The sequence below is a fragment of the Exiguobacterium sp. UBA6309 genome (assembly GCF_002439205.1).
Taxonomy (GTDB): Bacteria; Bacillota; Bacilli; order Exiguobacteriales; family Exiguobacteriaceae; genus Exiguobacterium_A.
The window spans coordinates 115,344-173,014 of record NZ_DJTL01000009.1 but is presented as its reverse complement, the minus strand read 5'-3'; the positions used below and the strand labels follow the sequence as shown (position 1 = coordinate 173,014).

General features: G+C 47.3%; 57 protein-coding genes and 1 pseudogene (2 of these 58 cut by a window edge). 51 read left to right on the top strand and 7 right to left on the bottom strand.

Annotated features, from left to right (window positions below; translation table 11 throughout):
• Positions 1-842, top strand: partial view of a glycoside hydrolase family 65 protein gene (locus tag B3M90_RS02115; RefSeq protein ID WP_214856709.1) — the 3' end only. 1,459 nt of this gene lie to the left of the window's left edge; the window shows 842 of its 2,301 coding nt (coding positions 1,460-2,301); its start codon lies off the left edge, out of view; it ends in the stop codon at positions 840-842.
• 188 nt (positions 843-1,030) lie between these two features.
• Complete coding sequence (locus B3M90_RS02110) at positions 1,031-1,882, top strand: YitT family protein (RefSeq protein WP_214854759.1); 852 nt, start codon at positions 1,031-1,033, stop codon at positions 1,880-1,882.
• A 259-nt stretch (positions 1,883-2,141) separates the two neighbouring features.
• Here the strand turns inward: B3M90_RS02110 and B3M90_RS02105 are convergent, their stop codons facing one another.
• Entirely contained in the window at positions 2,142-2,951 is an 810-nt protein-coding gene (locus B3M90_RS02105; protein WP_290782378.1) for a Cof-type HAD-IIB family hydrolase, read from the bottom strand.
• A gap of 198 nt (positions 2,952-3,149) precedes the next feature.
• Between B3M90_RS02105 and B3M90_RS02100 the strand changes: the two genes are divergently transcribed.
• The 15 genes from B3M90_RS02100 to B3M90_RS02030 all read left to right on the top strand — a co-directional run bounded on the left by B3M90_RS02100 (position 3,150) and on the right by B3M90_RS02030 (position 15,475).
• Positions 3,150-3,344 (top strand): YjzD family protein, encoded by a 195-nt coding sequence (locus B3M90_RS02100; RefSeq protein WP_035409317.1) that lies wholly within the window; start codon positions 3,150-3,152, stop codon positions 3,342-3,344.
• A 63-nt stretch (positions 3,345-3,407) separates the two neighbouring features.
• Complete coding sequence (iadA, locus tag B3M90_RS02095) at positions 3,408-4,541, top strand: beta-aspartyl-peptidase (RefSeq protein ID WP_290782376.1); 1,134 nt, start codon at positions 3,408-3,410, stop codon at positions 4,539-4,541.
• A gap of 13 nt (positions 4,542-4,554) precedes the next feature.
• Positions 4,555-5,043: a thioredoxin family protein gene (locus B3M90_RS02090; RefSeq protein ID WP_050677692.1), complete on the top strand. Its 489-nt coding sequence runs from the start codon at positions 4,555-4,557 to the stop codon at positions 5,041-5,043.
• Positions 5,036-5,815 carry a phosphatidylserine decarboxylase gene (locus B3M90_RS02085; RefSeq protein ID WP_290782374.1) on the top strand — a complete coding sequence of 260 codons (780 nt, stop codon included), beginning with the start codon at positions 5,036-5,038 and terminating at the stop codon, positions 5,813-5,815. Before B3M90_RS02090 ends, B3M90_RS02085 begins: the two co-directional genes overlap by 8 nt.
• 59 nt (positions 5,816-5,874) lie before the next feature.
• Positions 5,875-7,215, top strand: a complete 1,341-nt coding sequence (locus B3M90_RS02080; RefSeq protein WP_214855936.1) for an ArsB/NhaD family transporter — start codon at positions 5,875-5,877, stop codon at positions 7,213-7,215.
• A 136-nt stretch (positions 7,216-7,351) separates the two neighbouring features.
• Entirely contained in the window at positions 7,352-7,936 is a 585-nt protein-coding gene (locus B3M90_RS02075; RefSeq protein WP_023467420.1) for a YqeG family HAD IIIA-type phosphatase, read from the top strand.
• A gap of 143 nt (positions 7,937-8,079) precedes the next feature.
• A complete protein-coding gene (gene yqeH / locus B3M90_RS02070) occupies positions 8,080-9,189 on the top strand; it encodes a ribosome biogenesis GTPase YqeH (protein ID WP_023467421.1) in 1,110 nt (369 codons plus the stop codon).
• Complete coding sequence (aroE, locus tag B3M90_RS02065; protein WP_214854769.1) at positions 9,189-9,977, top strand: shikimate dehydrogenase; 789 nt, start codon at positions 9,189-9,191, stop codon at positions 9,975-9,977. The genes yqeH and aroE overlap by 1 nt, the downstream gene beginning before the upstream one ends.
• Before the next feature lie 2 nt (positions 9,978-9,979).
• Entirely contained in the window at positions 9,980-10,273 is a 294-nt protein-coding gene (yhbY, locus tag B3M90_RS02060) for a ribosome assembly RNA-binding protein YhbY (RefSeq protein WP_023467424.1), read from the top strand.
• The gene (nadD, locus tag B3M90_RS02055) at positions 10,270-10,839 is read left to right on the top strand and encodes a nicotinate-nucleotide adenylyltransferase (protein ID WP_290782371.1); all 570 of its coding nucleotides are present in this window, start codon (positions 10,270-10,272) and stop codon (positions 10,837-10,839) included. The genes yhbY and nadD overlap by 4 nt, the downstream gene beginning before the upstream one ends.
• Positions 10,829-11,404, top strand: a complete 576-nt coding sequence (gene yqeK / locus B3M90_RS02050; protein WP_035409306.1) for a bis(5'-nucleosyl)-tetraphosphatase (symmetrical) YqeK — start codon at positions 10,829-10,831, stop codon at positions 11,402-11,404. Before nadD ends, yqeK begins: the two co-directional genes overlap by 11 nt.
• Positions 11,401-11,748 carry a ribosome silencing factor gene (gene rsfS, locus B3M90_RS02045; RefSeq protein ID WP_023467427.1) on the top strand — a complete coding sequence of 116 codons (348 nt, stop codon included), beginning with the start codon at positions 11,401-11,403 and terminating at the stop codon, positions 11,746-11,748. The genes yqeK and rsfS overlap by 4 nt, the downstream gene beginning before the upstream one ends.
• The gene (locus B3M90_RS02040) at positions 11,748-12,476 is read left to right on the top strand and encodes a class I SAM-dependent DNA methyltransferase (protein WP_214854775.1); all 729 of its coding nucleotides are present in this window, start codon (positions 11,748-11,750) and stop codon (positions 12,474-12,476) included. Before rsfS ends, B3M90_RS02040 begins: the two co-directional genes overlap by 1 nt.
• 228 nt (positions 12,477-12,704) lie before the next feature.
• Positions 12,705-13,313, top strand: a complete 609-nt coding sequence (locus tag B3M90_RS02035) for a helix-hairpin-helix domain-containing protein (protein WP_290782369.1) — start codon at positions 12,705-12,707, stop codon at positions 13,311-13,313.
• Entirely contained in the window at positions 13,313-15,475 is a 2,163-nt protein-coding gene (locus tag B3M90_RS02030; protein ID WP_290782367.1) for a DNA internalization-related competence protein ComEC/Rec2, read from the top strand. Before B3M90_RS02035 ends, B3M90_RS02030 begins: the two co-directional genes overlap by 1 nt.
• A 36-nt stretch (positions 15,476-15,511) precedes the next feature.
• Here B3M90_RS02030 and B3M90_RS02025 read toward each other — a convergent pair whose 3' ends face one another.
• The gene (locus tag B3M90_RS02025) at positions 15,512-15,673 is read right to left on the bottom strand and encodes a YqzM family protein (RefSeq protein WP_023467431.1); all 162 of its coding nucleotides are present in this window, start codon (positions 15,671-15,673) and stop codon (positions 15,512-15,514) included.
• Positions 15,674-15,773: 100 nt separating this feature from the next.
• Between B3M90_RS02025 and holA the strand changes: the two genes are divergently transcribed.
• Both holA and B3M90_RS02015 read left to right on the top strand, forming a co-directional pair.
• Positions 15,774-16,775, top strand: coding sequence for a DNA polymerase III subunit delta (gene holA, locus B3M90_RS02020; protein WP_214854778.1), 1,002 nt, complete (start codon positions 15,774-15,776; stop codon positions 16,773-16,775).
• A gap of 16 nt (positions 16,776-16,791) precedes the next feature.
• On the top strand, positions 16,792-17,232 hold the full coding sequence (locus tag B3M90_RS02015) for a GNAT family N-acetyltransferase (RefSeq protein WP_214854779.1): 441 nt from the start codon (positions 16,792-16,794) through the stop codon (positions 17,230-17,232).
• A 127-nt stretch (positions 17,233-17,359) separates the two neighbouring features.
• Here B3M90_RS02015 and rpsT read toward each other — a convergent pair whose 3' ends face one another.
• Positions 17,360-17,620, bottom strand: coding sequence for a 30S ribosomal protein S20 (gene rpsT, locus B3M90_RS02010; RefSeq protein WP_023467434.1), 261 nt, complete (start codon positions 17,618-17,620; stop codon positions 17,360-17,362).
• Positions 17,621-17,852: 232 nt separating this feature from the next.
• Between rpsT and lepA the strand changes: the two genes are divergently transcribed.
• The 15 genes from lepA (at position 17,853) to B3M90_RS01935 (ending at position 35,134) form a co-directional block, all read left to right on the top strand.
• Positions 17,853-19,676, top strand: a complete 1,824-nt coding sequence (lepA, locus tag B3M90_RS02005; RefSeq protein ID WP_214854783.1) for a translation elongation factor 4 — start codon at positions 17,853-17,855, stop codon at positions 19,674-19,676.
• A 64-nt stretch (positions 19,677-19,740) separates the two neighbouring features.
• Positions 19,741-20,880: a radical SAM family heme chaperone HemW gene (gene hemW, locus B3M90_RS02000; RefSeq protein WP_290755189.1), complete on the top strand. Its 1,140-nt coding sequence runs from the start codon at positions 19,741-19,743 to the stop codon at positions 20,878-20,880.
• Between the two features lie 326 nt (positions 20,881-21,206).
• Positions 21,207-22,241, top strand: coding sequence for a heat-inducible transcriptional repressor HrcA (hrcA, locus tag B3M90_RS01995; RefSeq protein WP_035409289.1), 1,035 nt, complete (start codon positions 21,207-21,209; stop codon positions 22,239-22,241).
• A 24-nt stretch (positions 22,242-22,265) separates the two neighbouring features.
• Positions 22,266-22,823, top strand: a complete 558-nt coding sequence (grpE, locus tag B3M90_RS01990; protein WP_023467440.1) for a nucleotide exchange factor GrpE — start codon at positions 22,266-22,268, stop codon at positions 22,821-22,823.
• 48 nt (positions 22,824-22,871) lie between these two features.
• Positions 22,872-24,698: a molecular chaperone DnaK gene (gene dnaK, locus B3M90_RS01985; protein WP_035398411.1), complete on the top strand. Its 1,827-nt coding sequence runs from the start codon at positions 22,872-22,874 to the stop codon at positions 24,696-24,698.
• A gap of 132 nt (positions 24,699-24,830) precedes the next feature.
• Positions 24,831-25,937 (top strand): molecular chaperone DnaJ, encoded by a 1,107-nt coding sequence (gene dnaJ, locus B3M90_RS01980; protein ID WP_023467442.1) that lies wholly within the window; start codon positions 24,831-24,833, stop codon positions 25,935-25,937.
• Positions 25,938-25,962: 25 nt separating this feature from the next.
• Entirely contained in the window at positions 25,963-26,910 is a 948-nt protein-coding gene (prmA, locus tag B3M90_RS01975; protein WP_290782364.1) for a 50S ribosomal protein L11 methyltransferase, read from the top strand.
• A gap of 4 nt (positions 26,911-26,914) precedes the next feature.
• Positions 26,915-27,661, top strand: coding sequence for a 16S rRNA (uracil(1498)-N(3))-methyltransferase (locus B3M90_RS01970; protein ID WP_290782362.1), 747 nt, complete (start codon positions 26,915-26,917; stop codon positions 27,659-27,661).
• A gap of 5 nt (positions 27,662-27,666) precedes the next feature.
• Positions 27,667-29,001, top strand: coding sequence for a tRNA (N(6)-L-threonylcarbamoyladenosine(37)-C(2))-methylthiotransferase MtaB (gene mtaB, locus B3M90_RS01965; protein WP_023467445.1), 1,335 nt, complete (start codon positions 27,667-27,669; stop codon positions 28,999-29,001).
• Positions 29,002-29,108: 107 nt separating this feature from the next.
• Positions 29,109-29,804 (top strand): 23S rRNA pseudouridine(2604) synthase RluF, encoded by a 696-nt coding sequence (rluF, locus tag B3M90_RS01960; RefSeq protein ID WP_223041446.1) that lies wholly within the window; start codon positions 29,109-29,111, stop codon positions 29,802-29,804.
• Between the two features lie 53 nt (positions 29,805-29,857).
• Positions 29,858-30,733, top strand: a complete 876-nt coding sequence (gene rarD / locus B3M90_RS01955; RefSeq protein WP_290782360.1) for an EamA family transporter RarD — start codon at positions 29,858-29,860, stop codon at positions 30,731-30,733.
• Between the two features lie 16 nt (positions 30,734-30,749).
• Complete coding sequence (gene rarD / locus B3M90_RS01950) at positions 30,750-31,634, top strand: EamA family transporter RarD (RefSeq protein ID WP_290782358.1); 885 nt, start codon at positions 30,750-30,752, stop codon at positions 31,632-31,634.
• A gap of 76 nt (positions 31,635-31,710) precedes the next feature.
• Positions 31,711-32,376, top strand: a complete 666-nt coding sequence (gene deoC / locus B3M90_RS01945; RefSeq protein WP_023467449.1) for a deoxyribose-phosphate aldolase — start codon at positions 31,711-31,713, stop codon at positions 32,374-32,376.
• Positions 32,377-32,513: 137 nt separating this feature from the next.
• Complete coding sequence (locus B3M90_RS01940; protein ID WP_056060078.1) at positions 32,514-33,488, top strand: BMP family lipoprotein; 975 nt, start codon at positions 32,514-32,516, stop codon at positions 33,486-33,488.
• The gene (locus B3M90_RS01935; RefSeq protein ID WP_214854804.1) at positions 33,485-35,134 is read left to right on the top strand and encodes a methyl-accepting chemotaxis protein; all 1,650 of its coding nucleotides are present in this window, start codon (positions 33,485-33,487) and stop codon (positions 35,132-35,134) included. Before B3M90_RS01940 ends, B3M90_RS01935 begins: the two co-directional genes overlap by 4 nt.
• A 270-nt stretch (positions 35,135-35,404) precedes the next feature.
• On the opposite strand, the gene B3M90_RS01930 is transcribed toward B3M90_RS01935, so the two are convergent.
• Positions 35,405-36,643, bottom strand: coding sequence for a murein hydrolase activator EnvC family protein (locus B3M90_RS01930; RefSeq protein WP_290754715.1), 1,239 nt, complete (start codon positions 36,641-36,643; stop codon positions 35,405-35,407).
• 334 nt (positions 36,644-36,977) lie between these two features.
• Positions 36,978-37,727 (bottom strand): SDR family NAD(P)-dependent oxidoreductase, encoded by a 750-nt coding sequence (locus B3M90_RS01925; RefSeq protein WP_290754717.1) that lies wholly within the window; start codon positions 37,725-37,727, stop codon positions 36,978-36,980.
• Positions 37,728-37,863: 136 nt separating this feature from the next.
• Here B3M90_RS01925 and B3M90_RS01920 point away from each other — a divergent pair, with 136 nt between their 5' ends.
• The 3 genes from B3M90_RS01920 (at position 37,864) to B3M90_RS01910 (ending at position 39,641) form a co-directional block, all read left to right on the top strand.
• Complete coding sequence (locus B3M90_RS01920) at positions 37,864-38,298, top strand: YkvA family protein (RefSeq protein WP_029341012.1); 435 nt, start codon at positions 37,864-37,866, stop codon at positions 38,296-38,298.
• 133 nt (positions 38,299-38,431) lie between these two features.
• Complete coding sequence (locus tag B3M90_RS01915; RefSeq protein ID WP_214854810.1) at positions 38,432-38,995, top strand: DedA family protein; 564 nt, start codon at positions 38,432-38,434, stop codon at positions 38,993-38,995.
• A gap of 13 nt (positions 38,996-39,008) precedes the next feature.
• Entirely contained in the window at positions 39,009-39,641 is a 633-nt protein-coding gene (locus B3M90_RS01910) for an HAD family hydrolase (RefSeq protein ID WP_290754721.1), read from the top strand.
• An 86-nt stretch (positions 39,642-39,727) separates the two neighbouring features.
• Here the strand turns inward: B3M90_RS01910 and B3M90_RS01905 are convergent, their stop codons facing one another.
• On the bottom strand, positions 39,728-40,786 hold the full coding sequence (locus tag B3M90_RS01905) for a PTS transporter subunit IIC (protein WP_056060085.1): 1,059 nt from the start codon (positions 40,784-40,786) through the stop codon (positions 39,728-39,730).
• Positions 40,787-40,973: 187 nt separating this feature from the next.
• Between B3M90_RS01905 and B3M90_RS01900 the strand changes: the two genes are divergently transcribed.
• The gene (locus B3M90_RS01900) at positions 40,974-41,969 is read left to right on the top strand and encodes an NADP-dependent oxidoreductase (RefSeq protein WP_290754724.1); all 996 of its coding nucleotides are present in this window, start codon (positions 40,974-40,976) and stop codon (positions 41,967-41,969) included.
• A gap of 58 nt (positions 41,970-42,027) precedes the next feature.
• Here the strand turns inward: B3M90_RS01900 and B3M90_RS01895 are convergent, their stop codons facing one another.
• Positions 42,028-42,192 (bottom strand): hypothetical protein, encoded by a 165-nt coding sequence (locus B3M90_RS01895; RefSeq protein ID WP_214854816.1) that lies wholly within the window; start codon positions 42,190-42,192, stop codon positions 42,028-42,030.
• A 287-nt stretch (positions 42,193-42,479) separates the two neighbouring features.
• Between B3M90_RS01895 and B3M90_RS01890 the strand changes: the two genes are divergently transcribed.
• The 13 genes and pseudogenes from B3M90_RS01890 to pulA all read left to right on the top strand — a co-directional run.
• The gene (locus B3M90_RS01890) at positions 42,480-45,104 is read left to right on the top strand and encodes a glycosyltransferase (RefSeq protein WP_290782355.1); all 2,625 of its coding nucleotides are present in this window, start codon (positions 42,480-42,482) and stop codon (positions 45,102-45,104) included.
• Entirely contained in the window at positions 45,101-46,105 is a 1,005-nt protein-coding gene (locus B3M90_RS01885) for a class I SAM-dependent methyltransferase (RefSeq protein WP_251137896.1), read from the top strand. Before B3M90_RS01890 ends, B3M90_RS01885 begins: the two co-directional genes overlap by 4 nt.
• Entirely contained in the window at positions 46,000-47,316 is a 1,317-nt protein-coding gene (locus tag B3M90_RS01880) for a glycosyltransferase family 4 protein (protein ID WP_251137897.1), read from the top strand. The genes B3M90_RS01885 and B3M90_RS01880 overlap by 106 nt, the downstream gene beginning before the upstream one ends.
• A complete protein-coding gene (locus B3M90_RS01875; RefSeq protein WP_290782352.1) occupies positions 47,313-48,566 on the top strand; it encodes a glycosyltransferase in 1,254 nt (417 codons plus the stop codon). The genes B3M90_RS01880 and B3M90_RS01875 overlap by 4 nt, the downstream gene beginning before the upstream one ends.
• A 278-nt stretch (positions 48,567-48,844) precedes the next feature.
• Positions 48,845-50,137 (top strand): nucleotide sugar dehydrogenase, encoded by a 1,293-nt coding sequence (locus B3M90_RS01870; RefSeq protein WP_214804385.1) that lies wholly within the window; start codon positions 48,845-48,847, stop codon positions 50,135-50,137.
• Positions 50,134-50,934 carry an ABC transporter permease gene (locus B3M90_RS01865; protein WP_214854822.1) on the top strand — a complete coding sequence of 267 codons (801 nt, stop codon included), beginning with the start codon at positions 50,134-50,136 and terminating at the stop codon, positions 50,932-50,934. Before B3M90_RS01870 ends, B3M90_RS01865 begins: the two co-directional genes overlap by 4 nt.
• A gap of 11 nt (positions 50,935-50,945) precedes the next feature.
• A pseudogene (gene tagH, locus B3M90_RS01860) lies at positions 50,946-51,686 on the top strand (teichoic acids export ABC transporter ATP-binding subunit TagH); the annotation flags it as partial.
• Between the two features lie 112 nt (positions 51,687-51,798).
• Positions 51,799-52,899 carry a non-hydrolyzing UDP-N-acetylglucosamine 2-epimerase gene (gene wecB, locus B3M90_RS01855; protein ID WP_050678363.1) on the top strand — a complete coding sequence of 367 codons (1,101 nt, stop codon included), beginning with the start codon at positions 51,799-51,801 and terminating at the stop codon, positions 52,897-52,899.
• Positions 52,896-53,381, top strand: coding sequence for a hypothetical protein (locus tag B3M90_RS01850; protein ID WP_050678364.1), 486 nt, complete (start codon positions 52,896-52,898; stop codon positions 53,379-53,381). The genes wecB and B3M90_RS01850 overlap by 4 nt, the downstream gene beginning before the upstream one ends.
• Positions 53,371-54,759 carry an MBOAT family O-acyltransferase gene (locus B3M90_RS01845; protein ID WP_290782348.1) on the top strand — a complete coding sequence of 463 codons (1,389 nt, stop codon included), beginning with the start codon at positions 53,371-53,373 and terminating at the stop codon, positions 54,757-54,759. Before B3M90_RS01850 ends, B3M90_RS01845 begins: the two co-directional genes overlap by 11 nt.
• 15 nt (positions 54,760-54,774) lie before the next feature.
• Entirely contained in the window at positions 54,775-55,950 is a 1,176-nt protein-coding gene (locus B3M90_RS01840) for a DHHW family protein (protein ID WP_290782346.1), read from the top strand.
• A 13-nt stretch (positions 55,951-55,963) separates the two neighbouring features.
• Complete coding sequence (locus B3M90_RS01835) at positions 55,964-56,890, top strand: LCP family protein (protein ID WP_214854831.1); 927 nt, start codon at positions 55,964-55,966, stop codon at positions 56,888-56,890.
• A gap of 226 nt (positions 56,891-57,116) precedes the next feature.
• Positions 57,117-57,671, top strand: the 5' end (the start) of a protein-coding gene (gene pulA / locus B3M90_RS01830; protein ID WP_290782343.1) for a type I pullulanase. Its footprint extends 2,358 nt past the window's final position; only the first 555 of its 2,913 coding nucleotides appear in the window; it begins with the start codon at positions 57,117-57,119; the stop codon falls past the right edge of the window.

The window sequence follows — 57,671 nt, the reverse complement described above, 5'->3', positions numbered from 1 at the left end:
ACAACAACTGGTATACGAATTTGATCGCAGCATGGTGTCTCGAATATACGCAGACCGTTCACCGTCATTTGGCACAAGAAGAACCAGAACGTTTGCAAGAACTCATGCATCAATTAGCGTTGACGGATGAGGAACTGGCGAAGTGGGCAGATATCGACGCGAAGATGTATTATCCAAAAGATGAAGCAGCTCCTGGTATCTTCATGCAACAGGATGGCTTCATGGATAAGGAACAAATCCTGGTCGCTGAACTCGATCCAAAACATCTTCCGCTGAACCAGAATTGGTCTTGGGACCGGATCCTTCGCTCTGTATTCATCAAACAGGCAGATGTCCTGCAAGGTCTCTACTTCTTGACGGATCGCTTCAGTCTAGAAGAGAAGAAAGCGAACTTCGATTTCTATGAACCACGTACGGTTCACGAATCATCATTATCTCCGTGTATCTACTCGATCATTGCAGCGGAAGTCGGCTATGAGGAAAAAGCGGTCGAACTGTACCAACGTTCGGCACGACTTGACCTTGATAACTACAACAACGACACAGAAGACGGATTACACATCACGTCGATGGTTGGATCTTGGATGTCGATCGTCCACGGGTTCGCCGGATTACGGGTAGCGAACGATACGTTGTCCTTTAAGCCGATGTTGCCAAAAGGCTGGACGAGCTATGCGTTCCGGATGCAGTGGCGCGGTCATCATATCCATGTCCATGTTCAGCCAAACGCCGTCGAAATCACTCAGACGGAAGGCGAAGCATTCAGCTTAAACGTTCATGGAACGACTGTAGAAGTTCCGGCAGGAGGAAAGATTACGGTGCCTGCTTCGATGACAGTATAAATACGATGAAAAAGAACCGATGCCAAGTCGGTTCTTTTTTTGTGTAACACGAATTAGAGGACACCTTTGTCACAAATGAAAACGCCATCATGAAAAAGAACATCAATCTTTGGAAATCTTGACTATCCGGCGACATTTGAATGTGCTAAAGTGTTTCAAGATAGTTATGAATGAGAGGAGAACGGCGTGTGACAGCAGTAGTAAAGGAAAGTATGTTAAAAGTGATCGTGGCTACGATTGGAGGATTCGTCATTGCCGTTGCCATGAACTGGTTTTTGATTCCAAGTGGTGTTTATTCGACTGGATTTACAGGACTTGCCCAAATCTTGACGCAAGTCCTTCAAAATACAGCGTTTGCGTTTGGTGAAAACGTTTGGTTCTTAGCGCTGAACATCCCTTTGATCGTGCTTGCATGGATCATGTTAGGTCGGAGCTTTACAATCGTCACGTTGATTTCGGTTCTGGCAACGACGATTTTTATTGGCCTTATTCCTCAATATGCTGTCATACCAGGTGATCAGACACTGAATGCAGTGTTTGGAGGGGTCTTGCTTGCGATTGGTACCGGTATCACGATTAAATTCGGTGCTTCGACGGGTGGGTTTGATATCGTTGCCCTCATCTTTGCCCGTTTTTCCGATCGCAGTGTCGGCTTATATCTGTTCGTCTTGAACTTTTTGATCGCACTATTGGCAGGTGCCTTGTTCGGCTGGTCGACTGCCTTATATACGATCGTCTTCATCTACGTGACTTCTAAGGTCGTCGATGAGATTCATACAAGTAACCAACGCTTGACGATTTTTATCGTCACGAATCATGCGGATGACATCACGACGGCTCTGCATCAGCACATCATTCGTGGAATCACGCAGATTCCTTCGATCGGTACGTATTCACGAGCTGAGAAAGCGACGTTGATGATGGTCATTGAGCGTCACGAATTGCGGGATATCGAACGGATTTGTCGGGAAGCGGACGAGACAGTATTCATCAACGTCGTCGCGACGGACTCGGTCGTCGGATACTTCCGAAAAGGATAATGAAAAGAGGCTGACTCAAAAGTCAGTCTCTACAAAGATAAGGGTGGCAGAATGATGATCTGCCATCCTTATCTCGTAACAAAAAGAATGACGCGTCACACGCCACTCCTACAGGAACAAGCGCATTTATGCGCTGTCAGAGACGAACAAGACCCGCTTTTCTGCTCCAACGAAGCAGGAAAACTGGCTTGTGTCTCGCCTGAGGAAAGGGCGTGAAAAGACGCGTCATTCTTTTTTGAGTCAGCCTCTTTATCTGTTTTCATGTGAGTCCAAGTACGTGTCTCAAGTAATACGCGATCCCGTCATCCTCGTTTCGCTTCGTCGTGCCGTTTGCCAGATGTTTCAGCGCAGGGATGGCATTACCCATCGCGACACCATGTCCAGCATACTCGATCATCTCTAAATCGTTTTCCTCATCACCGAAAGCAATGATTTGTTTAGAGTTAATACCAAGGTGGTCGGCGATATGGGCAAGACCGACCGCTTTGCTTGTACCTTTTCGCATCACTTCGACCATGAATTCAGGCTTCACCCATTGACGATTGAGTACCGTCTCGGCATGGATACCTGATAGTTCGGAGCGGATTTCATCGACGTGTTCTCCTTTGGCATGAATTAAAAGAGATGTTGGTTCATGCATAAGCACCTTTCGTAAATCTCCGGTCGTGACGGATAAGGCATGGTCGGTATAGAATTCGTAAATACCAACCGGATCATATTGAAAATAGACATGATCCGTGACTTCGCAGACGATATTTTGTGTCTTTGTTTCAGCGACGGATTCCAAAATATGTTGGACGGTCTTGAGTGGAATCGGATGGTGCTGGACTTCAAAATGAACATTCTGCGGGTGATGGACGAGACCACCGTTAAAATTAACGATCGGTGTCGTTAATCCAAGCTGTTCGTAATATTTTCGAGCGTGACGGAACGGTCGTCCTGTCGCAATGACGACTTCGTGACCGTTTGCACGTGCACGTTGAAGCGCAGCGATGTTCGCCACACTGATCGTTTTATCATCCTTTAAAAGGGTGCCGTCGAGATCGACAGCAATTAAGTGACGGGTCATGATGAAATCCTCCGCTTTCTTTTCGTTAATTCTACTGTATCATATGAAGCGATTGTCCTTCGTATGAAACGAGTAAGTTTTTCAAGGAAAAGAAAGCGCTTGAAAAAATTAGAGAAAAGCTGTTGCTTAGATTAAAAAATGGTATACTACAAATCGTAGGATAACTCTATAGTACGTTATGGAAACGGAGGGGAAATCATGCGTTTTCTCGTTACATTCTTTTGGTCATTCTTACTCGTGAACACAGCCGTGTTCATCGTATCAGCGGTTGATGCAGTATCGTATAGCTTTGGATTCGCGACAGCGATGTCTGTCGTCACTTCACTTGTCGTCTTCGCACTCGATGCCGTCAATGAAGATTTAGGTCTTGGTCAAGGGACTAAGGCAGAATAAGGAAAAGCGAGATATCGTCACTTGGACGATAGGCTCGCTTTTTGTCTTAAGGAGGAATGAGCGATGATCGTCATCGAACAGGTCATGTGGCAACAGATGCCGCAAAATGTCTACATAGCAGGAAATCAGATCATCGGAATCGGTTCCTACACCATAGATGAAGCACTGATTACACACCGAATTGATGGTCGCGGCAAACGGCTAGTTCCTGGTTTCATCGACGGACACTTACATCCAATTGGTGGAGGAGGGGAAGGCGGATTTGCGACACGAACGGCTCCGTTGACTGTTCGTGACATATTCGAAGGCGGTGTCACGACAGTCGTCGGATTGCTCGGAACAGATGGCTGGACGCGAACCGGAATTGATCTACTGGCACACATACGAGGATATGCCGCATTCGGTATTCGTCCCTTTCTCTTGAGCGGAAGTTACATGGTGCCACCCGTCTTCCTGACACATTCGACAGGGCATGATATCGTCCTCATCAATGAAGTGATCGGCATCGGAGAGATTGCCATCAATGATCACCGATCGACACAGCCGACTGCCCATGAACTCGCGCGATTAGCATCAGAGGCTCGAATCGCCGGCATGGTCAAAGGAGTGTCGGGAACGATGAACGTCCATATTGGAGACGGGAAACAAGGGCTCGATCTGTTACATGAGGTGATTGATACGACGGACCTCCCTATCGGACAATTCCTTCCGACGCATATCAACCGGAGTGAACGGATTTTTGAGGCGGGACTCGCTTGGGCGAAACGGGGAGGTCGAATCGATTTTACGACGTGTACGACGGAAACTTTCATTGCGGAAGGCGAGATTCCAGCAGGACAGGCTGTTGCTCGTGCTTTAGCAGCGGGAATCCCACCCGAGCAGATCACGATGTCGAGCGACGCTGGCGCAAGTCTTCCGGCGTTTGATGATGCAGGTCGCTTAGTGCGGATTGATACAGGAAAGCCTACTTCTCTGATGCAAGCCGTTCGCGATGCAGTGGAGCATGGTGTTGCTTTTGATCAGGCAATCGCGACGATCACGCGACATGTCGCGGATGCATATGGTATACCGGGCGGGCGAATCGCGGTCGGAGAACGAGCGGATCTGTTACTGATTGATGACGCTTTGCAAATCGATACGATTCTTGCGAATGGTCATGCTATAATGATTCAGAAAAAATGGCTAATACCAGAATGACGGAGGGATAGACGTGTCAAAGAAGTCGAAACGTAAAAACACGAAAAAACCGCAATCCAAGGCGAATTGGATTACAGCGGGAGTCATCGCCTTGATCGTATTGGTGGGAGGATTACTTCTTGTCTTCACGGATCGAGAAGATTCTGCATCGAAGAACGGCAATCTAACGGCTACACAAGTCGCAGATAAAGTAAAATCCGGTGATGAATTCTATACGTATTTCTATCAAACGGGTTGTTCCCACTGTGAAAAAGTAAAACCATATCTCGTCCCGCTTGGTGAAAAACAAGACATTCCATTCGAACAAATCGATCTTGCTGTCGAACAGTCGGCTTGGGATACGTTTGGCATCGAGGGTACACCGACTGTCGTTCACTTTAAAGACGGTAAGGAAGTCGGACGCGTAGCAGGAGAGCAAACGGAAGACAGCTATAAAGAGTTCTTCGCTGGAAAAGACGTAAAGGACTCAAAAGAAGAATCATCTGGTGATCTCAATGATTAAAAAATGGTTTTACTCTCGTGTGTTCGAATTAAATGGACACCCGCTTGTTGCCAAACAACTAAAACGTTTTGCGATGAGCCGTATCAGTCGTCCGTTCATCCGTCCGTTCGTTCAGGCATACGATCTAAATATGACAGAAGCTACTCGGAATTTAGAAGCGTATTCGAGTTTACATGACGTTTTCATTCGTCATGTCAAACCGGAAATGCGACCAATTGATCAATCAGAAGGCGCATTCGTCAGTCCGTGTGACGGTATATTGTCTGTCGTTGACGACTTGACGGCTGATAGCCGCTTTACCGTCAAAGGACAATCGTATACGGTATCCGAGTTACTCGGTTCCCATCATGAAGCACAGCAATATGTCGGGGGACGTGTGATGATCTTTTACTTAAGTCCGCAAAACTACCATCGTGTTCATGTGCCGATGGATGGAACAGTCCGGACGAGCTATACGCTCGGTCGCGATTCAGCACCAGTGAATGAGATCGGTCTCACACATGCGCTTCGTCCATTGACACGGAATTATCGTCGCGTGACACGTATCGTCCAAGGAAAACATGCACTTGAACATGTCATGGTCGGCGCACTGAACGTCAACTCGATCGTTCGGACGAACGAGTCGAAGGACCTTCGTCGCGGGGATGAGTTTGGATACTTCTCATTCGGTTCGACGGTCGTCCTGATTTGTCGGAAAGAGGCATTGACGTTAGACAGTCAAGCGATTGGACCAGTTTTAATGGGGCAACGCCTCGGACAATGGCATTCATGAGAGCGAGGCGCCCGTTCGGGGCGTCTCCTTACGTTTAGGAGGAATGAATCATGCCGGCAATGGCATTAGCAGAAGTCGGAAGTACACAGGTCCAGACATATATCGCACTTATCATTTTTTTAGTGACCTATGGCTTCATCATCAGTGAAAAAGTAAGCCGGGCGATCGTCGCTCTACTCGGAGCGCTCGCGATGGTCATCGTCGGCATTGTGGATCTCGAGACTGCATTATTTGAATACATCGAGTGGGGAACAATCGTCTTATTAATTGGGATGATGATTCTCGTTACGATTGCCAATCAATCTGGATTGTTTGAATATATTGCGATTCGTGCGGCGAAGACAACAAAAGGAGACCCAATCAAAGTGTTGATTCTATTATCCGCATTGACGGCACTTGGATCTGCCTTTTTGGATAACGTCACGACAGTCTTATTGATCGTTCCGATCACTTTCTCGATTACAAAGATACTTAAAATCGCGCCGTTTCCGTTCTTGCTCGCCGAAGTATTATTTGCGAACATCGGTGGGACGGCGACCTTGATTGGCGACCCACCGAACATCATGATCGGTGCCGCGAATCCACACTTAACGTTCAATGCCTTTTTGCTGAATCTTGCACCGATCATCCTGATCATTACGGTCGTGACGATCGGCATTCTGTACTTCGTCTTCCGGAAGCAACTGCACGTCGAGGCAGAAGATCGACAAAAATTGATGGAAATCGATGAAAAGAGTTATATTGTCAGTCGAAAACTCGTCACGCGGAGTAGTGTCGTACTCGTTAGTACGATTGCACTCTTCGTGTTGCATCCGATGCTTGATCGAATCGGACTCCATCTCGAAGCACCAGCGATCGCAATTCTTGGAGCGACCGTCCTGATGTTGCTAACGATTGAAAACGATCATCAGCTGGAAGGAATCTTTGCGCGTGTTGAATGGACTACGATTTTTTTCTTCGCCGGACTATTTGTACTTGTTGGTGGAATTCAGGAAGCAGGTATCATTCGATATCTTGCGGAGAAGACGATTGATCTGACAGGCGGTGACATTCAGACGACAGCAACTGCTGTTCTTTGGTTGTCCGGTATCGCAAGTGCGACGATTGACAACATTCCGTTTGTCGCGACAATGATCCCGCTCATCAATGATGTCGCTGCTGGGATCGGACTTACACCAGCAGATGCGAAAGTGGATGTTTTATGGTGGTCCCTCGCACTCGGTGCATGTCTCGGTGGTAACGGGACATTGATCGGTGCATCGGCAAACGTCATCGTCGCGGGTCTTGCGACACGACAAGGTGAAAAATTCACCTATATGCGCTTTTTGATTTACGGAGCACCGATCACGATCGTAACGTTGATCCTATCCCAACTCTATTTGTGGATTCGGTATTATTAAGAAAACGGGAGGTTCGCCTTCCGTTTTCTTTTGTGCGTCGCTCTTGCTACCTGATTGTGCTATAATCGAACGATAAGAGCATAACTGTTTCTTAAACTTAACTATAGAGCTAGACCATTATCTGGAGGTTTTATTCTTGTTCAAACGACTTTATCCGAAACATTTCGTGGCTTCGATCTACGATATCGACCTTGAAATGCTCAAACGAAACGGTGTCAAAGCGATTTTGACCGATCTTGATAATACGCTCGTCGCATGGAATATCGCAGATGCTCCAGACGAATTGGTTGCTTGGCTGGATATGGTGAATAATCAATATGGTTTTGACGTCATCATCGTATCGAACAATAACGGAGACCGCGTTAAGAAGTTCGCGGATCCACTCGGACTGCATTATATTGCGCCTGCTCGAAAACCGCTTCCTATCGGGTTTAAACGGGCATTGACGGAATTCGGCTATCACGCGAAAGAAGTCGTCTTCTTAGGAGACCAACTCTTCACGGATGTACTCGGTGCAAACTCCGTTGGAATCGAAGTCATCCACGTTCAACCCGTCGTTAAGACGGACGGTGTCGTCACGAAATTCAATCGCCTGATGGAACGTGTCATTTTCCGCCGGATGAAACGCAAAGGAATCTATAAATTGACACAACGCGTCAAGGAAGATCCTTCTGCACTGGAGCATCCGATCGAAACACTTCGTCAGGATAAGCAACAATAACCCTGTCAGATCGGTAGATGAAAGGGAAGGCAGCAGTCGCAACATGTACGGCGAGAGGTCGGAAGTTACGCTCTTGGAGTAGCGAGCAGGGCGCTACGGTGAAAAGAGAAGGGATATCGTTCCCGCATGCGGCTCAACATAATATGATCGAAGAAATCCACTGCGCTGGTTGTGGTGTCGCCATTCAAACGGAAGACACGAAAGCACCAGGATACGCACCTAAATCCGCACTTGATCGTGAAATGGTCATTTGCCAACGTTGCTTTAAATTAAAGCACTACAATCAAATTCAAGATGTATCGTTATCGGACGATGATTTCGTTAAAATCTTAGACGGAATCGGTCAAAAAGATGCACTTGTCGTTAAAATTGTTGATATCTTCGATTTTAATGGAAGCTGGTTACCGGGATTACATCGGTTCGTCGGTAAAAACGATGTCTTACTCGTCGGGAACAAAGCCGATTTATTACCGAAGTCACTCAACCCGAACCGTCTCATGAACTGGATGCGTCAAGCATCGAAAGAACTTGGATTACGTCCAGTCGACGTTCATCTGATCAGTGCGAAAAAGGGGCACGGAGTCGATGAACTCGCTGAAAAAATCGATTATTATCGAAAAGGTCGCGACGTCTATGTCGTTGGTTGTACGAACGTCGGGAAATCGACACTGATCAACCAAGTCATCAAACGCTTCGGTGAAGAAGATGAAGCCGTCATCACGGTCAGTCACTTCCCAGGAACGACACTCGACTTGATCGACATTCCACTCGACGATAACTGTAACCTGTATGATACACCGGGGATCATCAATCATCACCAGATGGCTCACTATGTTGATGCAAAGGACTTGAAGCTGATTACACCGAAAAAAGAGATCAAGCCACAAGTCTTCCAAATCCATCCGCAACAGACACTCTTCTTCGGAGGTCTTGCACGATTGGACTATATGGAAGGGAACAAGCGTTCATTCGTCATCTACATGTCGAACGAATTGAAAGTTCACCGGACGAAGCTTGAAAAGGCAGACGATTTATACGCGAACCACAACGGTGAGCTGTTGTCTCCGCCAAACGAAAAGACGCGTGAGATGCTACCGCCGCTTGTCCGTCATGAATTCAGCCTCCGCGATAACATGAAGACGGATATCGTCTTCAGTGGACTCGGGTGGGTTGCGGTTCACGGAAAAGGTGGACGTGTCGCTGCTTACGCCCCGAAAGGTGTCGCTGTATCCTTACGTGAGGCGCTCGTCTGATGCGCTTTGCCGTCATCGGTCATCCGATTGCCCATTCACTTTCACCTGAGCTGCATACAGCTTGGCTGGAAGCGGCTGGGCTTTTCGGCTGTTATGACCTTATCGATGTAACGGAGCATGAATTGCCACGAATCATTACAAAATTACGTACACATCAGCTAGATGGAATCAATGTGACGATTCCCCATAAGACAGCAATCATTCCGTTCCTGGATCGGCTGGAGCCGGCAGCTCAAAAAGCGGGCGCCGTCAACACGGTATACTGGAAGAATGGGCAGTTGATTGGTGCGAATACAGATGGAATCGGATTCGTCCGTGCGTTGACAGAACGTCGTCCGTCATTTCAAAAGACACTTGTCCTTGGTGCGGGCGGTGCAGCGCGAGGAATCATTGCTGCGCTACCGGGAGATGTGACGCTCACGAACCGCACAGAAGAACGCTCTAGGGTGGTTGCCGATGAATTCGGAACACACGTCTTGCCATGGCACGAAACATTTGATTTAACGAGTTACGACGTCATCATCAATACGACTTCTGTCGGGATGGCGCCACATGTCGAAGCACGTCCGATCGAATTGACAGAGACGAACGCTTTGATTTGTGATATTATTTATCGACCGACGCCGACCCGTCTATTGCGTGAAGCGACTGAAAAAGGTCTCGACACACTCGACGGCGTCCCGATGTTCGTCTTACAAGCGGCTGAAGCATTTGAACGCTTCACCGGACAAGCACCTGATCTCGCACTTGGCGAGCAGGTGATACGAAAGCAATTGGAGGAGTTTTAATCATGTTAACAGGTAAACAAAAACGTTTTTTACGCGCGACAGCTCACGATCTAAACCCGATTTTCCAAGTCGGTAAAAATGGAGTCGGCGAAGCGATGTGTGCTGATTTGATGGATGCCCTTGAAAAACGGGAACTCTTGAAAGTACAAGTACTACAAAATTGTGCGGACGCACCAAAGGATGTCGCACAAGAACTCGTCGCAGGAACGAATGCTGAACTCGTTCAAGTCATCGGAAAAGTCATCGTTCTCTATAAAGAATCAAAAGAGAACAAGACGCTCGAATTGCCACGATGAAAATCGGACTGATGGGCGGAACGTTCGACCCTCCGCATATCGGTCATCTCCTGATTGCCGAACAAGCGCAGGAACAACTCGAACTTGATGCGGTCTGGTTTTTACCAGCGAATGTACCACCGCATAAACAACATACTGTCACAGACGCAACTAAGCGTCTCCGTCTTGTAGAAGAAGCAATTGCATTGAACACTGCCTTCTCTGTCTCTGCGATTGAATTTGAGCGAAAAGAACCTTCCTATACGTATGATACGATTCGTGCACTCAAGCACCGATACCCGGAGCATGAGTTTCTGTTTCTAATCGGCGCAGATTCACTCGTGAGTCTCGATACGTGGTATCAAGCCGAACGGTTATACGAGGAAGTCGTCTTTGGTGCCGTCGCTCGACCGGGCAGTCGGTATCTGATTCCGCGTGGTGCCCGTGTGAAAGCGGTCGATATGCCATTGTTAGAAATTTCTTCGACGGATATCCGGCAACGGGTCGCGCGCGGACGGAGCATTCGCTATCTTGTACCGGAAGCCGTTCGACAACGGATTGAGGAGTGGAATCTATATGCGCCTTGAAGAAGCACGTCAAATCATTGAAAACACATTGCCTGAGCGACGCTATGTGCATACGTTAGGTGTCGTCGAGACGGCACGACACTTGGCTCTTAAATATGGTGTTGACGAAGAAGAAGCAACACTTGCTGCCATGCTCCATGATTATGCAAAATACCGCGATACGAATGAGATGCGTTCGATTGCCGTTGAATTGAATCAACGGATCTTACTCGACTATGATGACGAACTACTTCATGCGCCAGTGGGTGCGGAGCTTGTGCGTCGAGAACTTGGTCTTGATTCAGATGTGATTTATCAAGCCATCGCGAATCATACAACAGGGGCACCTGGTATGCCGTTACTTGATCAAATCATCTTCGTGGCGGATGCGATTGAGCCGAATCGTAGTTATTCGGGTGTCGAAGCGCTTCGTGAAGTAGCCGAGCAGGATTTGACGGACGCCGTCATCGCAACACTCAGTCAGACGATTCATTTTTTATGTACGAAACAAGCTATCATCTTTCCGCGAACGATTGAGACCTATAATGCCTTCGTCGCGGCCAAACGAAAGGGGACCGTCCTATGACAGTCGAACAAGAATTACAATTAATCGTAAATGCCATCGACGATAAACGTGCTGAAGATATCGTCGTCCTGAATATGTCGAGCATCTCACCAGTTGCCGACTATTTCGTCATCTGTGAAGGAAATTCAGAAAAACAAGTACAGGCGATCGCGCGTGAACTCAAAGAAGTCGCACACGAACATAACCTGCCGATCAAACGCCTCGAAGGATTCGATGCGGCACGTTGGGTGTTGGCGGATCTTGAAAACGTCGTTGTTCATGTCTTCCACCGTGACGATCGTGATTACTATAACCTCGAAAAACTATGGGCAGATGCTCCAAAGGTTGAAGTCGAGGTCAACTAATGGCATACGAACAGTTCGCCTACATCTATGATGAATTGATGCAAGACGTCCCTTACGATCAATGGGTTGACTGGGTCAAAGCATACGTTCCGATTGGAAGTACGATTGCTGATATCGGATGTGGAACGGGTACGGCGACGCTTGCATTAGCGGCACACTATGAGATGCTCGGGATCGATTTATCGGAAGAGATGCTCGAAGTCGCACAGGAAAAAGCGATGGAAGAGGGATTGACTATTCAATTCTGGGCGCAAGACATGCGCGAAATCGAATTGCCGACACCTGTCGATGCCGTGACGATCCTATGCGACTCCTTGAATTATCTCCGGACGGAAGAGGATGTCAGACAGACGTTTACACATGTTTCAGGAATCCTCAAAGAGGGTGGACGTCTTTTGTTTGATACACACTCTCCTTACAAGATGGAGACGTTGTTCAATGGAAAGACGTACGCGACACATGCGGAGCAAAGTTCATATATCTGGTTCGCGGATCCTGGTGAAGCACCGCTTTCTGTCGTCCATGAGCTGACTTTCTTCATCGAGGAGGAGGACGGTCGTTATGAGCGTGTCGATGAAACGCATCATCAGCGGACATATCCTCCAGCACAATACGTAACATGGTTACGCGACGCAGGATTCCGGGTTCTCGCGGTCACTGGCGATTTTGGACCGGATGCTCCTTCTGAGACAGCCGAGCGGATTTTCTTCGTTGCTGAAAAAATGTAAAAGTGATCTCATCCGTCTTCTTTAAGCGATACACGTTCGTGTTGCTTGAAGGATACGGATTTTTTGTTCGTCAAACAGAGGCTAATTCAAAGTAACGGTATGGATGATATGACCTTCATCCGACATAACATACCGTATCGTGTTGTAAAAGAGTGGTTAGTACGTATTCCTTCGTTTCCTGAAGTCCGTAGCGACCTGTTAGAGTCGTAGGAAAAGGAGGGATTCGTCTTGACCGTTCCACGTTTTCAACAGATCGCAGGTCTCGTCGTCGTCCTACTACTCATCATTTTATTGTTCGTACCATTACCCTCTTGTTCGAATGAAGCGATGGTCGATCAACCGTCCTTAACGGATAAACAACAAGAGGCAAAAGCAGAGCCAGCAGAAAAGGATACCTCGATTCGTGACAAACTCATCATGGTCGATGTGAAAGGGGCGGTAGAAGCACCTGGACCCTATCAATTCCACCTCGGTGATCGAGTGAAGGATGCAATCGAAAAAGCAAAGACGACTGCGAAATCTGACATTCGACAAATGAATCTCGCGGCACGCCTCATTGATGGACAGGAAGTCATCGTGCCGGTAAAAAAGACGAAAGATCAGCCGAAACCAACGAAACGCTCAAAAGCAGAGATACCGAAAGGATTGATTGACCTCAATGCGGCAACGGCGGAACAATTGATGGAGGTTCCGGGAATCGGTCCTGCCAAAGCAGAAGCGATCTTGGCCTACCGTGAGGAGAAGGGAGGATTTGCGACGTATGAATCACTCGGCGATGTGAAGGGCTTTGGGGAAAAGACGTTAGAATCGCTTAAATCCTACCTGATCGTCTACTGATGCCACTTCATGCGCTGTTCGTCCTTTTATTCATTGTCGCCATCAAAGAATCGATCTGGTGGTTAGTGTTCCTGATGCTCTTTGCGATCATGAAGTCATGGTCTTTTTCAATCGGTCGTCTTTTCTTCTTGTTCATTCTGAGTTGTCTATTCATCGGAATGGGTCATCTGTCACCTGAACTGCACGACGTCTCGTCTGTTGACATCTTGTCAGGGAAGCGTAATGGAGATCGAATTCGTTATGAGGCAGAGAGTAACGGTCAATCGATTCTATTGACGGCAACGATTGCAGAAGAAGAGACGGGATACGAACGAATCGGGCACTCCTGTCGCATAAATACGGAACCGCTCGATGTCCGCCAACAATCGAATGCGGGAGGGTTTGATGAACAGCAATTCATGCATACACATCGTTACGCTGGAAAGTGGGAAGTCCGTTCATTTGATTCCTGTCATCGGACACCTGGGTATGCGGCAGAAGGAAGACGGGTACGTGAAGTATGGCTAAAACGGATCGAAGAATTGTTACCACAAAAGCAAGCATTCTACGTCGAAGCGCTTGTGTTTGGTGAGGATCGACTAATGGATCAAGTGACGCTCGAACGGTTTAAGAAATTCGGCTTATTACATGCAATCGTCATCTCAGGATCACATATCGCTTTTTTAGTATTTAGTCTGCTGTATGTCTTACGAAAAATCAGAATGACAAAAGAAAAACGACTTGATATCGTTCTGATCTTACTGCCGATTTACGGATGGTTGACGGAGTGGAGTCCTCCAGTCACTCGGGCTGTGCTTGTCGCGATCATTCTGTTGCTCGGTCGTCGTTTCCACAAACCGTTAGATCCGGTCGAGGTCATTGCGGGGGTCGCGGCTTTTCAATTAGCGATTCAACCAACTGTCATTTACGATATCGGATTTCAATTGACGGTCGGGCTGACGCTGTTTCTTGTGCTGTCGAGACGACTCATGGGTTCGGTTCGTCGTCCTTGGAACTGGCTGCTGATCAGTGCTTGGGTACAGTTTGGAACCCTCCTCTTTTTACAGGGGATTGAACAGACGACGGTTTCAATTTGGTCACCATTGTTAAACCTATTGATTGGTAGCTGGATTGAATGGGTGATTCTGCCGGGATCGTTCATTCTTGCGACCCTCCCGTTCTTACCGATTCGTTCAACGTTTCAGATCGCGCATCAGTACGCGATTCAATGGATGGATCAAGCGTTACGACTGGCGGAGGATCTGCCGCTAGCAATGGTTGCCGTTCCAGCATTTTCTCCGATCGTCTTGACAATCGTCGTTGTCGGAACAGGAATCGCATGGTTCATTGCTGAGCGGAGATGGTGGGGGCATGCTCTCCCGCTGATTCTTTTACTTACGGCATGGGGCTACACGGAGTGGCGCGTACCTGAACAAATCACGTTTTTAGATGTTGGACAAGGGGATAGTATCGTACTTGAGAAAGCAGGAGAGACGTTCGTCGTAGACACAGGTGGTGTTTATCAGCAAACGACGCATCCACTGCTCCGTCCGTTTGATCCGGGTAGTCATATCGTCGCGCCCTTTTTATTCACACGAGGAGAAGCAGAAATCGACGGTCTCATCGTGACGCATGCTGATCATGATCACGTCGGTGGACTGCTAGGATTACTGCGTCAAGTTCGCGTGAAAACCATTTATTTAGGGGCGTATGACAACACGGATGAGAAGCGAAACGCTTTGATTCGTTCGATCGAAGCAACTGGGACGCGTGTCGAGTTCGTACAAAAGGGGCACACGATTCGTCCTTGGTTGCAAGTGCTTGCACCGACTGAACGAAAAGAAGAAGAGAACGATCGGTCTATCATATTACTTGCGCAGATCGCCAAGCAACGTGTTTTACTGACGGGTGACGCTGGACTAGCAATCGAGGACGAGTTAACGATTGGTCCGATCGATATTCTAAAAGCAGGACATCATGGTTCGAACACATCGACCGGTGAAGAACTCTTGCAAAAGACGAATCCGAAGATTGTCATCTTGTCAGTCGGGCGAAAAAATCGATACGGACATCCGCATCCGGACGTCCTCGAACGAATCGGAACAAATCGGATCGTCTTTCGAACGGATGAGGATGGGAGTGTAACTTGTTCTTCAGCGGGCTGTGAACCTATGATAAAATAAAAAAACAGCAACCCCCCAAGGTTGCTGTTTTACTGATTATAGACTTAAGAACTTAATTGCGACACCGATGATGAACAAGACTGCGAAGAAGCCGAATGATGCACCAAAACCAACGGCAGAGTCGAGCGCATCGTTGCGTTTTGATTGAATATCGTTCTCGAACGCGTTTTCACTTGGTGGGCGTACTGAATGTGCCATGCTGCATTCCCCCTTAATAGATTCCGCTTCTAGTATAGCGGAATAAAAGAGGATTATCTATGATGAAGTTAAGAACAAACTGTGAAATGTGGTGGGAATGATGAAAACTCCTTGGCTCGTCAACGGAAAATTAACGAATTTATACTTATTATATGGAACAGAACGACACTTGTTAGAAGAATGGGAACGTGAAATCGTGAAAGCGGCTCTGCCAGACGGAGAACGCTTTGATTATATGAAAATCGATTTGAACGACCAACCGCTTGATGCAGTACTCGATGAAGCGGAAACGGTACCCTTTTTAAGCGACTACCGTGTCGTCGTTGCAAAACCGGCAACGTTTCTGACAGGAGCGAAAGATAAAAAACAACATAACCTCGAACGGTTAGCAGATTATATCCTACAACCGGCAGACTACGCGGTCGTCGTCTTGATCGTCGAAGCGGAAAAGCTCGATGAACGAAAAACCGTCGTCAAACGATTGAAGGAGCGCGCGACGGTACTAGAGGCAAAAAAACCGACGACCGAAGAGTTGTTCCGCTTCGTTTTGGATGCTGTTAACGACAAAGGATATCGGATGGAACGTCCGGCAATCGAGCGACTCATTTTCTTGACTGCTGAGATGTGGGGGACATTAGCGCACGAACTGGAGAAGTTGATGTTGTTCGCAGGAGATCGCCCGACGATCGAAATCGAGGATGTCGATTTGTTGGTTCCGCGGACATTAGAGGACAACGTCTTTCAATTAACGGACTACTTGATGAAGCGTCAACTCGAACCGGCAATCCGCTTGATTCGCGACCTAGAAAAACAAGGACAGGAAGTGTTGGCACTTCTTGGACTGATGGCACGCCAATACCGGATGATGCTGTTATCGAAACGATTAGCAGAACAAGGGTACGGAGAACGACAAATCGCATCAAAAGTCGGAGCTCATCCATATGCGATCAAATTGGCATTACAGTCTGCGAAGCGGTTTACGTTTGCGCAGCTCGAGCAAGCACTCATCGCCATCACGACGACGGATGAAGGCATGAAGACGGGGCGCGGTGATAAGAAAATTTTATTTGATGCGTTGATCGTTCGCTTAGCGACGTTATAAGAGGAGGAAATCAAACATGAAAGTTCAGCTCATTACAGCAGAAGAAGTCATCCCATTACGGCATGAAGTGTTGCGTCCGCATCAACCACGTGAAGCGTGTGTTTATCCAGACGATGCGCGTGCCTCGACGTTTCATCTCGGCGGGATAAAAGCACAACAAATCGTCGCGATCGGTAGTTTCTCGGAACAATCACATGCACAAGCGCCAGGAGCGACATACCAGCTGCGTGGAATGGCGTCGAGTGAACAAGTGCGTGGTGAAGGGTATGGTCGGGCGCTGATTGAAGAAGCCCGTCGTCTCTTGGAAGAACGACAAGTGACAGCTTGGTGGTGTAACGCCCGCATTACGGCACTTCCTTTTTATGAGCGTCTTGGACTAGAGCGCGTCGGAGAGCCTTTCATGATTGAAGGAATCGGTCTTCACTATGTCATGATCGACCGTCTAAACGACAAATAGGACAATAAATGGCGGACGAAGGAATCGTTTCACACGAGTCCTTCGTCCGCCATTTCACATCATATAAAAAAATCGCCACTGGAGATACCTCCTAGTGGCGACCCATCACCGTATTCTTCGGAAAGAATTAAAGTGCGTTTACGAGTTTAGCGAGACGTGATTTGTCACGACCAGCTTTGTTGCTGTGGATGAGACCTTTAGCAGCAGCTTTGTCGATTTTTTTAGAAGCTGTAGCGAAAGCAAGGACCGCTTGGTCTTTGTTACCTTCAGCTGCGAAAGTTTCGACTGCTTTAATCGCTGAACGCATTGCCGATTTACGTTGTACGTTAGCGACGCGGCGTTTTTCAGCTGTTTTAACGCGTTTGATTGCTGATTTAATGTTAGCCATGGATGATTCACCTCCAATAAAACTCATTCGAGATTTATATTCGCATATCTGCAGTTATCGTTCAACAGAACAAACACAATTGTAGCAAACGTTTTTCTTAAAAGCAATACGACGTCTAGGGAATCTTCACATTTTGTTTTTCGGGTAAAGCAAAACGAGATAGTACAGTGAAGCGCTTTTTGGTATAATGAACCGTATGTACGTTTGAAAATAAGGTAAGGTGACTCTAAACATGACGAATGAAGACCGTTTAAAGCGGCAGAAGAGTATTCGTAACTTCTCGATCATTGCCCATATCGATCACGGGAAGTCGACACTCGCTGACCGGATTTTAGAAAAAACTGGCGCGCTGACATCGCGTGAAATGAAAGATCAGACACTTGATGCCATGGAGCTCGAACGTGAGCGTGGCATCACGATTAAACTGAATGCTGTTCAATTGAAGTATACAGCAAAAGACGGGGAAGATTACATTCTTCACCTCATCGATACACCGGGACACGTCGACTTCACATATGAAGTCTCACGTTCACTTGCAGCTTGTGAAGGAGCTGTCCTCGTCGTCGATGCGGCGCAAGGCATCGAAGCGCAGACGCTTGCGAATGTTTACTTAGCACTCGACAACGATCTCGAAATCCTTCCGATCATCAACAAAATCGATTTACCTTCTGCGGATGTCGAACGCGTCCGTCAAGAAATCGAAGATGTCATCGGGCTTGATGCGTCTGAAGCCGTTCCGACTTCTGCGAAGGCAGGGATCGGCATTGAAGAAATTCTCGAACAAATCGTCGAGAAAGTACCAGCGCCGACGGGTGATCCGTCTGCACCACTCGAAGCATTGATCTTTGACTCCTATTATGACGCTTACCGTGGTGTCGTAGCATCGATTCGAATCGTCAACGGAACAGTTAAGGTCGGCGACAAGATTCGGATGATGTCGACAGGTAAGGACTTTGAGGTTCTGGAGCTTGCCGTTGCGACACCAAAACCATTACGTCAGCAAGAATTGACAGTCGGTGATGTTGGGACGTTGTCTGCTTCGATCAAAACGGTCGGCGACGTACGTGTCGGGGATACGATTACGCTCGCGAAACAGCCAGCTACTGAAGCACTGCCAGGATACCGGAAGATGAATCCAATGGTATACTGTGGACTCTATCCAATCGATGCTGCGAAATACAATGATTTACGAGAAGCACTTGAAAAACTACAACTCAGTGACGCAGCGCTCGAATTCGAACCAGAGACATCACAAGCGCTCGGATTCGGATTCCGTTGTGGATTCCTCGGGATGCTCCACATGGAAATCATTCAGGAGCGGATCGAACGTGAGTTCAACATCGATATGATCACGACGGCACCGTCCGTTATCTACCACGTGACGACGACAGCAGGTGAAGTCTTGCATGTCGATAACCCATCGAAGATGCCGGATCAGCAAAAAGTCGAATTCATTGAAGAACCATTCGTCAAGGCTGCCGTCATGACACCGAATGATTACGTCGGTGCGATCATGGAGTTGTGTCAGAAGAAGCGTGGAACATTCGTCGATATGCAATATATCGATACGACACGCGTCAAAATCACGTATGAATTGCCGTTGTCTGAGATCGTCTACGATTTCTTTGATCAGTTGAAATCGAGTACAAAAGGATATGCGTCACTTGATTATGAATTGATTGGCTACCAACAGTCGCGTCTCGTCAAGATGGATATCCTTCTTAATAACGAAAACGTCGATGCGCTTAGCTTCATCGTTCACCGTGACTTCGCGTACGAACGTGGAAAGGTCATCGTTGATAAGCTGAAGGAATTGATTCCGCGGATGCAGTTCGAAGTGCCGATTCAGGCAGCAGTCGGAACGAAGATCGTCGCGCGTTCGACGATCAAAGCATTACGTAAGAACGTTCTCGCAAAATGTTACGGGGGAGACATCTCTCGGAAACGGAAGTTGCTCGAGAAGCAAAAAGAAGGTAAGAAACGCATGAAGATGGTAGGCTCAGTAGAGGTACCGCAAGAAGCCTTCATGTCTGTTCTATCCATGGACGAAGATTAAACAGGTGGGGGGCGCTTGCGTCCCCTTTTTGGTTTTTATAGAGAAAGGATGAGGCGAAATGGGAATACGCGCCGCATATGTCCACATCCCTTTTTGTGAACATATTTGTTACTACTGTGATTTCAATAAAGTCTTTTTAAAGAATCAGCCCGTCGATGAATACCTCGATGCCCTCGAACGCGAAATCGAATTGACGTTGAAACAATACCCGACGGACCATCTCGAGACGATCTTCATCGGTGGCGGAACACCAACTGCTTTAAATGAACCACAGATGCAACGTTTGATGGAAATCATCCAAAGACACTTATTGCCACTGACAGGCGATGATTTAGAGTACACGGTCGAGTCGAATCCGGACGGTGTATCGGAAGAGAAACTTGATATTATGAAGACAGGTGGTGTCAATCGTGTCAGTTTCGGTGTCCAATCGTTTGACGATGGTTTGCTCGAACGCATCGGTCGAACGCACCGGGAAGCGAAAGTCGCCCAGACGCTCGACGCAGCAGCGAAACGATTTAATAATATCTCCGTTGATTTGATGTTCGGATTACCGAATCAGACGCTCGATCAGGTCCGCTACGATGTCACGCGGGCACTTCAATTGCCGATCACCCATATCTCTTCTTATTCATTGATTTTAGAACCGCATACGGTCTTTGCGATTCAAGAGCGAAAAGGAAAGCTACCGCTACCGACGCAAGATCTCGAGGCAGAGATGTATCAAGTGATGATCGATACGATCGAAGCAGGTGGTTATGCACAGTATGAGATCTCGAACTTCGCGCAAGCAGGAAAAGAGAGTCGTCATAATCGCGTCTACTGGGAAAACGATGAGTACTACGGATTTGGTGCAGGCTCACATAGCTACATCAATCAGACGCGTCGTGCGAATATTGCACCGATTCCGCACTATATCAAGGCAGAAGGGTTACCGGTTCGAAAAGAGACGCCGTTGACGAACGTTGAGCGGATGGAAGAAGAGATGTTCCTCGGCCTTCGAATGAAGGATGGCGTATCGTTCGAGCGTTTCCGGACGAAGTATGGAGTAGCGTTTGAAGATGTATTTGGTGACGTCATGAAACGGTTGTTGCCAAACGGTCTCGTCGAGCAGACGGAGACACATATCCGTTTGACGCCAGCCGGAATTCCGCTAGCGAACGAAGTCTTTGCAGAGTTCATCGGCGAAGCGCAAGTACAATGACATAAGAGTAACTGAAATCAATGAAAATGAGAGAAGCGGTGTTTCCCAAATGTGGAACACCGCTTCTCTCATTTTTTCGACTTCCTTAAAAAATACGCAGTCGTTCCGATGACCGCGATGAACAGCCAGACAAAGACTCCCGCCATTGCCAATAATTCAATCATCCGATTCATCCTTTCCATTCTTTGTTTCACTGTATCGCAGAATGGGAAACTGTTCAAAGGGACACGTAATTCAGTTGACATCGGGCGGACAATTCCTTATAGTAAAAGATGTAATTAGCACTCGTTAAAAGTGAGTGCTAACAAAATAAGGTGGTGAAGAAGGTGCTGACGGATCGTCAATTGTTGATTTTACGTGCAATCGTCGATGATTATATCAAGACTGCTCAACCCGTCGGCTCACGGACGCTCTCAAAACGAGACGACGTGACGTTCAGTTCCGCGACCATTCGTAACGAGATGGCGGACCTCGAAGAGATGGGTCTGATTGAAAAGCCACACACTTCCGCAGGACGGATTCCTTCTGAACTCGGATATCGTTTTTATGTCGACCATCTGATTCGTCCGGAAAACATCACACCAAAAGAAGCACAGGCATTGAAGTCACTCTTTGCCCATTCCGTGAATGAGAATGATCGGTTGATTCGGCACACAGCAGACCTGTTGAGTGATTTAACCCATTACACGACACTTGTACTTGGACCAAAAGAAGACGGACAACGCCTGCATCATCTAGAATTGATTCCTCTTGCCGAAGGTCGTGTCGTCATCGTTCTCGTCACGGAGACGGGACATGTTGAACACAAGACATTGCAATTGAATCAAGCGTTGTCCCAGGAAGCAGCGAGCCGACTGATGGAACGTCTGAACCAGACGTTGCGCGGTACGCCGCTCTCAGCCTTACGCAGTCGTCTGCTTGAGGAAATCCGTCGCTTCCGTTCAGAGCATTCTGAGCAGACGGTATTGCTCTCGAAAGCACTTGATCTCGTCTTGACGGATCAAGAGGAGCGACCGTTCATTTATTTGGGCGGGAAAGCCAACATGTTCGATCAGCCTGAATTTCAGGACGTCGCAAAATTAAGACCTGTTCTCGAACTGATCGAACAGCAAGAAGCTGTTCTCGATTTCCTACGACCGAATCTCGATAATCAAATCTTGATTACGATCGGGAGTGAGAACAATATGGATGCATTAAAAGATTGTAGCGTCATCCGGGCCCATTATTCGGTCGACGGTGTCTCAATTGGGACACTGGCATTGATCGGACCGAAACGGATGGATTACAACCGGGGAATCAACTCGATCATCCATCTACTTCAAGCATTCCAAACCGAATTGCATAAGAACAATTTGGATTGAATATAGAAAGGGGCTCGATTCAGAGTGGAAGAAAAAGAACAGAATCAAAACCTCCAACAAGAAGAAAACGTGACAGAGCCGACTGAAACCGTCGAAGTCACAGAAGAAGAAGTCATCCAAGCGGATCTCGTCGAAGACGAGAAGCCAGACTTCGAAGCACAACTCGCAGAAGCAAAAGCTTCAGAATTACGCCTCCGTGCGGATTTTGAGAACTTCAAGCGTCGTAACCGTGTCGAAGCAGAGAACCGCGCGAAGTATTCTTCACAAGCGATTGTCGAAAAGCTGTTGCCACTCGTCGATAACTTGGACCGGGCGCTCCAAATCGAGACGGAAAACGAGGAGACGAAATCTGTCTTGACGGGTGTCGAGATGGTAAAACGTCAACTCGTCGAAACGCTTCAAAATGAAGGCGTCGTCGAGATTCCAGCTGTCGGTGAAGCGTTCGATCCGAACTTACACCAAGCGGTCGTTCAAGAAGCGAGCGAAGAACACGAATCAGGCGTCGTCATCGCTGAATTTCAAAAAGGGTACAAATTGCACGATCGTGTGATTCGTCCGAGTATGGTTAAAGTAGCTGAGTAATCAGCTTGCACTTTATTATTCCAATCATTGAAAGCGAGGAAATAGATCATGGCAAAAATCATCGGTATTGACTTAGGTACAACGAACTCATGTGTTGCAGTAATGGAAGGTGGCGAACCAGTCGTCATCGCTAACGCAGAAGGAAACCGTACGACACCATCTGTCGTCGCATTCAAAAACGGCGAGCGTCAAGTAGGGGAAGTCGCAAAACGTCAAGCGATCACGAACCCGAACACGATCATGTCGATCAAGCGTCATATGGGTACGGACTATAAAGTAGAAGTTGAAGGCAAAGACTACACACCACAAGAAGTCTCTGCGATCATCCTTCAAAAACTAAAAGCGCAAGCAGAAGACTACCTCGGTGAAAAAGTCACAGAAGCTGTCATCACAGTACCTGCTTACTTCAACGATGCAGAACGCCAAGCGACAAAAGACGCTGGTACGATTGCTGGTCTTGATGTAAAACGGATCATCAACGAGCCTACAGCGGCAGCACTCGCATACGGTCTCGAAAAAGGCGAAGATCACACGATCCTCATCTATGACCTTGGTGGCGGTACGTTCGACGTGTCGATCCTTGAACTCGGTGATGGCGTCTTTGAAGTTGTTTCAACTGCTGGTGACAGCCGTCTTGGTGGAGATGATTTCGACCAAAAAATCATCGACCATCTCGTAGCAGAATTCAAAAAAGAAAACGGCATCGATCTTGCTCAAGATAAGATGGCGCTTCAACGTTTGAAAGATGCAGCTGAAAAAGCGAAAAAAGACCTTTCAGGTGTTTCTTCAACACAAATCAGCCTTCCGTTCATCACAGCTGGCGCATCAGGTCCACTTCACTTGGAAATGACACTTTCACGCGCGAAATTCGACGATCTCACAGCAGATCTCGTTGAACGTACGATGGAACCAACACGCCGTGCTATGAACGATGCAGGTCTGACACCAGACAAAATCGACAAAATCATCCTCGTTGGTGGTTCGACTCGTATTCCTGCAGTTCAAAAAGCAATCCAAGACTTCACTGGTAAAGAATCGTTCAAAGGGGTTAACCCGGATGAAGTCGTTGCCCTCGGTGCAGCGGTTCAAGGTGGCGTATTGACAGGAGACGTCAAAGACGTCGTTCTTCTCGACGTAACTCCACTCTCACTCGGTATCGAGACAATGGGTGGCGTGATGACGAAATTGATCGATCGTAACACAACGATCCCGACTTCGAAATCACAAGTCTTCTCGACTGCAGCAGACAGCCAACCAGCTGTTGACATCCACGTCCTCCAAGGGGAACGTCCAATGGCAGCAGATAACAAAACACTTGGTCGCTTCCAATTGACGGATATTCCGCCAGCACCACGTGGCGTGCCACAAATCGAAGTTAAATTCGACATCGATGCGAACGGTATCGTTAACGTTTCTGCGAAAGATCTCGGAACGAACAAAGAACAGTCAATCACGATCCAATCATCAAGCGGTTTGACTGAAGCGGACATCGAGCAAATGGTCAAAGATGCAGAAGCAAACGCGGACGCAGACAACAAGCGTAAAGAAGAAGTCGAATTACGCAATGAAGCAGACCAACTCGTCTTCGCAACAGATAAAGCAATCAAAGACCTCGGTGAGCAAGTCGCTGACGCTGATAAAGAAAAAGCAGAAGCTGCAAAAGAAAAAGTAACAAAAGCTCTCGAAGGAACAGACATCGAAGCAATCCGTTCTGCAAAAGACGAATTGTCGACAGTCGTTCAAGAGTTGACACAAAAAGTCTACGAGAACATGGCACAGCAACAAGCTGGCGCTGAAGGCGCACAAGCTGGTGGTCAAGACGACAACGTCATGGACGCTGAGTTCGAAGAAGTCGACGAGAAAGACAACAAGTAATTCATCCGACCGATTTTTCGGGCGCTAGAGAGAGCCAAAGCGTATCCGCGCTTTGGCTCTTTCCATGTCGCACGAAGTTCGGTAAAATCAAACAGTATGAAATGAATCGGAATCGAGAGAGGAAGACTGCACGTGGAAAAACGCGATTATTATGAAGTACTAGGCGTCGCGCGCGATGCCTCATCAGCGGAAATCAAACGCGCGTACCGTAAGCTTGCCCGGACGTACCACCCGGACGTCAACAAGGAAGCAGATGCGGATGCGAAATTCAAGGAATTATCGGAAGCGTATGAAGTGTTATCCGATGACAATAAACGAGCACGTTACGACCAATTCGGTCACCAAGATCCATCACAAGGTGGCGGTGGATTCAGTGGAGCTGAAGGATTTGGCGACATCTTCGACATGTTCTTCGGTGGCGGACGTCGTCAAGATCCAAACGCACCACGTAAAGGACAGGATTTACAATACGTCGAGGAAATCGACTTCATGGAATCGGTCACAGGCGTCGAGAAGACGATCACGATTCCAGTCGAAGAAGATTGCGGTACATGTCATGGTTCGGGTGCTAAACCAGGAACACATCCGGAAACATGTAAACGATGTGGTGGTTCGGGTCACATCAACGTCGAACAAAACACGATGTTCGGTCGTGTCGTCAACCAAACGACATGTTCGACATGTCATGGCCGTGGACAAATCGTCAAGGAGCCATGTGAAACATGTCGTGGAGCCGGTCGCGTTCGCAAAAACAAAGATGTCCGTGTCAAAATTCCAGCAGGGATCGACAATGGGCAACAAATCCGCTTAGCAGGTAAAGGGGAAGCCGGTGTCAACGGTGGACCAGCAGGTGACTTGTATGTCGTCGTTCGTGTCGCAGCACATGAACTGTTCGAACGTGTCGACGATCATATCGTCATGGATATGCCACTTACATTCGCGCAAGCAACACTTGGCGATGAGATCGAAGTGCCGACTGTTCACGGTAAGGTCAGTCTGAAGATTCCAGCCGGAACACAGACAGGATCACGATTCCGTCTCCGCGGAAAAGGGATGCCGAACGTTCGATCCGGTCACCATGGCGACCAGTACGTCAATGTCGTCGTCATTACACCGAAGAATCTGACGGAACGTCAAAAAGAACTCTTACGGGAATTCAATGAAATCAGCGATGAAAAAGGTGTCGAAGAGCAACACGAAGGTGTCTTCAGCCGGATCAAGACATTCTTTACAGGGTGATCACTACAGAGGAGCGTGACAAGAAATGAAATGGTCAGAGATCTGTGTCCATACGACACAAGAAGCCATCGAAGCAGTTTCAAACATCTTACATGAAGCGGGAGCAAGCGGAGTCGTTATCGAGGACGTCGAAGATTTCGAGATGATGTCCCACCGCGAAGATAACTTCGGTGAAATTTGGGATGAGACGAAACGAGACGAGTATCCGACACAAGGTGTACTCGTGAAGGCGTATCTTGCAGAAAGCAGCGATTTGACGGACACGATCAAAGGCATCGAACAGGACATCCAACAATTGACGAACTTCGGTCTGTCGATTGGCACGGGTGCTGTCACGCTGACTCAAGTAGATGAAGAAGACTGGGCACATTCATGGAAACAATTCTATAAACCGGTCAAGATCAGCCGCCACCTGACAGTCGTCCCAATGTGGGAAGACTACACGCCACAGCCGGATGAAAAGATCATCGAGCTCGATCCAGGCATGGCGTTCGGAACGGGAACACACCCGACGACGGTTCTTTGCATTCAAGCAATCGAAAACTACTTGCAAGAGCAAGATCGTGTCGTCGATGTCGGTACAGGATCCGGTGTCTTAGCGATTGCAGCTGCGAAGCTTGGGGCAAAGGATGTCTTTGCACTCGATTTAGACGAAGTCGCTGTCAAATCAGCGATGGAAAACGTCGCTTTGAACAACGTCAGTGAGCAGATCACGGTCCGTCAAGGCGATTTGATGAAGGAATTGAGTGAGCCGGTCGAGTTGATCGTCGCGAATATCTTAGCGGAAGTCATTCTCCTCTTCGTCAAGGATGCCTATACGCTGACGTTACCAGGTGGGCATTTCATCGCTTCCGGTATCATTAGTCAGAAAAAAGATATGGTCGTACAAGCGATGCAAGAAGCAGGATTTACGATCGTCGAGACGACGAAGCTTGAGGACTGGGTCGCAATCATCGCGAAACGGGAGGCATAAGCGCATGCAACGGTATTTCGTCGAACCTTCGATGCGTCAGGGAGATGTTTTTCATCTCCCGAAAGATGATGCACACCATATGAAAAACGTTATGCGGATGGAAGTCGGCGGAGAGATTCTCGTGCTCGATGGAACAGGTCTTTACCGGTGCCGCCTTGAAGCACTCGAGAAACAGGCAGCTTCTGCCCGTATCGAAGAGGCTCTACCAATCGAGACGGAGCTACCGATTCGTGTAACGATCGCCCATGGATTGCCAAAAGGCGATAAGATCGAACTCGTTGCCCAAAAAGCAACGGAACTCGGGATCCATCATCTACGGATTTTCGAAGCCGACCGTTCCGTCTCGAAATGGGATCAGAAGAAGGTTCCGAAAAAGATTGAACGACTCGAAAAAATCGTCAAGGAAGCAGCGGAACAATCGTACCGTGCCCACTTGCCGACGGTCGACTTCGTGGCGTATGATGAAGTCTTACAGGATGCATCGAACTATACGGCTTGTCTGGTTGCCTATGAAGAATCAGCGAAACAAGGGGAGGCTTCCGTCCTCGCTACGACGCTTGCTGGGCTGCAAGAGGGAGATTCCCTTCTTGTCGTCATCGGACCTGAAGGTGGGTTCGCTGAAGCAGAAATCGCACGTTTGACGGATGCCGGTTTTAAAAAAGCCGCTCTAGGGCGCCGCATCTTACGGACGGAAACGGCACCATTTTATGTCCTTTCCGCCGTCTCGTATCATTTTGAATTGAAAGGGTGAACGAAATGGCAACTGTTGCCTTTCAAACGCTTGGCTGTAAAGTCAACCATTACGAAACAGAAGCTGTCTGGCAACTGTTCAAGGACGCTGGTTACGCACGCGTTGATTTTGCTGATCATGCGGACGTATATGTCGTCAATACATGTACGGTCACGAATACCGGAGATAAGAAAAGTCGCCAAGTCATCCGACGGGCGATTCGCCAAAATCCGGATAGTGTCATCTGCGTAACGGGCTGTTATGCCCAAACATCTCCTGCTGAAATCATGGCGATTCCTGGCGTCGATGTCGTCGTCGGAACACAAGATCGGCATAAAATGATTGGATACATCGAACAATTCCGTGAAGAACGCATGCCAATCAATGCGGTCGGAAACATCATGAAAGCAAAAGTCTATGAAGAACTGGATGTACCGGCCTTTACGGACCGGACAAGGGCTTCTCTGAAAATTCAGGAAGGCTGTAACAATTTCTGTACGTTCTGTATCATCCCATGGGCGCGTGGTCTCATGCGGTCTCGTCAACCAGAAGATGTCTTGAAGCAAGCACAACAGCTCGTTGATGCGGGTTATAAAGAAATCGTCTTGACGGGCATCCATACAGGTGGCTACGGAGAAGACTTAAAAGACTACAACTTAGCGAAGTTACTTAAAGCACTCGAATCCGTCAATGGACTCGAACGTTTACGGATTTCGTCGATCGAAGCTAGTCAAATCACGGACGAGGTACTTGATGTCCTGAAGGATTCACCGATTGTCGTTCGTCACTTGCACGTTCCGATCCAGTCGGCTTCCGATACGGTCCTTCGCCGGATGCGCCGGAAGTATACGATGGCAGAATTCGGAGAACGGATTACGCGTTTGAAGGAAGTCCTGCCTGACTGTGCGATCACATCGGATGTCATCGTTGGTTTCCCAGGTGAGACGGAAGAAGAGTTCATGGAAACGTTCAACTTCATCAACGATCATAAGTTCAGTGAGTTGCATGTCTTCCCATACTCGAAACGGACCGGAACTCCGGCAGCGATGATGGACGATCAAGTCGAGGAATCAATCAAAGAAGAACGCGTCGCACGTTTGATCGCTTTATCGGATCAACTCGCGAAGGAATATGCTTCGAAATACGAAGGGGAACTGCTTGAGATCATTCCGGAAGAATTTTCGGAAGAAGCAGGCGGTCGTCTCGTCGGTTACACAGATAACTATTTGCGTGTCGCAATCGAAGGCGATGAGTCGATGATCGGACAACTCGTTCGTGTCAAAATCACGAAAGCGGGCTATCCGATGAATGATGGTCAATTCGTTCGTATCATGCAGACACTCAAAGATGCTGCAGTCTAATCGAAAGGGCAAAGGGAACCTCTGGTTTTCTTTGCCACTTTTTTTGTTTTCATTTCAGGAATGCGCTACACTGAATACAGTTCAATTAAGGAAAGAGGATATCATTCATGCGAATCAACAAATTCATTAGCGAAACGGGCTTTTGCTCAAGGCGTGCTGCCGATAAATTAGTCGAAGCAGGTCGTGTGACGATCAACGGTCTGACAGCAGAACTCGGCTCGCAAGCTGAAGAGACGGACGTCGTCGAAATCGACGGTCAGCCGCTTCAAACAAAACCAAAACCTGTCTACATCGTCTTAAATAAACCAGTCGGCATCACGTGTACGACAGAGCTTGATATCGAAGGAAACATCATCGATTTCGTCAATCATCCGAAGCGGATTTTCCCAATCGGTCGCCTCGATAAAGATTCAGACGGCTTGATTCTGTTGACGAATGACGGTGATATCGTTAACCGGATCTTACGAGCAGAAAACAATCACGACAAAGAATATATCGTAACCGTCGATGCACCAATTACGGATACGTTCATTCAAGGGATGGCGAGTGGTGTTGACATTCTCGGTACGACAACGAAGGAATGCATCGTTGAACCACTTGAGACACGGACATTCCGGATCATTTTGACGCAAGGGTTAAATCGTCAGATTCGCCGTATGTGTAAAGAGTTCGGCTACCGAGTTAAGCGTCTCCAACGCGTTCGGATCATGAACATCGAGCTTGGCGATTTACCGATTGGTTCTTGGCGTGATTTGACAGAAGAGGAATTACGCGAGTTGTTTACGACGCTTGACGGGCAATAAGGTTCAATGAAAGTCGCCACTGGCGGCTTTCTTCATACATAAGGGGGATGACCGTGGATAAAAGGGGTATGAGTGCGACATTCGTCGCTTACGTGATTGGTGGACTGTTGCCGATCTACAAAGTATTTGCAACTGGTATTCCAGCATGGACGGTCGTTTCGATTCGGATTTTGAGTGCGTTCATCTTCGTGACACTGTTGTTACGCCTGACGAAGAAATTCCAATTCGTTCGTCAATTATGGCAAAACAAACGTCAGCGCTATACCGTGCTTGCGGCAGGTCTCGTGTTAGGCGGGAACTGGTCGCTCTATCTGTACGCCATCGGGGAAGGGTATATCGTTGAGTCGTCACTCGGGTATTACATCAATCCCCTCGTCAGCGTCTTGTTCGGTTTGATCTTTTTTAAGGAACGATTGACGCGTCCGCAAGTGATTGCGATTTTATCAGCAATCATCGGTGTGATGATTTTAACGCTCGGTTATGGTCAATTTCCGATCATCGCCTTTTCACTTGCCGTCTCGTTCGCATTTTACGGTGTACTAAAGAAAAAGGCAGCAGCTGAACCATTATCGGGATTATTTTTAGAGACGCTCGTCACGCTACCATTCGCTCTCTTGACGCTAGGCGTGACGGATAGTCAACCGCTTGCGATGCCGACGAGTGCACTGCTTGCAATCATCATGCTCGGAATCGCAACAGCAGTCCAATTGATGTTATTTGGATACGGGATGCCGAAAATCCCGTTTGTCTATGTCGGAATTCTGCAGTACATTGCACCAACGTTGACGCTACTACTTGGAATTTATCTATTTAATGACGTCTTTACGACGATTCACTTCATCGCTTTTCTGTTCATTTGGATTGCCGTTGCTTTGTTTACGATCAGCGGTTTATCAGCAGGAAAGATACGGATGAAGAAGGTATCATAACGAAAGAAGGGATTATGTGAATCTATCGGGATTTTTTGCGACGCTTGTCGCATATATCATTTGGGGGCTCTTACCGCTTTACTGGAAGATGCTCGCTAATGTACCGAGTGAAGAGATACTAGCGCACCGGATCATCTGGTCGTTTCTATTTCTACTCATCTTACTGTCGTTTCAAAAAGCACTTGGAAAATGGAAGACGGCATTGTGTGATCCGTTCACGCGCCGACTCTTTTTCTTAAATGGACTGATCATCAGCTTGAATTGGTTCATCTACATATGGGCTGTCAATCATCAATTCATTGTTGAGGCGTCGCTCGGCTATTACATCAATCCGCTCGTCAGCATCGTCTTTGGTGTCTTCTTCTTTCAAGAAAAGCTCTCACGGATTGAATGGATCTCGATTGTCCTTGCGACGATCGGTGTTCTGATTTTAACGATTGGCTACGGCGAATTTCCATGGATCTCGATTGCGCTTGCCTTAAGCTTCGGCTTTTACGGCGTCGTCAAAAAGCGGCGACCGCTGGAATCAACGGTCAGTCTGACGCTTGAGACGATGGCGCCACTTCCGCTTGCTTTGATTTTCCTCGGCTATTGGCAAGTACAGGGAACGTCTTCGATGACTGAATCGATCGGTACGATGACCGGACTTATCTTGACCGGGATCGTTACCGCCGTGCCACTTTTGTTATTTGGATTCGGGGCACAACGAATTCCGTTCACATGGGTCGGATTCCTTCAATTCGTCGCACCGACCTTGTCGCTCGGACTCGGTGTTTTGCTCTATCATGAACCGTTTACTAAAACACACATGGTGGCGTTTACATGTATTTGGACAGCAGCGATTGTCTTTACGCTCAATGGAGTCTGGATTCGAAAAAAACAGCTTCGAAAAGTCGCGTAAAAAGATAGAAGTCAGACCTCTTGCGTGATAGAATAAAATCAGAGTCTAAGGGATACCCTTAAGGAGGACAACAATCATGAATTTAGCAGGAATGATCGACCATACGGCACTGAAGCCAGAAACATCACGTGCTCAAATCGAGACACTCTGTAAAGAAGCATTAGAATACAAATTCGCAAGCGTCTGTGTTAACCCGACATACGTCGCGTTAGCAGCAGAACTCTTAAAATCAGATGATGACGTCAAAGTCTGTACAGTCATCGGCTTCCCACTTGGAGCAAACACGCCAGAAGTGAAAGCATTCGAAACAAAAGATGCCATTCAAAACGGTGCGACAGAAATCGATATGGTTCTAAACATCGGTGCATTAAAAGATGGCGATCTTGAGTTAGTTGAACGTGACATTCGTGCGGTTGTCGAAGCGGCAAACGGTACACTCGTTAAAGTCATCTTCGAAAACTGCCTTCTTACAAAAGAAGAAATCAAAACAGCTGCTGAACTTTCAGTTAAAGCAGGTGCTAACTTCGTGAAGACATCGACTGGTTTCTCAACAGGTGGTGCAACAGTCGAAGACATCCGTCTCATGCGTGAGACAGTTGGTCCTGACATCGGTGTTAAAGCATCTGGTGGCGTTCGTGACTTCGAAGGTGCAAAAGCAATGATCGATGCAGGTGCATCACGCATTGGTGCATCAGCCGGAATCGCAATCGTTACAGGTGGTACGTCTGATAGCGATTACTAAGAATATCTGACATGTCCCTCTTTTTTAGAGGGGCGTTTTTTTGTGTTATGGGACTATTCTGAATTTAAATTTTGTATTAAGAAGTCAGACATCGCTTCCGATAATCAGATGTAGAATGTCGGAAGGATGTGGAATGAATGAAACGGTGGAGCGGAATCATACTGGCATCGACACTAAGCCTTGCAGGATGCGGTAGTGTCATCGATGATCCAGAACGGGCAGTCAAGGAGCGAAAGGAAATGGCGGTCGTCTTATCGGACGTTGGTCTTGGCGATCAATCATTCAGCGATGCAGCGATGAGCGGTATGGCGTTGTTACGGGAGAAGGAAGGCTGGTCGATCGATTACCGGGAATTAAACGAAACGAAGACCTATAAAACAGCATTCGAAGCGTTAGCGAAAAAGAAGCCGACCGTTATCGTCGGACTCGGCTACATGGGGCAGACAGATCTTGAGACCGTCGCTAAAAAATATCCGAAACAACAATTCGCCTTGATTGATGCCGTCTCGACGTTACCGAACGTACTCTCGGTTACGTTCAAAGAGGACGAAGGAAGCTACTTAGCGGGTGCCGCTGCAGGAATCCAAACCAAGACGAATACGATTGGTTTCGTCGGTGGGATGAAGTCGCCTTTGATTGAGAAGTTCGAAAAAGGATACATAGCTGGCGCTAAAGCCGTCAATCCGAAAACAAAGGTACTCGTCGAATATGCGGAGGACTTTGCGGCGCCCGAAAAGGGACGGACGCTTGCAAACGAAATGATGCAGAAAAAGGCAGACGTGTTATATGCAGCTGCTGGATTAACAGGGAGCGGCGTCCTTGAGGCAGCGCAAACGAAGGGGAAAAAAGCTATCGGTGTTGATAGCGATCAGACCCCGATCGCGCCTGACGCCGTCATGACGTCGATGCTAAAACAAGTTGATCTTGCGATTACGAAAATCGGACAAGATGTGGATGCAAAAGGACTCCAATCTGGACAAGTCGTCCTAGGTGTCAAAGAAGGGGCAATCCAGTTGGCTCCAATCCGTAATACGAACTTTACGGACGGGGAACGAAAAAAATTAGAGCAGCTGCAACAAGACGTGCTCGAAGGTAAGGTGACGATCCAATGACGTTACGGAAACGATTTTTACTCTCAACATTAGTGACGATTTTGAGTGTCGTCATCTTGATGGGATGGACCTTGTTCCAACTCCGTCAAATTCAATCCTATAACGAAGACTACGGGAAACAACTCGTTGAAATTTCAGAACTCGAAACGAAGCTCTTATATGAACAGGCAGCATGGAACCGACTGGCAAGCCAACCGTCTGAGAGTCAGGCGGAGCAGGTTCAGGCTCTTAGTAGGAAGAACGAGCAAGCTTTGAATCAGCTACAGAAGACATATTTGATTCCAGCGTTTCAAGAAGAGTTGAACCGGGCGGATATGAAGTATAAGACGCTCGCTGCAAAACGGACGGAACTGACGGACGCGGTGAATCCGATTGACATTCGCTCCCATGCTGCACGAATCGAAGGTGTCCTTAGTGATCTCTATACGTTACATACGAAAAATGGGGAATTTTATGATGTCTTACAACGTGAGGCAAAAGAGGAGACATTGAATTTGACGCGGACCGTCCTAATCGCGACATTCCTCCTCCTGATTGGTCTAGCCTTATACAATTGGTACTTCGCACGTAGTATCACGCGACCGATCAGCCGTGTCGTCCGGACAGCAGAGCAAATTTCGGATGGAGACTTGTCACAGGAACTGGTCGTATCCGGTCGAAAAGATGAGATTGGTCGACTCGAGACGGCTGTTGCGCAGATGCAAGGAACTTTACATGAGGTCATCGGAACGATCAGTCGCTCGTCGAACACGATTCGTCAGATGAGTACGGAAGCGACGACGGAGAACGCGAACATCGTCGAAGTTTCTGGTAACATGACCCATGCGATTAATGAGATGGCGAGTGGTACACAAACGGTGTCGGATGATATCCAGACGACAGTCAGTACGATGTCCGATATGCAACAGCTCTTCGAGGAGAGTGAACAACGTGCACAAACCGCTTATGCAGAAGGACAAGCGGCCGATCACGTGATGGTTCAAAGTAGTTCCGTCATGGAACAGCAAGCACGGTCACTTCGCGCGTCAACAGAACAAAATCGTGAACTCGGTCAGAAACTGGAAGGTTTCTTAGAACAGACGCAACAAATCGAGCAGATGGCACAACTCGTCGCGGGAGTCTCTGCGCAGACGAATTTATTGTCACTCAATGCGGCTATCGAGGCTGCACGGGCTGGGGAAGCCGGTCGTGGATTTGCCGTCGTGGCAAGTGAAGTCAAAAAGTTAGCGGACGAGACAAATGAGGCGACACGTTCGATCTTCTCACTCGTCCGTTCGATTCGCCAAGACGGTGCTGTTTTACAAGAAGCACTCGTGCAAGCGGAGCGGGAACAGACGAACCAGGTCGAGAATTTTACACACGTCCAACAAGCATTCGGTGAGACGCGTCAAAAAGTAGCGAGTGTGACCGAAACACTCGATTATGTGACGAAACAACTCGTACATTCGAAACAACAAGCCCGCCATGTCGTTGGTCAAGTCAGTACAGTCAGTGGTGTCATGGAAGAACTTGCAGCCGGAAATGAAGAGATCGCTGCTTCGATGCGTGATCAACAGGCATCGTTCGAACAGATTCATCAATTGATGCAAGAACTCGAGTCGACGACGACGTCGCTTGACAGTCAGACACATCAATTCAAAATTTAATGAACACAGCAAGAGGCTGACTCAAAAGTCAGTCTCTACAAAGATAAGGGGGGACAGATCATCAATCTGTCCCCCTTATCTCATAATAAAAAGAATGACGCGTCACACGCCACTCCTACAGGAAAAACGCATTTGTGCGTTGTCAGAGACGAACAAGACCCGCTTTCCCGCTTAAATGAAGCAGGAAAACTGGCTTGTGTCTCGCCTGAGGAAAGGGCGTGAAGAGACGCGTCATTCTTTTTTGAGTCAGCCCCTTTTTCTTGAATCGACTTAGAAGAAGCTTTCTGGATCGAGCTCATTCGTCCGTCCATTCGCATCATACTTGTATCCACCATCGTGGATTTCAAAATGTAAGTGTGGACCAGTCGAGTTACCGGTGCTTCCGAGAACACCGATTTGCTGTCCTTGTTTGACTTGTTGTCCCTGTTTAACGTTCAAGGCATTCATATGGGCATACACGGTCGTATACGTTTTTCCGTCGATATTATGAGAGATATAGACGTGGTTGCCGTAAGGGCCACCTGAACTTGCTAAAATGACTGTCCCGCTTGCAGATGCAACGATTGGCGAGTTGAGTGGACCAGCGAAGTCGGTTCCATTGTGGTACGCATAACCATTACTTCCGCTTGCTGCCCCCATTCCTTGCGAGATAGAACCTTGAGCAGGTTTGATGAATTTACCTTTTGCTTTTGAGATGACTTTCGTACTAGCCTTGCTAACAGATACTGGCGCCGCCGATTGTTTTGCAGCAGCTGCCTTTGCTGCACGTGCTGCTGCTTTTTCAGCTGCTTCCTGTGCCTTCAGTTGGGCCGATGCCTCTTTCAGGCTGAGGATGTTGGATTCGATTTTTTTCTTTTGTGACGTCAGACGTTTCAAGAGTGCTGTTCGTTTTTGTTTTTCTTTTTTGAGTTCACGTTGTTTCTTTTTTAAAACATTACGATCTTCAATCAAGTCTTGGCGTGTCTGCTTCAATTCTTCTTTCGCAGCTGCCAGTTCTTTTTTGTTTGATTCGTAATCTTTTAATAAAGAAGCATCGCTTTCCGCAATCGTATTGAAGGCATTGAAACGACTGATCATATCACCGACATCTTTTGCACCGAAGACGGCTTCAAGCAGCGGGGCATTATCGGCTTTCGACTGACGGACCGCCAGACGATCACCGAGCATTTTTTCTTGTTTCTTGATTTTCTTTTGCAACTTCTCGATCTTATCTTCTAATCGAGCAATCTGTTTCGTGTTTTCGTCGATTTTCTTTTGATTCTCGACGACTTGTAATGTCAGCCCATTAATCTGTTGATCCAGGGCGTAGACTTGTTGCTGTGCTTTAGATAATTGATTCTTTTTTTGAGACAACGCCTCGCGTTGCTTCGATTGTTGTTGCTGATTTTGTTGTTGTTTCTCTTTATATGAACTTGCCGCATCGACGGGAGTCGTCGTCATGAGCGGACTTGCGAGTAAGGTAAGTGTCATGAGCGATAACCCGATTGACTTTCCGAAAGGTCGTTTCATAAACTAAGCGTCATTCCTTTCCCTTGTGAAGTGTTACCTATCCCACTCTAACAAGAAAATCAGAAAATCCACTTTACAATTCTTTTAAAAAAATACAAGAGAAGCTAGCAGAAAGTATGAAGAATTTATGAAAATAATGATGCGTGAACAGAAGAATAAATAGAATATGTTGATATGAAAGGAATAATCATTATGTAATTGATTGATTTCCGAATGATGTCAGAAGATATATTTTTGTAACATCGTATAAATTGAACGTTTATTAATGTTTGAAAAAGGTATAAATATAGTTTTTGTGAAATGAAAAAGTGCCCCGAAAGGCACTCTGTCCGAATCATTCTTCATAAATCATCTTTCGTGTCATCCCACCGTCTAGAACCAGTGTTTCGCCCGTCAAGAAATCGTTATCCGGGTGTGTTAGATAGAGAGCCGCACGAGCGACATCACTTGGTTTTCCGACGCGACCAGCTGGATGTTGACTGTGGTCTTCAGGTGATAATTCTTGATAGTCACCGGTTTCAATCCAACCAGGAGCAATCGCGTTGACGAGAATTCCGTCTTCTCCGAGTGAGACAGCAAGTGCATGGGTCAGAGCAAAAATGCCACCTTTCGTCGATGCATAAGATTCTGTATGCGGTTCCGACATGAAGGCGCGGGTCGAAGCCAGGTTGACGATCCGACCACCACCTTTACTTTGTTTCAAATAAGGTGTAGCGGCCTTAGTCGTTAAAAAGATACTACGCAGGTTCGTATGATGAACCCGATCCCATTCCTCAAGTGACAATTCGAGTAAGGGTTTTCGAATCATGATACCGGCGTTATTGATGACGATGTCGATACGACCAGTATGTTCAATCGCTTTTTCAATCAACAGTTGAACGTCTTTTTCGTGTTGGATATCGAGGTGATAGAAGTAAGCCGTCCCACCATCTTCTTCAATTTGTTGAACTAATTCGTCTCCTGTCATCTGATCGATGTCAGCAAGAACTACATTTGCGCCATGCGCAGCGTAGGTGCGGGCGAGTTCTGCACCAATGCCATTCGCGGCTCCCGTAATGATGACGGTTTGATTAACATGATTCATAAAAATCATCCTTTCTGTAACGCTTCTCTCCTTTTTTTACCGTTCCATCATATCCTGAAACCTGACAGGATTATCATCCGTAGGAACAGGGAAATAGAAAAGCGTTGAAGTTACTTTAGAATAGGGGAAAATAGGAATGAAATTCTCGAATCAACAATTAGAAAAACAACAAAATCAATATGCCGAAGATGCAAAAGATTATATCGATCGCCCGAAAAAGACGAACTCGCTGTTACAACGAGCAACTGCAAAGGTAAACGGTAACTCTCGTTTGTCCGTCGTCTTCTCACCGTTGACGTTGTTCGTCGATATGATTCGCGCGTACCAGTCAGGTGAATATCGCAACATTCGTCGTACGACGATCTTAAAAGTAATCGGAGCGTTGATTTACCTCGTGTCACCGATTGACCTCGTACCTGATTTCGTACTCGGATTTGGTTTCGCAGACGATATCGCGGTCATCCTTTTCGTCACGAAAACAGTCTTTGAAGAATTGACACGTTTCAGTGACTGGCAAGATGAACAACAAAAGCGCCGTACGCAACCAGTACAAAGTGAGGATGCGTATTAATCAAATAGATAATGATTCGAGCGACTTCACACAAGAAGTCGCTCTTTCTGATGTAAAAAGAGCCGTTTCCTGTACGCCCTCTTGAAAGTTCGATACACTAGAAATAGTTGGTAAAGAGAGAGGGAGGGCGAAGATGGGACACCACTGGATGGAATCATACGGTTATATCGGGATCATGATGACGCTCATGTTTCCATTCATACCGAGCGAAGTACCGCTCGCGTATGCAGGATATCTCGTGCATACGGCACAGGCGAATCTTATATTCATGTTGTTCCTCGCTGTAGTGAGCTTCGTCATTAGTCAGAACCTCTTCTTTACGATTGGTCAGTTCGGGAGTGAACGGTTATTGAATCGTTTGTTCAAATGGTTTCGGATTTCGGAAACAAAAATGCTCCAGTTTCAGACACAAATGGAGACGAAGGGACGCTATATCCTTCTTCTGTCTCCAATGTGGCGCATCGGATTTGCAATTGGTGCCGGTCTAACTGGTGTTTCACGCTGGACGTTTACCGTCGTGACGACGATTTCCTTTTTCCTTTGGTCAGCGATCTTCATTTGGGGCGGGAAAGCCGTCGGGCATGAATGGCGAAAATTGCACCATCTCAATCATCCGATAGTTTGGATTGGTTTAGGTGTGTTGATTACGGTTGGCTACTTGATTCAAAAAAAGAGAAAAGCAAAAAAAGAGATCTAAAAGGAGTGGGAACATGGCAATTATCTTATTCGATATTGACGGTACATTGATCGATTCAACGGAACAGATGACAGAAGCAATCCATCGAGCGATGGAGGACATGCCGCATCTTCCAAAACCATCTCAAGCAAGTGTACAAGCAAGCTATGGTTTAGCAGGAAGTGCCTTTTGGCGTAAGGCGATTCCGGAAGCCTCAGAAGAGGATATTCGGTTGATTCGTAAAAAAAGACATGGTCATCTAGAAGCGACGATGGCAGAACAGAACGTCTTGTTCGACGGAATTCGATCTTTATTAGAAGCGCTAGTGTCTGCGGGACATACCATTTCAACTGCGAGTAATTGTGGCAACCACTATCTAAACCTTGTGCTGGATAGCCAAGACATTCGTTCGTTCTTTACGAGTCCGAAATGCTTAGAATCCGTCAATGGAAAAGAAAAATCGGATATCTTACGCGCTCACCGCGATGAGTTTGGAGAAGGATCTTACTGGATGATTGGAGATCGGTCTTCTGATGTCGAAGCGGCTCGTAAGGAACATATGCCGGTCGTCTTATGTCAATATGGTTTTGGTACGCCATCCGAGTGGAATTCGGCAGATCATGTCATCGAGACACCGCTTGATTTGTTAACAGTGATTGAAAAATAAAGAAGAAAAAAGCCAAGCTAGACGCGTCGATTTTTTCAGACGGTCGGCTTGGCTTTTTTGTGGTTAAAATATCAAGCAAGATGCACTTACTCGAAATCGAGTCGGTATGGTTCTGCGCTCATCCATGGACGGAACTTCCGGAAGAGTAGATGGAACAATAAACAGAGAATAATGGGTAAGACGATAAAAAGACCAAGCACGAATGTCATATTGAAGAGCGTCCATCCTCCTGACATCAGGTGTAGCGCATTGATTGGACCGATTAAACCAGACATTCCAAATCCGGCACTAAACGGTGTACCTTGAACACCGAGCATTCCAGCTAATGCACCAAGGATAGCGGCACTACACATGACAGGTAGAATCATCAATGGATTACGAATGAAGTTCGCCATCTGGATTTTAGGAGAACCGAGAAAATGAGCAATCGACGTTCCACGTGAATTCGCTTGCCAACCGGCAATCGCAAGACCAAAACCAGCAGCACAGACACCTAGATTGGCAGCGCCGGCAGCAACACCCGATAAACTGATCGCGGTTGCAATGCCGACCGTCGAAAGCGGAGAGACGATGAGAACGGAAAAGGCGACCGCAATTAGAATGCCCATCAAGACGGGTTGAAGTGCCGTGAAGTCTGAGATGACATGTCCAATTGCTGTCGTAATCCGTGTGACGAACGGATACGTCAGAACACCAATTCCACCGGCACCGACAATCAAAATCGTTGGCATGACAAGCACCGTATATGTTTTGAAGCGTTCACCAATCAATAAGACGATTGCTGTTGCAATAGCTGCCGTCAAACCAGCATTGATGACATCACCTGTACCGACGAAAACGAATGTCGCATCCGCACGGGTCGCAACACCTGAGCCGACGACCGTCGCGAGTCCAATCGACGTGGTGGCAATCGGTGTCACTTTAAATTGCATCGCTACGGCGACACCAATCACCATTGGTAAAAGTCGCATCGCGAGTGTCGTTGCGTCTAAAACATGTTGGGCTCCGGACACATATGGCAACAATGCCTTAGCGAGTTCACCGAGTAAGGCTCCTGGAATAAGGGCAACGAGAATTCCAATACTGAGACCGTTTAAAACATGCACTGCAAATTGACGTGGCTGACGCAAAATAGATGAATCCATAAAATCCTCTCCTTATGTAACGCTTTTGTGCATAACAGTATAAAAGTTGTGAATTGTGTTTTATCTTACGGTAAGAACAGAAGGACGTCAAGAAAAAGTTAGAAAATTCCAAACGATCAAAGGATTCGTCTTTCAGAAACGGAATTGTTACAGTGAAGAAGTACATTGAATGAGGAGGTCATGAATCATGTCAGAACAACGTATCGTATTAGCGGAACGACCAAACGGAAAACCAACAGGGGAAACATTCCGTTATGAATCATTTGAGTTAGCAGATTTACGAGAAGGGCAAGTCGCACTGGAGTCACTCTATATCTCAGTCGATCCATATATGCGGGGACGTATGAACGATACGCGTTCTTATTCGCAACCGTTTGAGATTGATGAACCGATTCACGGGGGTGTCGTAGCGCGTGTCATCGAGTCTAAAAGTGAGGCGTTCAAGTCAGGTGATGTCGTCGTGGGGATGCTCGATTGGGCAACGAAAGCAGTCGTCGATGCGAAAAGTGTCCGTAAAATCGATGAGCAGATCGCTCCAATCTCAACAGCGCTCGGTGTTCTCGGAATGACAGGGATGACGGCGTATTTCGGGTTGCTTGATATCGGGAATCCACAGCCAGGAGAAACTGTTGTCGTATCGGCAGCAGCAGGGGCTGTTGGATCGATCGTTGGTCAGATCGCTAAAATCAAAGGTGCACGAGTAGTTGGGATTGCAGGAAGTGACGAAAAGTTACAGCACTTAAAAGTAGATCTTGGTTTTGACGAAGTCATCAACTACAAAACGGAAGACATCCGGGAAGCTTTAGACCGGACGTGTCCAGACGGCATCGATGTTTATTTTGAAAATGTCGGTGGAGAGATCGGCGATGCGGTCCTGGATCGACTCAATCCATTCGCGCGGGTACCAGTCTGCGGCGCTATTTCTGGGTATAACGCACAACAGGACATCGGTCCACGTGTTCAATCGAAATTAATCATTGCGCGTGCGCGTATGCAAGGTTTCTTAGTGGGGGATTATGGCAAACGATTCAAGGAAGCGGCTGAGCAACTCGGTCAATGGGTCAGTGAAGGGAAATTACGATATGAAGAGACGATCTTTGAAGGGTTCGATCGTGTACCAGATGCGTTCCTTGGCTTGTTCGATGGCTCGAACACAGGGAAACTACTAGTAAAAGTAAAGTAAACATGCCAAAAGAGGTTGCGGAATCATTTCCGCAACCTCTTTTTCTATGGCGTGAGATTCATGAATCTTTTCGATCGCGCTTGAGCTCTTCTGGATCAGGATCCGGATGTTGTGTTTCCGCAGGCTTGATGCCGGGATTTGATGTCTCAGCTGGATCAGGGTCCGGGTGAAGACCAACGTCTGCCTTTTCATCTGGTAAATCATGATTTTTTTCGTTTAACATGTCCAGTCATCTCCTTTTATCAGTACATAGTAATGTTTCCCCGTTTTTTAAATCCAAAACAATGAGGGTGCATAGGATTCGTTTTTGAAAACATGTGAATGACTTCCACGGACAAGAAAGCGAAACCGGTCGATTTCCTAGGAAATACAGGTTGACTGAAATGGAATGTAAGGAAAATCCAAAAAAGCTTCATGAAGTCTTTACAAAAACCTTGCAAGTCCTTCAAGTAGCCTTTGAACTGCTTCCGTAGACTAAGAAAGAGTTGAAAAGAGGAAGGGTGTTTACGTGTGAGTGATCAAAAATGGAAACGACAAATCATGCAACAACTGAACTGGGTCCGCGAAGAGAAAAAACGGCTGACAAGCGAGACGACCGCAAGTAAAGATGCACTCGAAAAACTCCGTCAGCTAGACGTCTTGCGACTACCGACGGTTCGAACTTCTAATAACACGACGACACGTTACCGACAAAATAGCCAAGCTTCACTACTAGATCAATTGGATGTCTCGGAGATTCCGGTCCGGACGACGACGCGTTACTATGAAAAGCGACCAATCGAGATGGCGATCGTCTGCTCGGAATTCATGTACGCCTATTATGAAGATGCCGTTCATCTCCACTACGTCAATGCGCATACATTCGAAGAAGTTTTCGAGCGCGAGATTGATCTCTTTTTAGTCGTCTCTTCATGGAAGGGGTTACGAGGGGATGATTGGAAAGGTGTCGCCACACCGAATTCAAAGAAACGCCAACGACTGCTTTCGATGATGCAGGAAGTCAAAGCCAAAGGAATTCCAGTCGTTTTTCAATCAACGGAAGATCCGAGCAATCATGAACGGTTTCAAGACGTGGCGCAAGCTGCCGATTATGTCCTGACTTCAGATGAGGCGATGATTCCTGAATATCGCGTCTTATGTGGTCATGATCGGATTATGGCGATGCCGTTTGGTATCAATCCATTGATTCACAATCCAATCGGAGCGACACGTAGCCGTAAGAAAGGCGTTTTATTTGCCGGTAGCTGGATGGCGAAATATCCGGAGCGCGTGAAAGATACGGAGATGTTGTTTGATGGGGTGATGCAATCCTCGCACGAACTCGATATCGTGGATCGGAATTATCATCTCGACTTACCAGCCTATCAGTTTCCGGAGCGCTATCAATCACGGGTCGCACCAGCGATTCCTTATGATGCTTTACAACAAGTTAGTAAATGTTACGACTGGGTCTTGAACCTGAATAGCATCAAGTACAGTAAAACGATGTGTGCTCGTCGCGTCTATGAGTCGCAAGCACTCGGGAATTTGATCCTGTCGAATTACAGTATCGCCGTCAACAACGAATTTCCGAACATCTTCACCGTGCATGACGCACAGGAGGCGACGGCGATCTTAGAACGTACGTCGCAAGAAGAAATCGAACGATTGCGAGCAGAAGGACTTCGTGCCGTCATGACGGAACATACAGTCTTCGAACGGATGGATCAGATTCTAGCGTTCATTGGACGAGTACCTGAGACACGGGAACATCGCTTATTAGTCGTTGTCGCTCAAGACGGGGAAGCCATCCGTAACGCAATCGATCGCCAAAGTCTCACACCAGATGAAATCGTCTCAGCGGATACGTTGACGGAGCAAACCTATGATCAAGCGGATTTCGTTGCTTGGATGGATGGACAGGAATCTTACGGCGAATATTATTTAGAGGACCTCGTGAATGGCTTTAAATATAGCGATGCCAGCATTGTCCGAAAGGGAAGCGAGCATCCGTATCATGTACAAGAGATGAGCGGTAGCCGAAACGGTGCGATTGTTTGGCGATCAGCTATCGGATATGACATGTTCCAGGCAGATGAACTGAACGGAAAAACACTGTTGCTCGATCAATTTGAGTGGAACGAGCAGACGGTAGTTCCGACAAATCAGACCCCGCAACTGTCGGTCGTCGTTCCGATCTATAACAATGGGAAACACCTCACGTATAAATGTTTCGCCAGTCTAACGCGGATGGATCGATTCATGGAGTCGGAGATTTTACTCGTAGATGATGGATCGACGGACATAGCGACACGTCTAGCCGTAGAGCGTCTCGCGCGACGCTATGGAAATGTCAGAACTTATTTCTTCGAGACAGGCGGAAGCGGTAGTGCTTCACGTCCGCGTAACAAAGGAGTCGAGATGGCACGAGCTAACTATGTGACGTTCCTTGATCCGGATAACGAGGTACTCAGTGATCGATATGCCTTTTTGCTTCAAGAACTAGAAAAAGATCCATCACTTGATTTTGTGGCAGGGCATATGAAAAAGCTTGCCGAGAAGACGAGCATCATCGCCTTGCCAACGATTCGTAAACAAGGACGAACGGTTTGTGAGGATCCGAAAGCTTTTCTATTGAAACATCGGTTTGCGGTACAAAGCATTCAAGCACTCGTCGTCCGTCGTACCTTCCTGCTTGAACATCAATTGGAACAAGTCGTCGGTGCGGTCGGTCAGGACTCCTTGTTCTTCCAAGAATTGATGCTTCGCGCGAACCGTGTCTTACTCGTCAATCGAGTCATCCATTATTATTACGCAGCCGTTGCAGGGTCAACCGTGAATGCATTGACGGTGAAGTTCTTTGAACGAAGTGTCGTCCGAGAGCGGGCACGAGCTGAGAAATTCGCTCGTTATGGAGTGCTAGAGGAATACAAGGAAACTCGATTCGAGCATTTCTTTGAGCATTGGTATCTTGTCAAGTTACGCTACTGCAGTGATAAGGACTTTGCACCGAGTGTCGCATTACTACGCACGATTATCGGATTCTATGAACCAATCACGTTGACGAACCCGTTGATTCGTCGATTCATGGAGCTTGCAGATCGACAGGAGACGGATCGACTTCAACACTTACTACTCGAGGAGGTGCAAAAATGACGGCATCGATGAAAACAGTACGCCCCAAGGATCAAATCCGAGCTGCCTACTACGATCAGTTAGGCGGTGGATTCGGTAAAAAAGTCCGCGCGCGTGTTCACTGGATCGTTCGACAAGCAAAAGGAGAGCACATTTTAGATATTGGTTGTTCGGGTGGAGTCGTCCCGATTTTGCTCGGACGCGAAGGGAAACATGTCATCGGGATCGATGTGTTACCAGAAGCGATCATCGAGGCCAAACAAGCGTTACTTGAAGAACCGGCATCCGTAAAAGAAAAAGTGGAATTACATGAAGCAAATGTCATGACGTACACACCTGACATTCAATTCGATACAGTCTTGATGACGGAAGTACTGGAACATATCGGGGAGCCAGAGCGCTTTATCGCCCGTGCCGTCTCGTTCATCGCACCAGAAGGACGACTCGTCATCACAGTCCCATTTGGAGTGAACGATTATGCGGATCACAAACGGACGTATTATTTAAACCGACTGCTTGAACAGTTGACACCCTTCGGTAAGATCGAGACGATCGAGCGGATTGACAAGTGGCTTGGGATCACGATTCAAGTCTATCCGGAACCTCGATCCGGTCGATCTATTCTACCGGCGGAAGTCGAATGGCTCGAGGACGCCTTTGAAGAGGTGGAACGATTGCATCTCGCAACGATCATTGACTTAAAGCGCAAGCAACAGACTCTAGAACGAAAAGTTCAGCGGTTAGGGGAACAAACAGATTTATTCGAGCAGGCACAAGCGGAATCACTACGTCATGAACAGCAACTACAGGAACAGCGTGAACAATATAAGATGCTCGAAGAACAATATGCCGTACTGCTTGATCGATTCGAAGCGTCATTGGTGTCAAATCTGGAATTGCTGGAGGCGAATGCATCATGGAAATCAAAATACCGCTCACTCGCACGATCAAAGCTCGGAAAAATCGTCGTCCGCTACTGGAAGTTCCGACGTCAACTCAAGCAGCGCCGGAGTCGTCGATGAACGTCTTGATGATTTGTCAAAATTTCTATCCGGAAATCGGGAGTGCGGCAAACCGAATGAAGAATATCTTCAAGCGGATGGAACAAGCAGGAAGTGACGTCCATGTGTTGACGTCAGAACCGCTCTATCCGACGGCAGAACTCTATACGGACTCGATGTTCTGGGATGAACCGAGCCTCGATACGGCACATGTAACCCGTATCCAACCGCGTGACGTCCGGGCGACGAATAATTTATGGCGGCGTCTTCGCTTGTTCGTGGAACAATTCGTGCTCGCGGTGAAAGAAGTGCGACATGACCCGAAATCCTATGCCTACATCTATGCGACGACGCCATCCATCTTCATGGGACTCGTCGGGGTCGTCGCGAAACACGTCAAAAAGGCTCCTTTGATTCTCGATGTACGTGATTTATGGCCGGAATCATTGATTGGCGTCGGCATCACGAATTCGCGTCTCTTATTGACGCCGCTCTACTGGCTTGAAAAGTGGATGTATCGTCAGGCAGATCAATTGGTCATCAACAGTGAGGGGTTTCGATCATATATTGAAGGGCGGGGCATTGCACCGGAAAAAATTCATTATATCCCGAACTCTATCGAGGAAAATGAGTGGTTGATCAAACGCCGAAAAGTATCGGCACAAGTCCGCGTCGTGTATACAGGAAATATCGGTCTCGCACAAGATGTGTTCTTGTTGCTTGACGTCGCACAGGAACTTCAACAAGAGGAAGATATCTGTTTTCAAGTCGTCGGTTACGGTTATCACAAGCAAACGTTCGAACGACTCGTTAAGGAACGTGGGTTGACGAACATCGAATTTCTTGACGCGATGCCACGCTGGGATGCGTTGAAACAACTTGCGAAGAGTGATATTGCCTTTGCGACACTCGTCGAAAGTACAGCGTTCGATACGGTGACACCTGGAAAAATCATCGACTACATGGCGATGGGGTGTGCCATCGTCGGAGCGGTATCCGGACACGCGGCGCATGTCATCGAAGAGGCAGGAGCGGGTTACGTGTCTGTCCAGCGAAAAAAAGAGGAGATCGTCGATCATATTCTCGAGTTATCACGAAATCCAGAGAAACGTGCAGCGATGGGGCGTGCAGGTGTGGCATACGTCCAACATCATTTTGATTGGGAACAAAATGAACAGCGCTTGTTTGAAGCTATCGAACAAACGCAGTCACGAAAGGCGGTCGCAGAATGAAGCGAATTGGAATGTTTGTTTGGAATCCGTTTACGAATGACGCTCGTGTCTTGCGTGAATGTACAGCACTCGTCGAAGCAGGACACCGCGTGGACCTATACTGTCTAAATGACGGCACACTTCCAGAAGTCGAATGCCCGATGTCAGGGTTTCGCGTCATTCGAATCGATCGGACGCCACCTTTTGCGAGGTGGCTCCCGTTCTTTCGTAAACGGAAAAAACGGACACTTGTCATCGGCGTGATGGGTGCGCTTCTTGCGCCATGGCTTATTCCCGTGATGCTCGTGCTCTTTTTGCTCATGCGAAGTCGATTCATCCGTTACGCCCTCTATAACAGTTTCGGCATTCTTCGTATGACACGTGCTGCCCGAAAGCATGATTATAACGTCATGCATGCGAACGATGTCAATACGTTACCACAAGCGATTGGGGCAGCGCGTGGTGCCCAAATCGTCTATGACTCGCATGAAGTCCAGACCGATCGGACAGGATACGGGAGCATGCAAGGGAAATTAGAGCGCTGGTTGCTTCACTTCGTCAATCAGACGATCGTTGAAAATGACACGCGTGCAGATTACCATCAGAAGTTATATGGAACGCGACCATCCGTCCTGCACAATTATCCGTTTTACGAACCGATTATTCCGCAACCGCGACCGTTACGCGAAGAATTAGCACTTGCACCAGATGAGCCGATTTTATTGTATCAAGGTGGCATCCAAGAAGGACGTGGACTAGAGCGACTCATCGAAGCGATGCCGTTCATCGATCGAGGAACACTTATTTTCGTTGGAGATGGAAAGTTAAAAGGGAAACTGATGCAACTGGCCACGCAATCATCGGAAAAGTCTCGTATCCGCTTCATTGATAAGGTTCCGCTTGCTGAACTACCCAGTTACACGGCAGCGGCAACGGTCGGCTTTCAGGTCCTCCAGAACGTTTGCTTCAATCATTATTCCGCTTCTTCAAATAAACTATTCGAATACATGGCGGCGTTGATTCCTGTCATCGCGGCCGACTTACCAGAAATTCGTCGTGTCGTCGATACAGAAGGAGTTGGATTAATCGTCGATGTCGAATCCCCGCAGAGTATCGCCGAGGCGGTCAATCGTCTAGTGAAGGATGAGAGCTTGCGACGGGCGATGCAGGAGCGGGCAAGCGTAGCAAGGAGACAATACAACTGGGAGCAAGAAAAAGGTCGACTGCTTGCTGTCTATGACTCGATTTTCATGGAATCTGGGACAAAATAAAAAAAATAGTCAACGACTCGAAGGGAAATCCACGTGGAATGAAGGTGGATTCTTGACGGGTCGTTTCGTTTGATATGAATGGCAACGAAGTATTCGTGAAAGCTTCATAAGATTTACAAAAACAATAGAAAACGCTGGAAATGTAAGGTCTGTGAAGAATGGTTTAAGAGATGGTTAGAAGCATTGGAAAGCAAAGGAAATGTCGTTATGGTCTAGTTACAGCCAAGCCACAGACCGTTCGTTGGCTAGTATGACTAACTCGATGGAGGAATGACAAAATGAAACTTTGCACAATCGGACTAGGATATATTGGATTACCTTCTTCTGCGATGTTCGCGGATCATGGCACGGAAGTCGTAGGTGTCGACATCGATCCACAGATCGTCAATCTTCTGAATACGGGAACGATTCATATTGAGGAACCAGGACTCGAGGATGTCATCAAACGGGTCGTCGCGAACGGAAAATTCCGAGCGACACTTACGCCAGAACGGGCCGATGTTTTCTTAATCGCCGTTCCAACGCCGAACTTGAACGATACGTATAAATCATGTGATTTGAAATATGTCATTTCAGCGGTCAACAACATGCTGCCATTCCTTGAAAAAGGAAATGTCGTCATCGTCGAATCGACGATTGCGCCACGTACGATGGATGATCATGTCCGTCCCTTAATCGAAGCAGCTGGATTTACGATTGGTGAGGACATTTATGTCGTCCATTGCCCAGAGCGTGTGTTGCCAGGACAAATTTTACATGAACTTATCCATAATAACCGAATCGTCGGTGGATTGACGCCAGCGTGTGCGGAGGCAGGGGCTGCCGTCTATGAAACATTCGTTCAAGGTGAAATCGTCCGGACCGATGCAAAAACAGCCGAAATGTCGAAGTTGATGGAGAATACATTCCGCGATGTCAACATTGCGCTCGCAAATGAATTAACGCAAGTATGTCATCAACTAGAGATCAACGTCTTAGATGTGATCGAGATGGCGAACATGCATCCACGGGTAAACTTGCATCATCCGGGACCGGGAGTGGGTGGTCACTGTCTCGCAGTGGATCCGTACTTCATCGTCGCAAAAGCCCCATCGCTTGCTCGCATCATTCATACGGCACGACAAACGAACGTTCAGATGCCACAATTCGTTGCCGAACAAGCAGCTCGTCTCGTCGGTTCGCGTGTCCGTCCAAAAATCGCCGTCTTTGGTGTCACGTATAAAGGAAACGTCGACGACATGCGCGAGAGTCCAGCTGTCGAAGTCATTGAACAATTACTCGACCGTGGACTTGACGTCGCTGTCTGTGATCCGCACGTCGAACGCTCGATTTCGACACGTTTCGAACTCGTCGATGAGTTGGAGGCGATTCAAGGCGCCGACCTAGCGCTTGTCTTAGTCGACCACGATGAATTCAAACAATTCGATTCACGTCGTCTCGCAAACTACATGCGGACACCGTTACTCTTTGATACGAAAGGGATCGTCAAAGCGCTCGACGCTGTCAAAGTCCTGAACTTCGGTAATTTGCATACGCACCGCGTGACGGAAGTGGATGCGAAAGCGATATGAACGCGATACGAACGATTGGGGGAGAGTTGAAGGATCATCTATATCTGATCTTTCGGCTCTCGCTTTATGAAACAAAGAGTCAATATAGCATGCAATACCTTGGTTGGTTTTGGGAGATCATGACGCCACTTCTCCAAATCGGTGTCTACTGGGTCGTATTCGGCTTCGGGATTCGTGGTGGTCATCCAGTCGATGGAATTCCGTTCGTCTTTTGGCTCGTCAGCGGATTGATTGCTTGGTTCTTCATCGGTAGTACGATTCCAAGTGGTTCCCGGTCGATTTATGGTCGGGTCGCTCTCGTCTCGAAGATGCATTTTCCACTAAGTACGATTCCAGCGTATGTCATTTTGGCACAATTCTACCGTCATCTCGCGATGATTGCTTTGACGATCATTTTAGGGTGTGCCTTCGGTTACTTCCCGGGATGGCATACGTTTGAACTCCTATATATCGTACCGGCGGGCGTCGTATTCCTCTATGCGGTTTCCTTATTGTTATCCGCACTTGCGACGATGATTCGAGATGTGCAAAACATGGTGACATCTGCGATCCGCATGCTGATGTATTTAACGCCAATCATGTGGATTCCGCCAGATCACTCGTTATTTAAGATGTTGTTGATGCTAAACCCACTCGTTTATTTGATTGAGGGGTATCGTTCAGCACTCATCGGAACGGGCTATCTGCTCGATCATATGTGGTATGGCTTGTACTTCTGGTGTATGACGCTTGCAATCTTACTTGTTGGAGCATCGATTCACATTCGATTCCGACGCTATTTCATCGATTACGTATAGGAGGGAGAACGATGGGTCATGTCGTGTTTGAGAATGTATCGAAACGGTACATGCTCTATGCCCGACCGATCGACAAGCTAAAAGAAGTGTTGTTCGGTAAGGTGAATGGAAAATCGTTCTATGCTCTGAAGAACGTCTCCTTTTCTGTGGAAGAGGGAGAAATCGTCGGTATCGTTGGCATCAACGGAAGTGGGAAATCGACACTATCGCATCTGCTTGCTAACGTGACACCACCGACGTACGGTCGGGTCACATTGGGTGGAAAGTCAGCATTGATTGCCATCTCTAGTGGATTGAATAGTCAACTGACGGGGCGAGATAACATTGAATTAAAAGGGCTGATGATGGGCTTGACGAAACGACAAATCGAGACGATTACTCCAGAAATTTTAGAGTTCGCTGACATCGGGGAGTTCATCGATCAGCCAGTCAAGACTTACTCGAGCGGCATGCGCGCTCGGATTGGTTTTGCAATCTCGATTCATATTAATCCAGATATCTTGATTATCGACGAAGCACTCTCAGTCGGAGACCAAACGTTTACTGAAAAGTGCCTCGATAAGATGCGTGAATTCCGCGATCAAGGGAAAACGATTTTTTTCGTCAGTCATTCGCTCAGCCAGGTAAAGAGTTTCTGTACAAAAATCCTTTGGTTGGAATACGGGGAAGTACGTCTATTTGGTCCGACGAACGAAACGTTGGCTGAATACAATAAATATCTATATTGGTACAAACAGTTATCAAAAAAGCAAGCCTCCCATTACGTAGCTAAGAAACGAACGGAACGGATCGGTTCCGTGGATCAGCAAATGATGGGCGAGACGATTGAACAATCGTCATGAAATGAGATAGGGGATGAAGTAAATGAAACGTGTCATGCTTGTATTCGGAACACGACCAGAGGCGATCAAAATGGCGCCGGTCGTTAAAGCACTTGAAAATCGTCAGGACGTCGAACCAATCGTCGTTGTTACAGCACAGCACCGAGAGATGCTCGATCAGGTCCTTGAACTGTTCGAGATCACTCCGGACCATGACTTGGATTTGATGCGTCCGCGTCAGACGTTAGAGGAAATGACGGCGCGTATTTTAAACGCGATGCGTCGCGTCCTCGAAAAGGAACAGCCGGATCTCGTCCTTGTCCATGGGGATACGACGACGACGTTCGCTGCTTCTTTAGCGGCGTTCTATCAACAGATTCCAGTCGGTCATGTGGAAGCAGGATTAAGGACATATGAAAAGTATGCGCCGTTCCCAGAAGAGATGAATCGTCAATTGACAGGTGTGTTGGCGGATTATCATTTTGCACCGACTGAACAGGCAGCAATGAACTTACGTGCTGAGAACAAGCAGACGCCAATCATCGTAACCGGTAATACGGTCATCGATGCGTTGAAGACGACTGTATCACCGACATATACACATCCTGTCCTATCGCGCCTAGAGAAGTCGGGACGAAAACTCGTTCTTTTGACGGTTCATCGCCGTGAGAATCATTTACAACTGGCAACGATTTTTGATGCAATCGAGCGACTAGCGAATGAACATCCAGAAATCGAAATCGTCTATCCGGTTCATCCGAATCCGGTCGTACTAGAGGCGGCAGCTCGCTTGGAGCATCATCCGCGGATTCAATTGATCGAACCACTTGATGTATTTGACTTCCATAATCTTGCGGCTCGGGCATCCTTCATTCTGACTGACTCAGGTGGGATTCAAGAGGAAGCACCTTCGCTCGGCGTGCCTGTTCTTGTCTTACGGGAGACGACAGAACGTCCAGAGGGGGTCGAAGCTGGAACGTTGAAGCTCGTCGGGACGAACCCAGAGATGATTTATACGATGAGTCATCAATTGTTGACGGATCAGGTGTTCTATCAATCGATGGCGCAAGCCGCGAATCCTTATGGCGATGGACAGGCAGCAGAGCGAATCGTCGATGCCATCATGAGTGAGGTACCTGTATGAGTCAACGTATTCCTCCAGCGATTTATCAGTTCTTTCCATTCGGAACGCAGGAAAAAATCTTGCTTGAGGATGCTACAGATGGTATCTATTTTGATTTTCAAGAAGCGACGGCAGATGACAAATTGTACATTCAGTTGTTTGATCAAGGATTTCAACATCCGCCTTCAAAGTTATACCGGTCAGACGCCACGATTACAGGAGACATCATCGAGGTGACCTGTCATTTCGAAGTCGATGCACCATGTGTCGTTCAGTTATTCAAGATGCAATATGGACAGAAAAAACGAATGGGATCGGAAACGGAGACCGTCACATTGACGAATGAGACAGTCGTTCATGTACAGATGAAACGAGTACCAGGAGCGAAGTATTTCAAGGTGGCATGGAAGTTCTTGCAAGAGGGGAGCTTCCGAGTCCATCTCCGGGACATTCAGATTGTGCAACATGTCACGGCAGGGGAGGAAGCGACGTATGTTATTTAGTTCGACGATATTCTTATTTCTGTTCTTACCGACTGTATTGATCGTCTATTACCTACTCCCACGCAGCTTCCGAAATGGCTGGTTATTAGTGACGAGTCTATTCTTTTATGCATTCGGAGAACCGCGTTTTGCATTGCTGATGCTACTGAGCGTCACGATCAACTACTTCTTCGCCTTGTTTGTCGATCTGTATCGATACCGAATCGGCGTCAAGTGGATCATGTTCAGTATGATTGCAGTCAATCTGGGGTTACTCGGCTGGTTCAAGTACAGCGGATTTTTTGTTCGTTCAGTCAACGAGACATTCGGATTAGGATGGTTCGTACCAGAAGTCGTCTTGCCACTCGGTATCTCGTTCTATACGTTTCATGCGATGAGTTATGTCATCGACATCTACAAAGGGAAGGAAGCGGTGCAAAAGAATCCGCTTGACCTCGCCCTTTATATCGCGTTCTTCCCTCAACTCGTCGCGGGTCCGATCGTTCGCTACAACACGATTGCGAGCCAAATCGAGTCACGAGAAGAGACAGTTTCCGATTTTGCCCGAGGAGTTCGGCGTTTTACGATTGGTTTAGCTAAAAAACTGATTCTTGCCAATGGATGTGGTCAAGTCGCGGATGCCATCTTCAATATGAAAGATCTCTCTATGGGGCTTGCTTGGATCGGCATCATTGCCTACGCCTTACAAATCTATTTTGATTTTTCAGGATACAGCGACATGGCGATTGGACTTGCTTTGATGTTCGGATTTCACTTTCTTGAGAATTTCAACTATCCCTACATTTCAAAGTCCGTTTCTGAATTTTGGCGTCGTTGGCATATTTCACTTGGATCGTGGTTCCGGGATTATGTCTACATCCCGCTTGGTGGAAATCGTGTCTCACCGTGGTTACAGTATCGCAACTTAGCAATTGTCTGGATGCTGACAGGTCTTTGGCATGGTGCTAGTTGGACGTTCGTCGCGTGGGGAGCGTATTACGGAATCTGGATCATGCTCGAGAAAGCATTTCTCGGGAAATGGTTGGAGAAAATGCCAGTCTTCTCGACCGTTTGGACACTCGTACTTGTGTTGGTCGGTTGGGTATTCTTCCGTTCCGAGACGTTCCCGGAAGCCATTACGTACATTCAAGCGATGTTCGTACCAGATGTGATCTGGGATGAACGCGCGAGCTACCAGCTTGTCCAAAATGGTGTTCTACTGCTTGTCGCGTTCATCGCAGCGACACCGATTCCGAAAATCATCGGAGAGCGATTAGTTGTGTCACTCGGAAGAATTGGTACGACGATGCAGTATGGGTATGCGATGTTGATGCTGTTCCTTGCGACATCAGCACTTGTTGCAAGTACGTTTAACCCTTTCATCTATTTCCGCTTTTAAAAAGGAGGTCTACTGATGGCACAGCCACTTGAAACAAAAAATAAGCAGGAACAACAACGGACGACCTCTTTTGAACGGATCATGATGTGGGTGACGACGATTAGTTTTCTACTCATTTTGTTAACGATTGGGATCGGAACGCTCGTCCGAGAGGACCGTGTACGTTCACAGCTAGAAAATCGCACACTCGCTCAATCGGTCGATCCGACGATCGAAGGAATCGCGACTGGAAAAGACATGCTGAAGATGGAGACGTATTTCACGGACCAACTACTTTTGCGAGGGACGTTCGTTGAGATGCAGGCGCTACTATCGAAGGATGTCTTCAGACAGCCTTTTCGTAATGGAATCTATACAGCTAAAAATGGCTATATGATCGAACCGAGTGCCTCGACTCAAGTCCAGATTCCAAACGCGTTTCGACAATTCGTTCAAGAAGTTGATCGTCCTGTCTATATGGCACTAGCTCCATCGAAGACGGTCATTGCTGAGCGCGATCAGTTGATCCCATCGTATGTTGCTTCGAACGCACGGACACGATACGCAGGAATGATTCGGGACTTCAAGGCTGCCGGGATGACGAATTTGTCACTTGATCAATTAAAACTAACGGACTACTTCAAGACGGACCATCACTGGAATATCGACGGGGCAGCATCGGCATATCAGACGATTACGAAGGGGATGGACTTACGACCAGTCATGCCATCAAAATCAAATCGTAAAGAAGGTGAGCATGCCTATTATGGTTCATTAGCGCGAAAGACGACGCTTGCGTATGCGACGTCTGGTGATCAGTTAGCCTATTATGAACCAGCATTTTTCAAAGGAATCAATGTCTGTTACGACGGTGCATGCGATCGCCCAGTCATTGATGAATCCTTCGTTCAGCAAGAGGGAGATTACGTCGATCGGTATGAAGTATTCTTGCGCGGGAATCATGGCATCATGTCGATGAAGGAGCAGACGAAGAATGATCGACCAACGATTCTCGTCTTAAAGGATTCATTCGCGAATCCAGTCTTACCGTTCCTTGCTAAAAGTGCCAATCTCGAAGTCGTCGACGTTCGTTACGTCCCAAAATCATTCGATGTGTCGCAGTTCGCTAAACAAAAACAAGTCGACTCCGTGCTGTTCCTGCATAACTCGAACATTGCTGGATTGATGAAGACGTATGAAAACACACTATGAAGGAGTTCATGACATGAGATCCCGAATGGCGAAAAGAAAACCACGCCTTGTTTGGCGCGTATTGAGTGCGCTCCTACTAGGGTTCGTTCTGATTGCTAGTACATCAGCTGGTTTAGCTTTTTTTAAAGTGAAGCAAACGGCAGACGCGTTTTTAACACCGTTAGATGGAGAGCGGCCGAAGCCACTCGAATCGATGAAGCCGGTCAATGTCTTGTTACTGGGCGTGGATGAACGGAAAAACGATAAGGGACGTGCCGATGCCATCATGCTTCTTTCATTCAATCCAAAAACAAGACAAGCGACTTCCCTGTCCATTCCAAGAGATATGCAGGTAACCGTGCCGTCTGGCGAAAAGACTAAAATCAATCATACCTATGCCTATGGGGGGGTGAAAGAGACAGTCGAGACGGTGGAGCAGACGTTTGAGACCGATATTCCTTATTATGCGAAAATCAACATGGATGGATTGATTGAGTTGGTCGATGCTGTTGGGGGTGTCACGGTCGACAATCCATCTGCCTTCAGTTGGAACGACCGTCGTCTTCAAAAGGAGTATGAGAAAGGGAAAATTCATCTGACGGGTCTTGAAGCGAGTGGTTACGCACGTATGCGAAAGCAAGATCCACTCGGCGATATGGGACGACAAATTCGTCAGCGTCAAGTGCTAGAAGCCGTCGGAATGAAGCTTGCTGGACCGCAGTTATTGACGCAACTCGAAAAGATTACGGACGTCATGAAAAACAACTTTACGACGAATATTGGACTCGATGTCGCAGCGCAACTAGCGCAGGAAAATCAGCGGGGGTTCGAACAATTGAAGCCGCTGAAAATCGAGGGAGAAGGATATATCGCAAGTGATGGTGTCTGGTATTTCTTTGCATCGGACGAATCAATGGAACAGACGAAGCAGACGATCGCTAAACTTCTCGCACGATCATAAGTCATAATTAGTATTACCATCAAATAAACAAGGTTGAGCGTCTCTAGCAAATGATTGTGGAGGCGCTTTTTCCTATCTTTCTCTTAAGTAACGCATCATTCTTTTTGAAAAAAGTGCTTGGTTCAAAAGTCTTATTTTCGATCAAATCGATGAAATAGGCTTTGACAGGACTTGTAAACGGATGCAAAATGAAAACGATTACATACCAAAAGGAGATGGCTATCGCATGAAACGCATAAGATCCGTTTGTATCGTTGCGCTAACGTTTGCACTAATATTTAGTGGACTGTCTTTATCCGGTCAAGCATTGGAAAAAGGAAAGTCTACATTGGTCATCATTCATTACAAGGAAGACCCGAACGCCACGAAGGATTGGAACTTGTGGTTATGGGCGAACGGTCCGGATTATTTTCCGAATAAAGCCCACGCTTTTAACGGTGAGGATACTTACGGCAAAGTGGCAACTTATGAATTTCCAGTCGATCAGCCGGAAAAAGTCGGCTTTATCGTCCGAGATGATAACTGGAACAAGGATGGAGGATCTGAGAACGACCGCTTCATCACGAAAGACATGATTAAAAACGGAGTTGCTGAAATCTGGATCGAATCGGGAAGCAAGGACATCTCGACGGTCAATCCGACTAATGGAGCAGACGTCGAAAAAATCGACACGAACATCCACTATTATCGGTATGACAATGATTATGATAAATACGGCGTCTGGTCTTGGCCGGAAGCGCAAGATGGCAAGCGTTTCGAGTTCGATCAGCAAGATGAGTTT

Coding starts and splice junctions, on each gene's coding strand:
- B3M90_RS02105 (WP_290782378.1), bottom strand. CDS start 2,951: ATGACCCGTCACTTAATTGCTGTCGATCTCGACGGCACCCTTTTAAAG.
- B3M90_RS01910 (WP_290754721.1), top strand. CDS start 39,009: ATGGCAATTATCTTATTCGATATTGACGGTACATTGATCGATTCAACG.
- B3M90_RS01865 (WP_214854822.1), top strand. CDS start 50,134: ATGAACGCGATACGAACGATTGGGGGAGAGTTGAAGGATCATCTATAT.
- aroE (WP_214854769.1), top strand. CDS start 9,189: ATGCGCTTTGCCGTCATCGGTCATCCGATTGCCCATTCACTTTCACCT.
- B3M90_RS02015 (WP_214854779.1), top strand. CDS start 16,792: ATGAAAGTTCAGCTCATTACAGCAGAAGAAGTCATCCCATTACGGCAT.
- B3M90_RS01840 (WP_290782346.1), top strand. CDS start 54,775: ATGGCACAGCCACTTGAAACAAAAAATAAGCAGGAACAACAACGGACG.
- B3M90_RS01935 (WP_214854804.1), top strand. CDS start 33,485: ATGACGTTACGGAAACGATTTTTACTCTCAACATTAGTGACGATTTTG.
- yqeK (WP_035409306.1), top strand. CDS start 10,829: ATGCGCCTTGAAGAAGCACGTCAAATCATTGAAAACACATTGCCTGAG.
- B3M90_RS01885 (WP_251137896.1), top strand. CDS start 45,101: ATGACGGCATCGATGAAAACAGTACGCCCCAAGGATCAAATCCGAGCT.
- wecB (WP_050678363.1), top strand. CDS start 51,799: ATGAAACGTGTCATGCTTGTATTCGGAACACGACCAGAGGCGATCAAA.
- holA (WP_214854778.1), top strand. CDS start 15,774: ATGAAAACTCCTTGGCTCGTCAACGGAAAATTAACGAATTTATACTTA.
- B3M90_RS01900 (WP_290754724.1), top strand. CDS start 40,974: ATGTCAGAACAACGTATCGTATTAGCGGAACGACCAAACGGAAAACCA.
- B3M90_RS01880 (WP_251137897.1), top strand. CDS start 46,000: ATGGAAATCAAAATACCGCTCACTCGCACGATCAAAGCTCGGAAAAAT.
- B3M90_RS01875 (WP_290782352.1), top strand. CDS start 47,313: ATGAAGCGAATTGGAATGTTTGTTTGGAATCCGTTTACGAATGACGCT.
- dnaK (WP_035398411.1), top strand. CDS start 22,872: ATGGCAAAAATCATCGGTATTGACTTAGGTACAACGAACTCATGTGTT.
- B3M90_RS01930 (WP_290754715.1), bottom strand. CDS start 36,643: ATGAAACGACCTTTCGGAAAGTCAATCGGGTTATCGCTCATGACACTT.
- B3M90_RS01915 (WP_214854810.1), top strand. CDS start 38,432: ATGGGACACCACTGGATGGAATCATACGGTTATATCGGGATCATGATG.
- deoC (WP_023467449.1), top strand. CDS start 31,711: ATGAATTTAGCAGGAATGATCGACCATACGGCACTGAAGCCAGAAACA.
- mtaB (WP_023467445.1), top strand. CDS start 27,667: ATGGCAACTGTTGCCTTTCAAACGCTTGGCTGTAAAGTCAACCATTAC.
- B3M90_RS01970 (WP_290782362.1), top strand. CDS start 26,915: ATGCAACGGTATTTCGTCGAACCTTCGATGCGTCAGGGAGATGTTTTT.
- nadD (WP_290782371.1), top strand. CDS start 10,270: ATGAAAATCGGACTGATGGGCGGAACGTTCGACCCTCCGCATATCGGT.
- B3M90_RS02025 (WP_023467431.1), bottom strand. CDS start 15,673: ATGGCACATTCAGTACGCCCACCAAGTGAAAACGCGTTCGAGAACGAT.
- rsfS (WP_023467427.1), top strand. CDS start 11,401: ATGACAGTCGAACAAGAATTACAATTAATCGTAAATGCCATCGACGAT.
- B3M90_RS01920 (WP_029341012.1), top strand. CDS start 37,864: ATGAAATTCTCGAATCAACAATTAGAAAAACAACAAAATCAATATGCC.
- B3M90_RS01905 (WP_056060085.1), bottom strand. CDS start 40,786: ATGGATTCATCTATTTTGCGTCAGCCACGTCAATTTGCAGTGCATGTT.
- yqeH (WP_023467421.1), top strand. CDS start 8,080: ATGATCGAAGAAATCCACTGCGCTGGTTGTGGTGTCGCCATTCAAACG.
- B3M90_RS01925 (WP_290754717.1), bottom strand. CDS start 37,727: ATGAATCATGTTAATCAAACCGTCATCATTACGGGAGCCGCGAATGGC.
- B3M90_RS02080 (WP_214855936.1), top strand. CDS start 5,875: ATGGCATTAGCAGAAGTCGGAAGTACACAGGTCCAGACATATATCGCA.
- B3M90_RS02040 (WP_214854775.1), top strand. CDS start 11,748: ATGGCATACGAACAGTTCGCCTACATCTATGATGAATTGATGCAAGAC.
- B3M90_RS01850 (WP_050678364.1), top strand. CDS start 52,896: ATGAGTCAACGTATTCCTCCAGCGATTTATCAGTTCTTTCCATTCGGA.
- prmA (WP_290782364.1), top strand. CDS start 25,963: ATGAAATGGTCAGAGATCTGTGTCCATACGACACAAGAAGCCATCGAA.
- B3M90_RS01870 (WP_214804385.1), top strand. CDS start 48,845: ATGAAACTTTGCACAATCGGACTAGGATATATTGGATTACCTTCTTCT.
- B3M90_RS02085 (WP_290782374.1), top strand. CDS start 5,036: ATGATTAAAAAATGGTTTTACTCTCGTGTGTTCGAATTAAATGGACAC.
- B3M90_RS01845 (WP_290782348.1), top strand. CDS start 53,371: ATGTTATTTAGTTCGACGATATTCTTATTTCTGTTCTTACCGACTGTA.
- B3M90_RS02030 (WP_290782367.1), top strand. CDS start 13,313: ATGCCACTTCATGCGCTGTTCGTCCTTTTATTCATTGTCGCCATCAAA.
- yhbY (WP_023467424.1), top strand. CDS start 9,980: ATGTTAACAGGTAAACAAAAACGTTTTTTACGCGCGACAGCTCACGAT.
- B3M90_RS01940 (WP_056060078.1), top strand. CDS start 32,514: ATGAAACGGTGGAGCGGAATCATACTGGCATCGACACTAAGCCTTGCA.
- iadA (WP_290782376.1), top strand. CDS start 3,408: ATGATCGTCATCGAACAGGTCATGTGGCAACAGATGCCGCAAAATGTC.
- B3M90_RS02100 (WP_035409317.1), top strand. CDS start 3,150: ATGCGTTTTCTCGTTACATTCTTTTGGTCATTCTTACTCGTGAACACA.
- rpsT (WP_023467434.1), bottom strand. CDS start 17,620: ATGGCTAACATTAAATCAGCAATCAAACGCGTTAAAACAGCTGAAAAA.
- B3M90_RS01895 (WP_214854816.1), bottom strand. CDS start 42,192: ATGTTAAACGAAAAAAATCATGATTTACCAGATGAAAAGGCAGACGTT.
- lepA (WP_214854783.1), top strand. CDS start 17,853: ATGACGAATGAAGACCGTTTAAAGCGGCAGAAGAGTATTCGTAACTTC.
- B3M90_RS01835 (WP_214854831.1), top strand. CDS start 55,964: ATGAGATCCCGAATGGCGAAAAGAAAACCACGCCTTGTTTGGCGCGTA.
- rluF (WP_223041446.1), top strand. CDS start 29,109: ATGCGAATCAACAAATTCATTAGCGAAACGGGCTTTTGCTCAAGGCGT.